The organism is Spirosoma soli, from assembly GCF_042684525.1.
Classification (GTDB): domain Bacteria; phylum Bacteroidota; class Bacteroidia; order Cytophagales; family Spirosomataceae; genus Spirosoma; species Spirosoma soli.
The window spans coordinates 57,672-115,002 of sequence record NZ_JBHULN010000023.1; the positions used below are offsets into that span (position 1 = coordinate 57,672).

The following is a 57,331-nucleotide window of genomic DNA, read 5'->3' on the forward strand; positions in this document are numbered from 1 at the left end:
ACATAAACGGCCACCGCGCTGATAAGGATTCGGATAATCAGTCCCATGAAAGCGTTTGAGGTTTGATGATCAGCGCCACTCAAGCACCTTAGTGATGCCTGACAACGCCGAACAAACAAACCTCAAACGGGAATCTATTGTTTTTGATGACGGCTTTGTAGCACCGCAATGATGTCGTCTAAGGCCATGTTTTTCTGCTCCAGTAAAACCAGGAAATGAAACAGTAAGTCTGCAGCTTCCCCCTTAAACAAGTCGTCGTTGTCGTCTTTTGCTTCGATGACCAGCTCCACAGCCTCCTCTCCTACCTTCTGTGCAATCTTGTTGACGCCCCGGTTAAATAAGGTTGTTGTGTACGACTTCTCGGACGGATTTACCTTGCGATCATGAATGATAGCCTGTAAGTAATTCAGGAATTGGCCCCGACCCTGATTGGTCTCGTTAAAACACGTATCAGCTCCGGTATGACAAGTTGGTCCAGCCGGGTTTGTTTTGATCAGCAACGTATCGCCATCGCAGTCAACTAGGATTTCCTTAACGTGTAAGAAATTATTAGAGGTTTCGCCTTTGGTCCAAAGCCGTTGTTTACTACGGCTAAAAAATGTCACAATGTTTTCGGCAACAGTCTTGTCGTATGCCTCCTGGTTCATGTAGCCTACCATCAGAACCTTACCCGTTTCGGCGTCCTGAATAACTGCCGGAACCAAGCCATCTGGCGATTTATGGAAATTCAATGTAACGAACGTTTCGGAATTCATTTAGCAAAGGTAAGACACTAAGACCGTATGGTTTCAACAAACGCCTTGATGCTCTCCGGTGAAGTGCCATGCTGCTCCAGGTGGCGAATAAAAGCGCTACCAACGATGGCTCCGTTGGCGTATTGACAAGCTGTGTCGAAGGTTTCGTGGTTATTGATACCAAAACCTATCAGGCGTGGATTACGTAGGTTCATGGCCTGGATTCGTTCGAAGTAAGTCTGCATAGACTCGCTTATGCCTTTTACTGATCCGGTGATACTGGCAGACGAAACCATATAAATGAACCCTTCCGACTCTTCGTCAATCAGGCGAATTCGTGCCTCTGATGTCTGGGGCGTAATGAGGTGAACGTTTAAAATTCCGTACTCACGAAAAGTTGGTGCATACTCAACTAGGTAGAGATCTAAGGGAAGATCTGGGAGAATGACGCCATCGACTCCTACTTCCTGGCACTTCTGGCAGAACGCTTCTACGCCGTACTGGAGAACTGGATTGATGTAACCCATCAGCAGGATTGGTACAGTAATCGGGTCGCCGAACCGCTCACTTCGACAATTGGCTAGTTGAGCAAACAAGGTCTTCAAAGACATGCCATTGTCTAATGCGCGACCGTTACTCTGCTGAATCGTTTCGCCATCGGCAACCGGATCGGAGTAGGGCATCCCAATTTCAACCAAATCGACTCCAGCAGCTTGCAAACCACGCAAAATCTCCTTGGTATCGTCGAGATTTGGAAAGCCAGCCGTGAAATATACATTTAACAACCGCTCGCTTTTTTGAGCGAACAGGCTGGCGATACGGTTTTGGGTAAGTTCTTGTGTCATAAGTAACGCGGGTGGAAACCCGCGACTGGTTGCTATAAATCTCGGGTTTCCACCGCATCGGCGGGCTGCCCGGCTTACATTACAAGTGTTTAGAATACGTGCTCAAATCCTTATCGCCCCGACCTGATAAACAAACTACCACAACATCATCTGCTTGTAAACCCATCTTAGGCAAGGTCGCTAAGGCATGAGCGGTTTCTAATGCTGGAATGATACCCTCCAGTTTGCTAAGCTGAAAGCCCGCCTGGAGCGCTTCGTCATCTGTAATAGCGTAAAAGTCACCACGGCCCGAGTCGAACAAATGAGCGTGGAGCGGGCCAATGCCTGGGTAATCCAGTCCGGCGGAGATCGAATAAGGCTCTACTACCTGACCATCTTCGGTTTGCATTAGAATTGTGCGGCTACCGTGCAGAACGCCCGGCTTACCAAGCGCAGTGGTTGCTGCCGAATGGCCGGATGTAATGCCCTGGCCGGCTGCTTCTGCTGCCACTAAACGTACCGATGGCTCATCCAGAAAATGAAAGAATGCCCCCGCGGCATTGCTGCCTCCACCCACGCAGGCAACCATATAATCAGGAGTCTCGCGACCGATTTTTGTTAACAGCTGCTTTCTCACTTCCTGCGAGATAACCGACTGGAAACGAGCCACCATGTCGGGGTAAGGGTGTGGGCCGACCACGGAGCCAATGATGTAATGCGTATCAACGGGATTGTTGATCCAATGGCGCATGGCTTCGTTGGTAGCGTCCTTAAGCGTTTGACTACCTGATGTGGCCGGTCGAACTTCTGCGCCGAGCATGCGCATCCGGTCTACATTCGGCTTCTGCCGCTCCATGTCAATGCTGCCCATGTACACAATGCATTCCAGGCCCATCAGCGCGCAGACCGTTGCCGTAGCCACCCCGTGTTGACCCGCTCCTGTTTCGGCTACAATACGTTTTTTACCTAGCCGCTGAGCAACTAATATTTGTCCAATGGTATTATTAACCTTATGGGCTCCCGTATGGCAAAGGTCTTCGCGCTTGAGGTAGATCGTTGCACCGATATGGTCAGAAAGGCGCCTGGCCAGAAACAAGGGTGTTGGGCGGCCAACGTAATCTTCGAGCAATTGCCAGAACTCCGCCTGAAACGCTGGATCAGCGATAATCTGAAGGTAATTCTGGCGTAGTTCTTCCACGTTTGGGTAAAGCATCTCTGGGATGAACGCTCCGCCGAAGCGACCGTAAAAGCCTTTATCGGATACCTCAAAAGAGGTTTGTGGTTCTAGGGTGGTTTGCATACACTACACAGTTTCTTCCTCTTCAATCGGCCGCAGTCGGGCTATGAGTTCTTTCACTTTTGCTACATCTTTTACGCCCGGCGAAACCTCTACCTGGCTGTTGACATCGACGCCGTAAAGCTTCATGCCTTTCAGGGCAGAAAGCTGATCAAGGTTGTCTAAACCAATGCCACCACTGATAAAAAACGGCTTATCATTGTCGTAGCGGCTTAAAATACTCCAGTCGAAGGTTACGCCGTTGCCGCCCGGCTGATCACCTTTGGCATCGAACAGAAAGAAATCGCACTGGGCTTTGAAGTTATTCAACATCGAAAAATTGAACGTCTCGTCGACTCGAAACGCCTTGATGATGTTAATGCCCCGATTGCGCAGGCTTCGGCAGTATTCCGGCGCTTCTGTGCCATGCAGCTGTACGTATTGAAAATCGTACTTCTTCACCGTTCGCAAGATGTAGTCCGGACTGGCGTTTACAAACACGCCCACTTTACGAATAGAACGAGGCAACGCTTTGACGGCCTCTGCATCCAGATCTTCACCCACAAAGCGGGGTGATTGATCGTAAAAAATAAACCCAACGAAGTCGGGACCAAGGGCGGCAATCTCTCTCAGGTTGTCGGCATCACGCAGACCGCACACTTTGATTTTCATGATATAAGCGGATTTGTAAAGGTGGGCATTTGGCTAGTAAAGTCAGTGACCAGTGCAGACAGGGCCGCAGCAGGGTCAGCCGTTTTCATGAACGCTTCGCCAATCAAAAAGCCGTCAAAACCGGCCTTGAACAAGCTTCGCATAGTGGTTGCATCGTGCAAACCACTCTCTGTAATCTTAACAAAAGTGTCGGGAATGCGCTCAACTAACCGGAGCGACGTATCAATCGATGTGACAAACGTTTTGAGGTTACGGTTATTGACGCCTACCAAATCAACGGTATGAGTCAGGGTCCGGTCTAACTCGTCTTCATCGTGAACTTCCAGTAACACCTGTAAACCTAAATCCTGTGCCTGCTGGCTGAACTCAGATACTTCTTCTGGCGTCAGGCAGGATGCAATCAACAGCACCAGATCGGCTCCCCAAGCTTTGGCTTCAACGATTTGGTATGGATCAATCACAAAATCTTTGCGGAGGATGGGCGTGCCAGGATTAGCCTGACGAGCCGCTTGTAAATCAGCGGGTGTTCCACCGAAAAATGGCTCGTCGGTCAGCACCGATAAGACGGCAGCTCCCGCCTGAATATAGCCCTTCGTGGTTGTTGCTACGTCGGCCCGGTCGTTGATAATGCCTTTAGAAGGCGACTTTCGCTTAAATTCGGCAATGATACCCGTTGAGCGTAAATCCTGAATGGCTTCTCGTGCCGATAAAGCTGGCCGCCTGAAGTCAGGCATTTGTTCCAGCGCTGAGGTTGGAGTGACGGCCTTACGCTGGGCTACTTCAATGCGCTTCTGGGCAACAATCTGATCTAAAATTGTCATGCTATTAACTTCTTAAAACACACCAGAGCCCGTTTGCTTTCCAGCGACTCCCGAGCCATCGCTACGGCTTCTTCACGAGTTTTGGCTTTGTCTGATGCCAGCAGAGCCATTGCCGAGTTAGCCAAAACAGCCTGTTTTTGAGCGGAGGTTGCCTCGTTGTTGAGTACATTCAGAAATATATCTGCCGACTCATCTAACGTTTGCCCACCGGCCAGCGATTCAGGAGTCAAGGTATCCATGCCTAACTGCTCTGGCTCAAGCACTTGCTCGGTTTGGTTACTAATGACTTTGAAGGCGCCTGTCAGCGAAATCTCGTCGTAACCGTCCAGCGCATGCAGAATCATGAACCGCTTGTCTGTTTGCTGATAAAGGTACGCATATAATCGCGCCAATTCAAGGTTAAACACGCCAACAAGCTGCTTTTGAGGCTTTGCCGGGTTGATCATAGGACCTAGCACGTTGAAAAACGTTTTCACACCTAAATCTTTCCGGATTGGGGCCACATTCTTCATGGCGGGGTGGAACAGGGGCGCGTGGAGAAAACAAATGCCGGCCGTTTCCATCTTCCGCTGCAACTCGCCAACATCATTAGTAAACTGATAACCCAATCGCTCCATTATAGTCGACGACCCGACCAAGGAAGAAACGCCGTGATTGCCGTGTTTAGCGACGCATTGTCCAGCGCCAGCGACTACAAATGACGACAACGTTGAAATATTAAACGTGTCTTTACCGTCGCCACCGGTACCACAGAGATCCATGGGATCGTAAGCATCCAGATCAACGGGTAAGCAAAGTTCAAGCATCGCGTCGCGGAAGCCCTCAAGCTCCTCAAGCCGGAGGCTACGCATCATGTATACGGTTAAGAACGACGCAATTTGTGCCGCGTTGTACTCCCCCCGTCCAATCCCAATCAGCGTTTGTCTGGCTTGCTCTTTGGTTAAGGACTTATATTCGAATAAGTGATTTAAGATTGCTTTCATGTTTAAAAAGCGAAAGAGCACAAGAGCGAAAAGTCAAGAGATGGTTCATTTGAGACCACTCTTTCACCCTTTTAATTTTTAAGCCAGTTTTCAATCATTTTAACGCCGTTTTCTGTCAATACAGACTCGGGGTGGAACTGTAAGCCACGGACATCGTAACGAGCGTGTGCCAGTGCCATTACCCGGCCGTGTTCGTCTATGGCCGTGGTGCGTAAGTCGGATGGCATTGAGTCTGGAACAACCGTCCATGAATGATACCGACCAACGGTAAGCTCATCAGGCACACCGGCAAATAGCGGTTCCGAAGAGTCGGTTATCGTCGTTCGATGAGCAACACCGTGTAGTACGTCGCCCAGATTTTCGAGCCTTGCTCCGTAGACCTCGCCAATGCCCTGATGGCCGAGGCAGATGCCCAGGATGCTTTTAGTTGGGCCGTACTCGGCTACCAGCTCTTGCATAATGCCGGCTTCCGACGGAATGCCTGGCCCTGGTGAGAGCATGATCTTGTCGTATTGGCCAGCTTCATCAACGGTTAGCTTATTGTTCCGTATAACATCTGGCTTATGGCCCAGCTCGCGTAGAATGTAGACGAGGTTATACGTAAACGAATCGTAGTTATCTAAAACGAGTAGTTTCATGAGTAACGTGGGCAGGAGCCCATAGCTTGTTTAAGTGCGAGTTTCTACCCGCGTTACAATGTTTTCGCTTGTTCAATGGCCATCCGCAGGGCGGCCAGTTTGTTATGCACTTCCTGTAGCTCACTTTCAACGACTGACTTGGCCACTACGCCCGCGCCGGCCTGGTAATAAAGCGTATTGTCTTTACTCATAAACGTTCGAATCATGATGGCATGGTTGAACTCGCCATCAAAACCCATATAACCAATACTGCCCGAGTAAAAACTACGGCTCAGGTTTTCGTAGCGATCAATAAGTTGCATTGCCATGTGTTTAGGGGCACCCGATAACGTTCCGGCTGGAAAGGTTTCGGCTACGATCTGAAGTGGATCGGCAGAGTCGGTCAGATCACCGACAACTTTTGACACAAGGTGAATGACGTGGGAGTAGTACTGAACCTCTTTAAACGTCTCGACTTTCACCACATCGCAATTCCGGCTGAGGTCGTTACGGGCTAAATCCACCAGCATGACGTGCTCGGCTGATTCTTTGGGATCGTCGTAAAGCTTCTGGGCTAATTCGGCATCACGTACGTCGTCACCGGTGCGCCGGAACGTACCGGCTATAGGATAAATGGTGGCTTTGCGGTCTTTTACCACAATCTGTGACTCCGGTGAGGAACCAAACAATTTGTAGTTGCCGTAATCGAAATAGAATAAGTAAGGGGAGGGGTTTAACGAGCGTAGCGAGCGATAAACATTGAACTCATCGCCCACAAACGGCGTCGAGAACCGGCGAGAGAGCACGATCTGGAATACATCGCCCCGCTGGCAATGGTCTTTCCCTTTTTGAATGACACTTCGAAACTCGTCATCTGTAAAGTTCGACTGTTCGGGACCCGCCGGGCTGAAGGAGTAGGTGGGGTAATTCCGGCCCGTAATTAAGTCGCTGATGTAATCAAGGGTGCTTTCAGGTTCGGTATCGCCATCGCGGAGGTAACTATGTTCGAATAGATACAGCTCGTCTTTGAAATGATTAATGGCTAGTACGTACCGATAGACGGAAAAGACCGCGGCTGGAATCTGATTTTCGGTCGGTACTGGTGCCTGAAGTGTAATGTCCTCAAAACTTTGCACCGCTGGGTAACCAAAGTAACCAAATAGGCCGTTCGTAATAAATGAAAATGGCGCTTTTTCGTGCTGGAAACTATTCTTAAACGCTTGTAGAGCTTTCAGTATGTCGTGAGGGGCTACCTCGCTCACCTGCTCCTGTTCATGCGGTAACTGGACCTTTAACTGATTTACTCCGCTGCTCCGGTCATAAATGAATTGAGCAACAGGGTCAAAAGCCACGTAGGAGAAACTGTTGTCGTTACCGTGATAATCGGAGCTTTCGAGCAGAATGCTGTTCAAAAAGCGGTCGCGAATACGCAGGTAGATGCTAACTGGCGTAATAATGTCGGCCAGCATCCGCTTGTGACGGCTGACGACGCGGTAGGTAGTTGGAAGGGCTGTGGTAGTCATTCTGTAATTATTTAAGTAGTTATTCAGTGGTTGTTAATGTGCTGTCATCGGGTCAGCTGATGGTTGGCGCAATGACAAAAAAATAAGGCTCACCGGGATGATGGTGAGCCTTTGTATATCTGTTGGTGAACAACAATAGCGGCAACCCTCATCCCCAATGAGAAGAGTGCCACCACCAGATCATGTTATTAACCGAGTTATTCATTGTTTTAAATTCTGATATCAGGATTCGAATCGCGACGGCGACCCGGCCACAACTTCTACGTTTGAACGTAACGCGCTACCCGATTGCACTTTGTCGAACTCTTGTCGGGGTGGCGGGATTCGAACCCACGACCTCTACGTCCCGAACGTAGCGCGCTACCAGGCTGCGCTACACCCCGAAGGATGCTGCAAATGTAACGCCTTTGTTTATGCTTGAAAAGTTAGACGACAATTTTTTTTGCGATGAAGTCTGCTAATTCATTGGGTACCTCCCAAGGTAACAGATGACCGGCGCCTGAGACGATCTCTAAGGTAACATCTTTTAAATAAGGTACCACCAGGCGAGTCTGAACGTCGGGCGGTAGCGCACGATCTTCAGCGCCGACGATGATATGAACCGGAACATGTACAGACGACATTCGATCAGATATATCTTCGCGGCTTCCTGTAGTTAACCAGGCGTCCCACGCTGGTTTTGAGGTGCGTAAGTCGTCGGCAATGATTTGCTCCTGCACAGCCTTTGATACAGAAGCCTCCGTTATGTTCTTCAAGGTTTGTTCGGCGGAAGAACGTTTACCATACCCTGTGAGTAATTTCTGTCGCTCGTCGTCGGGAATGGGTTCGGGCCCCGGCGGAGAAGGCGATACCAACACCATTGACTGAAGCCCGGCTGGCTGCTTGCGGTCTGGCGAGCCGGCCGCTAAGGCTAATGCAACCTTACCACTCATGGAGTGCCCCACCAGCACAAAACGATCTACGTTTGCGGCCTCAAGTAAGGCGGCTACATCATCGGCCATGTCATCGACAGAATAGCCAGTTGCCGGAGCCGCTGAGTCGCCGAAACCTCGTAGATCAACGGCGATGCAACGATACTGCTCAGACAGCTGGTTCGTAACCAACTGCCACTCCAACGCTGAGCCACCAAAATAATGCATGAAGACCAACGTCATAGGTCCGTTGCCCTGTTCAATCATGTTTAGCGGAATGGCGGGTGCTAGCTGGTTCATCACACGTTGGTTTTCAGGCGGGCTGGTCGGTCAGTCATTTCGAGCATCTCGCCGTAGGGAACAATTGTAATCTGCCCAAATTCTTTAAGTATGTTCTTATAAGCTTGAGCAACAGGGCGTGGCTTACGGTCGAGGTCGTACAAACCACAGGCGTTGACGCGGTTGTTAAGCTCACCAAGCTGCGTATCCCAGTCGATTTGGTCAATTAGGCTATACCACGTAAAACCAAGCACTGGCACACCGTCCCGGCGCATCCGCAGAATGCCTACCCACTGTTTATTCAACCATTTGGGAGCCTCATCCGCATCAAAAACATTGGTCTCTGTGTGCATAACCGGCATTCGGTACCGTTCGTAATAGTCCTTGGTAATCTCGTACCAGCCTAATACATCCATCGAAATCTGTATAGAGCCGTCGGGTAGTTTGATGCGCTCGTTACGTCCGTAATAGTCATTACCCATAATCTGATAGCCCGGTGGTTTTCCCGACATAAACCAGTTGTATTCTTCGCGGGTCAGGCCGTTGTCCATCATGTACATAGCTACCGTGGCCGAAGGCGGATTGGCATATAGCAAGTCCAGCGATAAAAAGCGTAACTCGTTGGCCAGATTCGTTGCTGCTGAAGGGGTTGCGCAAAGTTCATGGATATATTCGGCGCTCTCACTCTGTACGATGACACAGTCATTTCGGTATTTGGCAATCTGCTGATTGGCCATGATACTAGCCGCTACACAATGCTTAAGGGCCGTTACAAAACCGTGATCTGTCTTAAGCTGCTCGTTCCAGATTCCGTCTTTACCGCTAATGCGGGCCGTTACGTAAATCTCGTTAACGGGTGTATAATAACGTACCCATGGGTATCGCTGAGCTACCGCACCGGCGTAGTCAGCGAAGTGTATGGGCAAGTCGGGATTTTGAAAGTTGCCGATCCAGTCAGGAACGCCAAAGTGCATGAGATCCAGAATAGGCGTGATGCCCAGCCGCTTTATTTCGGCCATCACTTCGTCGGCAAAACTCCAGTCGAACTTACCGGGCCCCTGGTGAATTTCGTAATAAGGAAGGCCATAGCGGAGAACCTGTAAGCCCATTTCCTTTACTAATCCTAAATCTTCTTTCCAGCGGTCGTAGTGACCGCATTCGCGAAGTTGGTCGCGCCGAACGGTACCGTTTTGAATGGTTGGGTACGAGCATTCGATACCCGTTGCAAACATGAAGTTGCTTGGGTCGGTGTTGGGTAGGCCACTACCGTCGTGACCACCCGCTCCGCCGAACTGATCGCCCTCGTAGTTACCGTCGCCGTATTTCTTCTTTATCTTGTCAAGAAACCCTTGTTGAGCCATTGTGAATGTAGTAGAATAGAATATGCCCGAAACAGCAGATAGAACGAACGGTTGGTTCTGGTTCCGGTTAGAACTTTGTTCGTTAAGAATCCAGGCGTTTTTGTCGTTCCAAAAACCGGTCGGCGGTACGGAGCGATAAGGCCATGATGGTCAGTGCCGGGTTCACACTCAGCGCGCTGGGAAATGTCGAGTTATCGCTGATGTATAGGTTAGGTATGTCAAACGATCGGCCTTCGGCATTAACAACGGCTGTATCTGGATCATTTCCCATACGGCAGGTTCCGATTACGTGGGCATTACGTGGATAAGCCCAAACGTTTTTAGCGCCAGCGGCCGCCCAGATATCGCGCATAATCTTGTTCGCGTGGGCAGTCATTCGCTCTTCGCTCTCCCCGTTTGAGAAAAAAACACGGGGTTTGGGGAGCCCCCGGGCGTCTTTCTCGTTGGACAGTTCCAGGAAGTTTCGTTCATAAGGCAGACAGTCACCCAAGATGTTAATACCGGCTACGTGGTTATAAGCCGTAGCGGCCCGTTTCAGGTCCTGGCCCCAAAGGCCCCGTGCCCGTACCATTTGTGAGATATATGTGACGGGCATAACCCCAATGGATTGGAGCAGGTAGCCACCCACAAAATCAGCCGGGCCGCCATTGCGGTCTTTTGGCCGGTGGGTATCTTCAGAAATCAAGGCTCCCGGAATGCCTTTGTAGGGCCGGATGTCGTCATCAAACTCACCCCAAATCTGCAGGGCTGTATGCGCCATTAGGTTTCGGCCTACCTGGCCGCTGCTGTTGGCTAAGCCATTCAGTAAAAGCAAACGGGGCGTTTCTATCGTACCGGCGCAGAGGAACACAAACCGACATTTTTGCCGCTCTTCCTGGCCGTTACGTATGTATATTACCTCGCTGATGCTTCCGGATGAGTCCCGCACTAACTGAGTGACAAAGCTTTCGGGCCGGATTTCGGCGCCGTAATGAATGGCGAGCGGAATGTACGTTACATCCATGCTGGCCTTTGCGCCAATGTTGCAACCGGCCTGGCAGAAACCTCGGTTAGCGCAGGCCGGACGATGGCCAACGCCTTCCTGGTAATACCCAGCCGAGAGGGCAGCATTGGCCGCTGGTGACGTTTGGATACCAAGTTCTTTGCACCCCTTTTGCATCAACTGCCCGGCGCCGTTGATAGGCAAAGGCCCTAACGCATAGCTTCGTTTCCGGGCTGGTCCCCATGGGTAGTTGGCCGGACCCGAAACGCCAAGGAAGTGCTCAATTTCATCATAGTACGGTTCTATCTCGTCGAAGCCGATAGGCCAATCTTCGCCCACGCCAAATTCGGTACGAATGCGCAGGTCGTCGGGCTGTACACGAGGGGTGTAGGCCGTATAATGCAATGTCGAGCCCCCTACACCGGTACCTGAGTTGTTATTGCCGAAGGGTAGCGGATCGTCGCCCGCGCTTAATCGCTCGTCGTTCCAGAACAATTTTTCCTGCGCCCGCTCGTCAGTTGGGAAGTCTTTAGCCGGGTTCCAGTGTTTACCGGCTTCCAACGCGACAACTTTAAGTCCCGCTTTGGCTAATCGAGCCAGCAAAGGGGCTCCACCCGCGCCTGTTCCGATAACTACGGCGTCGACTGGTTCATTCGTTGAGTAATGTTGCATAGAATGGTGTGTAGCCTGGCTGATCTCCTGGGTTATAGTTCTTTTGGTTCTCGATCCTCTAACTGATTCAGGCCAATACGTTGCCAGGTAGGTACATCGGCCATACCAACGTACCCTATAGTTTCCAGAGCGATCGGATGACTGTAATAAATTTCAGCGGCTTCGGCGAGCAATTCTTCAAAGAAGCGCTCCGGTGGTAGATGCTGCCACGTTTCGCCCGGTGCTTCCATGAATTGGATCGAGCGAAGAATTTGGCCCTGCTGCTCATCAGAGAGCTTTCCAAAAGGCTGATCGAATAAAATCTGGGCACTTTCGTCGATACCCTTCAGACCAAGTTGGTAGGCCTCATGGTCGCTGGGCATGGTATCGTAGCGCCAGCCGTTCGTTTTATTTTCGCTGAGTCGCTCATCAATACCACCCGCAATGTCGATGTATTCGGGCCGGTCAGTCTGAGGAATAAGCCGGTCGCAAACCGCTTGCAGAAGCGTGAATTCGGTTGCCGTAAAAAACGTCGGGTTCGTACAGGGCGTAGCGTCGAGTCGCTTGATTAAGATTCGGCGTGTTGCGTCGGTGACCTGGTCTGTCTTTAGCAAGGCGCGGACAGTACCAGCAGGGTATTGAGCCATTAATCTGTCGTTAAGTTATCGTTTACCCCAGCTTGCCGCCGGTCACCTCTACAATGCTCCCCGTCATAAAACTGCCTTCGCCGGATGCCAGTAACACATAAGCTGGGGCTAACTCTTCGGGTTGACCGGGTCGGGCAAGGGCCACTTCATGACCAAAATTTTTGACTTCGTCTTTGGGCATCGTCGCCGGAATGTTGGGCGTCCAGACCGGACCGGGCGCAACACAGTTAACCCGGATATTGCGTTTGCCCAGCTGAATAGCCAGCGACTTTGTAAACGCATGAATCGCCCCTTTGGTAGCGGTGTAATCTACAAGAATCGGGTTGCCGACGATGCCGACAATACTGCCGGTATTAACTATGGCATCGCCTTCGTGTAAGTGAGGCAGAGCCGCCTGCGCCATAAAGAAATACGCCAGGATGTTAGTGTCAAAGGTGCGACGTAGCTGTTCTTCGGTGATGTCTTCTAGCTTTTCCTGAGCCATCTGATAAGCCGCGTTGTTTACCAAAATGTTCAGTTTGCTGTATTTATCGACCGTCTGCTGAACCACATCTTTGCAAGCGGCCGAACTCCTGACATCGGCCTGAATCATCAGGCACGACCGGCCTATACTTTCCACCATGCGTTTTGTGTATTTGGCATCGTCGGTATTTTCGTTGTACACGATGGCTACGTCGGCTCCTTCCATGGCGAAGGCAATGGCAACCGCCCGGCCAATGCCCGAATCGGCACCGGTAATGATAGCAACTTTGTCGGTGAGTTTGCCCGCTGGTTTGTAGTTCGACAGATCACTGTCGGGCGACGGGTTCATGTCGGATTGACGGGCGGGGTAAGGGAGCTGTTGCCCAGGAATATCCTCAGCCTTCGGCCGAGATTCGGTTGGGGTGGTCATGTGCGTTGAGTGGTGAAGGTAAAGAACAACACCTCCAATAAGCTGACGGCGTTGCTGTCAAGTAACTTCGTGTTACAATAATTTGTTAGCGCTTAAGCGAAAAGTGCCGACTAGCTGATAGTCGGCACGTTCCGGAATCGTTGTGTAAAGTAAGCCGTATTGAGTAGCGACTTATTTCTGCGCCGTTTGCCCCTCACATTTTTTCATGATTTGCTGAGCGCTGCTCTGACCCCAATGTGGCTCAATAGTGTTTGGAATATTCTGGGCAAAAAGCTGTGTAGCGCGGGCGGCTAATTGACAACTCATAGCCTTGTCGCCACCATAGCCCTCGGGAGCACTCCACTTAAGTTGAGCCAGGACGACCATCGCCCGGGGATTGTTCGGATTTTGCGTTAAGGCTTGCTGCAAAGCCTCGCCACCGAGGGCCGAGTACTTTGGCCCTCGGCTCATGAAGTCTACGTTGATGCGGGCGAAGTGAATGGTTGCGCGTAGGCAGGATATTTCGGAGTTTTTCGGGCTAAGCGAATCTGCTTTAATAGCGAACGCATCGGCTTTGTCGGCCCAGCTATCAACCTGATTTTTGTCTTTCTCCTGATTCGCTAAGTTCATGGCACACATACCAGCGTAATAGTAAGGTAACCACTGCGATTTTTCGACCGACCCGATGCGCTCGAAGTTGTTCATTAGTGTCAGCAGGGTAGGAGTGGTGCGGACGCTGTCGAACTGGGCCACGTTTTTCTCCATGGCTTTCTGATACTTGTCACTCTGACCAAAGGCGGCTTGGCCAATAATAAAGCTAACGAGCGTAATGAAGAGCGTTTTCATAAGAAGTAAATGATTGTTGTTTAATAATTTATTTAGAACTGACTGTTAATGATTTCCTGCCGACGGTCGGTACCGAGGGTGATAAACATGCCGACAAATACGAATGGATTATTGGTGGGCACGATAGCCTCGCGCCGTTGCGGGTTAGTGGTCGAATACGCATAACCAAACACTTGCTGATTGCCCAGAGCGTTACTGACGGTTAACACCAGCACCGATTGCGCTTTGCGAACGCTCATCAGGTGGGCGATGCTTACACCCAGGTTATGATAAGCGGGTGTTCGGTCGGTCATGAACGCGTCGGCCGGGCGCTCGGGGTTTGCGTAAGGGCGGCCCGACGCGACAGTGTAAGCTAATCCGATGTTGGTCTGTATTTCGGAGAAAAAGCGTTTGATAACTGCTGAAGCTGTGTGCTTAGCCGCAAATGAAGGCTGCACCGCTGTGGGATAGTCGAGGTACTGGCGCTTCGTGTCCAGAAACGAATAAGACAGCCAGTAATCCACCCCTTTTATACTTTTCTTATCTCGAAAAAAGACTTCTATACCACGAGCGTAGCCCCAGCCACCATTGGTTAAAACAGGCTGCGTTTGAATCAGGTTGTCGTATCGCTTGTAGAAAGCTTCGGTGCGAAACGTCCGGTCGTTGCTTACCTGCTGATAGCTGACAATGTAATGATCGGCATTGGTGTAGGTTAAGCTGGATGTTTGTAATAAAAACGGGCGGTCAGGCTTCTGATAAAATCGGCCATACGAAACCGATAGCAAACCATTCGCACCGGCGCTATAGCCCAGTGCTAACCGAGGAGATACGTTGAATTGCTGCAATAACGACGAATACTCAAGTCGCACCCCCGCCCGGGCCGACAACCGGTCGGTTAGGTAAGATTCTGTCTCGGCAAACTGCGCTAGGTACGTATCGGTGTATTGGCTACCGTTACGTTGTTCGCCAATCCGCTGGAATTCGGTACCAACCGTTAAACGCGTTCGGCTCAGGATCAGCTTGGAAAATACGTTCCGGGCTTGCCATAGCGCCGAGCGATCGGCTTGATGAATTAACGAATCAGGCCGTTCTCCGTCTTGAAAGCGGGCTGCTACGTTAGTAAGGTCGTTGTTGTAAGCATACGAAAGACCAGCCTGCCATTTCCAGCCGCCTTTCAGGGGTTGCTTATAGGTCAGGTTTGTGTAAAGATTTTGATTGGTCAGGCGAATGCCGTTTGTGATACCGTCATACTCCAAGTTTGGCCGGTCGAGGCCAACGGCACTCACGCCACCGTTGGCAAAGAATTTTAGCATACCGCCATTCTGGAATTGATGCCGAATGGATGCGTTACCATCCCAATAGCGGGGTGTTTGAGTGAATTGGACCGTACCCGGTGCCAGCGTATTATACAAACCTAAGTTTGTGTGGCTGATGCCACCGCCAATGGCTGTTTTCTTATCGCGGCTGAGTTGCTGAATATTCACCCCCGCCATAATCGGCGACACTGTCAGCTCAGCGCTACTTTTCACCGGTAGATCTTCCGTTTCCAGTACCAGCGCCGATGAAAGTGCCTGGCCGTATTGGGCCGAGTAGCCTCCGGTTGAAAAGAATGTTCCTTTAAACATGCCCGGTGCAAAGCGGCTGCGGGCGGCCATGTTTGACGGACTGCTGTAGGTGAAGTTGTTGACCAGTAGCCCATCGATATAGACTTTGGTTTCGGTACCCGTGCCGCCCCGCACGAACAGATCGCCACTCTCGCCAACGGCCTGCGCACCCGGCATGGTCTTAAGTGCCGACGTAATGTTTCCATCGGTGGCTGTAGTCAATACATCCAGGGGGCTTAAGACGGTATATTTGTTTTTGTCGTTGAGGTCGAACAACCGAGGCCGAACGGTTACGTCCTGTAACGTGAGTGATTTGGTGGTAAACACTACCTTCACCATCAGCTTCGGCTCCCCGTTTAGTTCGACTGTCTGTGCTACGTCGACGAAGCCTGCCAGCTTAGCTATTAATTTGAACGTGCCCTTTTCTTCGGTCTCAAACGAGAATTCTCCTTTCGCGTTAGTCGTCGCTCCATCGTAGGTACCATCCAGTGAAACGTTGGCATTGGCCAGCGGACGAATGATATTGTACGTGACCGTACCCTGAACGAGTGTCTTCTGCGCAAAGACCGTAAAAGGAAGCAGGAGCAGTGCCGTCAGTACAAGTAAGAGGTTTGAGTAGAGCCGTGTCATAACCGTTTTTTGTTTGCGTCAGCGAATCGTTGAAACAAACATCGGTAGTTGGCTTACCCCTCACAATAGGGTGGGACGGGTGACAAACGGGAAGGGATAAAATGCCCTTTTTAGGGCTATTTGGGTTGTTTCTGGGACAAACGGGAAGGCTACGACAGCGTGCTCATGCGCTGATCGAAGGCTTCCAGGTAGCTGCGGGACACGGGAATGTCGGACGTTACGCCGTTCAGGGTAAGCTGGTAGCCGCGGGCATTCCCTTCAGTTTTGCGAATGGCTTTAAGATTGACTACAAACGCTCGGTGGCAGCGGAAAAATTGCGGATAATCCGACAAGATGGCTTCGACGTCTTTAAGTGTGTTACGAAGAATGGTCTTTTGGAGGGCTGTTAGATTTAGCCAATAGATATCGACGTAGTTACCAACTGATTCAACATAAATAAGCTGATCGGGGTGAAGGCTCAGTCTGTCCTTACCGTTTTCTGAGGTTAAATGAATCAACGCCTGAGCTTGTATGTCGCTAGTTGCAGGCTTCGTCTCCTGAAATTTGGTCAACTGAGTATTTACTTGTTCGGCGTGTTCACTGTTGCGCTTTAATCGACGTTGTTCGGCCACCAGCACGCCTAGTGTAATTGGAAAAAAGCCGATGAGCGTTACGTATAAGTACATTTGCCAGAAAGCAGGTTTACCGCTGTCAGTCAACGTCAAGAGCAACTGGTTCATGAGGCTGATACACAGTAAGACAAACAGCGTATGCAGAATGTGTCGCCCTACGGTCCAGCGCTCTTCGTCATACCAGCCGGGAATCAAGGAGGGAACAAGCCAGTTAGCCAGTAACGACGATACGAAGCAACCTGCACCTAACAGGGCCACTCCGCCAATTTGCCCCCAGTTGAACACTCGGAGGTTTAACAGTGAGATAAACAAAAAGACATATACACTTGCCTGTAGCGATGAGCGAAGCACATAACTCAGGCTAAAGTCTTCGGCAAGTGGGCGGTTAAGAAACGTGCGGACGGATTGCAACATAAAGCAAAAATAGCCATTCTGGCCAAGCTTGCGAGTTAGGCGATACGCAGTACGCTAAACACGTGTAGCCAACTACTTTATTAGTCCAGATTAAGCGTCAAGTTACCCGTTTTATTATACCGGATTTCTTCTTCGGCCAGCATCTGCTTCACCGTTTGGGCCAGCGTGTCAGCGTCGGTCTGGGCAAAGTGGTGCGAAAGCTGCTTAGGCGATACGCCCGGACCGTTGGCCAGGGCAACGTACGTTCGGATCTGCTCGCGAACGGCCGACGCAGCTCCATCAAGTTGCTTTTTCTTTTTGATGCAATTATCACAGATGCCGCAGCTCTCGCCCGGTTTTTCGCCAAAGTAAGCCTGCAACAGGCGCGTCCGGCACTGAGTTGTGTGCTCGGTGTAAATGATAGCGGCCTGAACTTTTCGCATCGCCAGCTCTTTTCGCCGGTTAAGTTCCTGCACGTTTATTGGCAAGGTAGGCGCATCATAGCGTGGGGTCAGGAAGGTGAGCTGGGGTTTGTCTTTCTGCTTTTCGTAGATCACCACGTTCCGCTGGTGCAACTGCTCTAACAGCGCAACAATCTCGCTTTGATTAATCATGAACGCCCGCGCCAGCGCCGACTCCGAGATGGTAATGAAGTCGGTGAACAGCTCACCGCCATACATACGTAACAGGAGCTTGAGAAACGGGTCGAACTTCGGGTTCATCACCTGAAACTCGTAGAGCTGCCGATTATCCAGCACCATGGCCAGGCGTGACGGGTGGAAATAATTTTCGCTTAGCTGAATGAGCCCTTCTAGCTGAAGCTGCTTCGAGGCATAATGCGTTTCTTGAGGAGGCAGGTTGAACGAGTTGGTAAAGGTGCTTAGGTCAAAATCGTAGCTGTTAAATTCACCACCGCCCACGGGTACAGCGGTATAATTAGCCAGCGCCTGATATACGCGCCGGAGCATGTCAACGGGTTGGTACAGCTGCTCGGTGCGGTACCGTAAATTCTCCAGATCGCCATTTGTATAGAGCATTACGGCGTAGGCTTTCTGACCATCACGGCCCGCCCGACCAGCTTCCTGGTAATAGGCTTCGAGCGAGTCGGGTACGTCGAGATGAATAACAACCCGTACATCCGGTTTATCAATGCCCATACCGAAGGCATTGGTGGCCACCATCACCCGCGTACGGTCCTGAATCCAGGCGTCCTGTTTATCGGTACGTTGCTGCGTTGTTAGCCCGGCATGGTAAAAGTCGGCTGAAACACCCTGCCTGACGAGCCACTGCGCTATCTGCTGCGTTTGCTTCCGGCTTCGCACGTAAATGATGGCGCAACCGGCTACATTCTGCAAAATACGTAGCATCCTGGCTTCCTTATGTTCTTCCAACATGGCCGAATAAGACAAGTTGGGACGGGCAAACGTCTGGCGGAATACCTGAGGCTCTCGCAGGGCTAATTTTTGCTGAATATCGGTCTGAACATCGGGCGTGGCCGAAGCGGTCAACGCAATAATCGGCGTATCCGGAATAAGCTCCCGAAATTCGGCAATCTGAAGGTAAGGCGGGCGGAAATCATAGCCCCAGGCCGAGATGCAGTGGGCTTCGTCAACGGCCAGCAAACAGACCACCATCTGCTTGACGCGCTCAATAACGAGTTCGGTACGTAGCCGCTCGGGCGAAACGTAGAGGAATTTGGTATTGCCGTAAATACAATTGTCGAGAATCGTATCGATCTCGCGGTAGTGCATGCCCGAGTAAATAGCCGCAGCCGGAATACCCCGCCGACGTAACTGCTCAACCTGGTCTTTCATGAGGGCAATCAGGGGCGTCACCACGATGCACACACCTTTCATGGCCAGGGTGGGCACCTGAAAACAAATAGACTTTCCTCCGCCGGTGGGCATCAGCACCAGCGCGTCCTGCCGGGCCAATACAGTGTTGACCACGTCTTCCTGCATGGGTCGGAAGGTGGAATAGCCCCAAAACTGCTGTAAAATCTGGCGGACGGTCAACGAATCTATAGTCTACAGTACGGGCTACCTGACTTTCTAGTTGTCTTGGTAATCACTACCAAAGGTTGTTGGTCAGATAGCCTACACGAAATTAGCAGTGCGAATTTACGATGCTGGAAAGACAAATTAGCGGACCAAGCGTTTTAGCTTTGGAGGTAAATCGTCAACAAGTAAGATTGAGAGCTATGATTCAGAAAGTTAGTAAGTCCGATGAAGAATGGCGTAGTATTCTCACGCCGGAGCAATATCGAGTGGCTCGGGGTAAGGGTACGGAACGGGCTTTCTCGGGCGAATATTGCGAAGCCCACGACCCTGGTGTGTATGCCTGCGTGTGTTGCGGTACCGAACTGTTCGAGTCGAAAACTAAGTTTGAATCCGGCACGGGCTGGCCGAGTTTCACCGAGCCAATTGAGGAGGAGCGCATCCGGCTCGAAAAAGATTATAGCTACGGCATGTTTCGGATTGAAGTCCTATGCAATGTTTGCGATGCTCACTTGGGGCATGTCTTCAACGACGGTCCACCACCAACGGGCATGCGGTATTGCCTGAACTCGGTTTCGCTGGTGTTAAAACGGGCTGCGGACACAGAATAAGTTTCGAGACATATCTCTGCAACAAACCGGGCAACTCGTTCGTATGTCTAAACGTAGGAACGAGTTTTTAATGACCTAACGCAAAGCCCAGGGCTTATTTGAACTTCCATGCAATGCTGTTTTTCCATCTTCAGATAGATAAAAAGATAAGGTTATAGCTGCTATTTACTCGATACACCTAGCTAGTAATCACTCACAAAAACGAACTCAACAAAATTCTGATCTCAATTTTACGATTCCGTATGACTTCTTGGAAATGGCCAGCGTGGCCCATGATAACCGGTCTGTTACTGGTAAGTCTGCTCTTTTGTGCGCCAGTATTGGCTCAGGAAGCGGGTGCTCGGCGGGCCGCTGCACCAACGGCTTATCAGCAATTTGCCCGACAGATGCACGTAATTTCGTCGGTGCCCAAAACGATTTGTTACAAGACAGAGCAGAACGCCTTCACGAAAATATTGCCACCCGACGCGTTTGTAAAAGGTCGCCGAAACCCCAAAGCGCGGCAGGCACCAACGGCCCAGATCCTGGTTACCTATACTGGGTTTACGCCCGAAGCACAGGCGGCCTTTCAGTACGCCGTTGACATTTGGGCGCAGTTAATCGTTTCGCCGGTGCCTATCCGAATTCAGGCTAATTGGGTTACGCAAAATCCTGGTGTGTTGGGGTCCGCCGGGCCGACTACTTACTTACGAAGCTCCGATGGTACGCAGAAAAGTGACGGTTTCTATGCTATTGCGTTGGCCGAAAAAATTGCCCGTCGAGAGCTCAATGGCTCTGACCAAGCCGATATCAATGCCGATTTTAACCGTAACAACAACTGGTATTATGGTTTAGACGGTAAAACTCCAGCTGGCCAAACGGACCTGGTAACGGTGGTATTGCACGAAATCGGGCACGGGCTCGGCTTTATTGGCTTTTACCGCACAACGGGCGACCGGGCCAGTATTGACGGTGCATCGCCGGCAGTATATGACTATTTCATTGAGAATGGACAAGGTCAACGATTAGTAACGGCTACTACGGCTTATCCTTCCAATTCAAATGCACTGTACCGCCAACTAACGGGCAACAATCTGTTTCTCAACGGTCCTGTCATGCGCCAGCGGACAGGCCAACGCGCTAAGCTATTCGCTCCGTCTACGTTCGACCTCGGATCGAGCGTCTACCACCTCGATGAAAGCACGTATCCCCGGCGAGATACAAACTCCCTGATGACTCCTCAGCTGGCCAATGCCGAAGCCATCCATTCCCCTGGCCCGCTGGTGTTGAACTTTTTCTCGGATATGGAGTGGAAAACAACTTCAGTCCTGCATGACAACAACGCCTTGGCTAGTGCCTTGGGTGAAGACCTTAAGGATGTAGATTTCCGCGTCCGGATTGTTAGCGATACAACTGTAAACACTGCGTCTGTTCGGCTATTCTATCGAAAAGGACCCCCAACGGCTAGGGATACTACATTTACGGCCGTAACCCCCACTCGAATTGGTACTACCGATGAATATAGTTACGTGTTGCCAGCGGCCCAGGCTCAGGGAGAGGTTTGGTATTACTTTCAGGCGCAGGATGCCTCCGGCCGAACGTTCTCCAATCCGGGTAAGCAAGCTACTGGCTTACAAACGCTGCATCGGCTCATCGTTGGACCTGATGTTATACCGCCAACCATACAGTATAGTCCAGCGAAGAACTTCATCTTTACAACGGCCGTTGCCGACAGTTTACCAATATACGTCGACGTTTCTGACGACCGACCCGCTGGCATAGATACCGCTTACGTCGAGTATCAAATCAATGGGCAACCCCGACCGGCGTTGCCGCTTCGTTACACGACTAGTATTGGTGGAGTTCGGTACGATAGCCTGTACGTTAACCGACTTCAATTTCCCGCTAATTCGTTAAACCCTGGCGACCGGATCACGTATCGAATCGTGGCTCGTGATTCATCGAGGGCAAGAAACCAAACGGTTAGTCCGGCAACTGGGTTCTACGAACTGGCGGTGGTGCCATTGCAGGCCGTTCAGGATCGGTACGTGAACGATTTTAACCAGACAACCACCGCGAGCGATTTTGTTAGCTTTGGTTTTAGCGTAACGCAGCCGGCCGGTTTCACCAACCCGGCCATGCATTCGGAGCACCCGTACCGAAATGGAACCAGCTTTAATTTCGAAAGCAATTATGAAACCGTCTTACGTACGCCAATTCGTATCATGAGTAATCCTGACAGCGCCGTTATCCGGTTCGACGAGGTTGTTCTGGTTGAGCCGGGTGAGGATGGCAGTACGTTTGGCAACGCTAATTTTTTCGATTATGTCGTTGTCGAAGGCTCCAATAATAATGGGCAAACCTGGCAACCCATTACGGCCGGATACGATTCTAGAAGCAACCCCGACTGGCTGGCTGCCTATAACCAAAATTCGGCAAACGGCTCGGAAGGAGAGCAAAACTCTACTACGGTTGGAACACTTGGCCTGTTTAAACCACGAGTCATTCCTATACTAGGATCGCCGTTCCGACCCGGTGAGCAGATTCTGATTCGGTTCCGGTTATTTGCTGATCAGCTCTCGCATGGCTGGGGATGGGCCATTGATAACCTGCGTATTCAGGTGCCCCCTCCACCCCCCGTATTAGCTAATGAACCCATTAGCGCCGGACGATTTACGGTCTACCCTAATCCAATCAGTAACGGCCTGACACGCGTCGAGGCCGAGTTGGTTAAACCCGTTGCCGAAGCAGGTTTAACCATTGCGGGGTCGACGGGGCAAACGCTACGTCAGTTGACGCTAAAAGGTAGCGGAACAAAACTCAACGAACAGATTGACCTAAGTCAATTACCAACCGGACTGTATTTCTTAAAATTAAAAGCGGGTGATGCCGTGCTTACGCAAAAGGTAATTATTGCCCGATAAGCAATTCATTCGGGAAAGCGGGTCGTTGTCTGTACGTTTGTGAAACGTCGGATAACTCCCCGCTTTCTTGATGAAGTACGTATTTTTACTAGCCACCTTATCGCTGTTAGCCAGCTGCTCACCGGCCCGTCGTATTGGCCGGGACTTGCGTACTAAACCAGCTTACACGGATCACTTTACGGGCGTTGCTTTGTATGACCTTGGTCAGCAACGTATGTTAGTGCAACACAACGCGGATAAGCTGTTTACCCCTGCGTCGAACACGAAATTGCTCAGTTTCTACGCGGGCCTACTCACTCTACATGATTCGTTGCCTGCGCTCCGGTACGCTGTTCGGGGCGACTCGCTGATTTTTTGGGGGACTGGCAATCCATTGTTACTTCATCCCGATCTGCCCGACACAACTGCGTTGGCGTTTCTCCGCAGTCGTTCGGAACGGTTGTTTTTCTCGGCCGCTAATTACGAGGGGCCGCGTTTTGGGCCGGGCTGGGCGTGGGACGACTACAACGATGACTATTCGGCAGAACTAGTGTCGCTTCCAATATATGGTAACGTTGTTCGATTCACAAATCAGTCAATTAGCCCTAATCATTTTGTTGATAGTACATCAACTGTAGTTAATACTAATGTTTCTAACAGTGTTAAACGGTTAGAATCCAGCAATCAATTTAAGAGACCGGTGACTATGAGAGCATCCAGACAGGATGTTCCGTTTCGTTGGTCGCCTACGCTGGCTGCCCAGTTATTAACGGCCACCCTTCATCGGCCGGTGGGTGTGGTTAACCAGCCTATCCCGACCGATGCCCGGCTGTTACGTGGCTCGTCTACAGATTCGCTGTATAAACGTATGCTTCACGTAAGCGATAATCAGTTTGCCGAGCAGGTATTATTCATGATTTCGGCCGAACGGAGGTCAGATAAACTGGCTCCGGTACTAGAGTTACGCCGGATGATTGATAGTGTGCTACGCTATCCGGCCACATCGGCAAAGTGGGTCGATGGGTCCGGCTTGTCCCGATACAACCTGTTTACGCCAAACATTCTTATTGACGTATTAACGAAGATTTACGCTAGAGTGCCCCAGCAACGGCTTTTTGCTTTACTGCCGGCTGCCGGTCAGTCAGGTACTCTGCGGAGTATGGCCGTGTCAGATAAGCCATACGTTTTTGCCAAATCAGGCTCTATGAGTGGCGTATACAACCTAAGTGGTTATGTGCTGACCCGACGTGGTAAAACGCTTTTGTTCAGCATTATGCATAATAATTTTACCCTGCCTGTCAGCGAAATGCGTCGCCGGACGTCTGATTTATTGAAAAAAGTACACGAACGGTTTTAGATGGATTAGATTCGCTTTTTGAAATTTGACATTCCGGTCAAAGACTGCGACGGCAGCCCGGCGAATAACGCCGGATCGTAGTTTTAAACTACGATCAACCTATAACGGGGCTATAATAGTTAACCCCGCTTGATCAGTAGGTATACGGGGTAGCTTACGGCTATAAACCCTAAAGCATAGAGGCTGCTGGAAAAGTCGCCGATAACAACGCCTACTAAAAAGGCCAGCGATGCAATAAGCAACGCCCCAGTTGAGAATGGATAGCCCCAGGCCCGCACTGGGCGGGGGAGTGTCGGCTCGGTTTGGCGCAGACGAATCAAGGCGGCAAAGCTGGCAGCATAGCACGACACAAAGAAGAAGGTGGCAATGTCAGACAGCTTGCTATAGGTATTTGTCAGTAGCAGCACGATAGAGGCTAACGCTGTCAGTAACGTAGCGTAGGTTGGGGTACCACCGGCGTTTACGGTTGTGACAAATCGGAAAAAGAGGCCATCGCGGCCCATCGCAAAAATGACCCGCGGATTGAACATAATTTGGGCGTTGATGATCCCCATAATCGAAATCATCAGCAGAAACGTAACAATCTGTGCACTGCCTGGTCCAAACAACACCTGAACAGCGTCGGCTGCCGGTAGCTTCGAGCCTGCCAGGGTTGATACCGGTAGAACGTATAATAGAGCGAGGTTAACCAGTACGTAGATACCGATGATGAGCGATACGCCACTGATCATAGAGCGGGGCAGGTTTCGGCTCGGATTAACATCTTCCTCCGTAAAATAGGCTGCTGTATGCCAGCCGTCGTACGTATAAAAAACAGACTGCAAGGCGGCTAAAACACCGAGCCAAACACCACCTGCGGCCAACGGTCTGGCTGCTTCGGCTGAAACAGGTGCCGGATCGGTAGGCGAAACGGCAAAGCAGACAATCACAAAGGCCAATAACCCGATGGCTTTCAATACACTCATAACTTCCTGAGCACGGCTGGCCAGCCGAACGCCAATCCAGTGAAAGGCTACAAACGCCAGCAGGATGCTAATGGCTATGGTCTTCTGAAAATTGACAAGTGATGGAATTAGTAAGCCAAGGTATTCGCTCATCACAGCAGCCCCAAACGCCATAGCGGCTACACTACCCAGCCAACTGCTAATGCCAATCACAAAGCCTGCATAGTTGCCAAAGGCTCGGCGAGCATACACGTACCAGCCTCCGGCTTGCGGTAGCATTGTTCCTAGCTCAATTACCGACAAGGACCCAACGAGCGCATATAGACCAACGGCCAGCCAAACGCTAATGATGAAGGTCGGGTCGCCGATGTCCTGAGCAATTGGACCGGGTTTTCGTAGGATACCAGTGCCAACGGTGCCTCCAATGGTTACCGCTACGCCGAAACCGACGCCTAAAAGCTTTTTAAGTTGATTCTGGGCCATAGTAAGGTGAGTGGAAACCCGCTATGTGCGCAAAGCATACTGATTCTGCGAACAGGGTCATTTTACAATGATAGCGAAAATCAGAGCGTCATTTTGCTGCTATTCGGCCGCGTCGCTGTTTTTTGTAAGTTTGCTGGCATGAAAGCCTATCTGCTAGTCTTTTTGGGCGGAGGTCTGGGAAGTTTGTTACGCTACGTAGTCAGCCGTTCAATCCCGGCTGGGTCGTTAGGTTCACCGTTCCCATTCGCTATTCTGACCGTCAACGTGCTGGCAAGTTTTGTTTTAGGCGCGGTTGTTGGCTGGGGAATGAGCCGATCGGGTGGAGAAGAGGCCCGACTGTTGATCGGTGTAGGCTTTTGTGGCGGGTTAAGCACCTTCTCAAGCTTTAGTCAGGATACCCTCGTGTTATTGCATCAGGACCGTACCGGAGCCGCCTTGCTCAACATTGGCCTGAATGTAGCGCTGTGCTTGTTGGCCTCGGTTAGTGGATTATATATCGGACAAAAAATTTAAACATGGGTAGGAACAGGCCGGGCTGGCAAACCAATAAAACGGATTGCTACAGATATGATCCGCGTAAATCCGTCTTATCCGTTCTATCGGTGTTCTTACCCTCATTTGCTTTATTAATGACTCAGTTAACCAGTCAGGCACAAGACGTAGCGCGTCAGTTATATGATGCCCACGAAACCTATAAAGAGAAGTCGTTAACCCATCGGCGGTTTAAGCACAAAGACATCGTACCGTTGATTGAGGCTCTGGATAGGCCATTATCCGTGAGTCAGGTAGGGGAGTCGCTGGAGAAACGCGCCATTTATCAGGTCAAGGCTGGAACAGGAGCTAATAAGGTGCTGCTTTGGTCGCAGATGCACGGCGACGAAGCTACGGCTACGATGGCCATGTTCGACATCTTTAACTTCTTGAAGGCGAAGAACGACGGCTTTGATCGTTTACGAGAGGCAATATTAGCATCGACAACGCTGCATTTCGTGCCGATGCTTAACCCCGACGGGGCCGAACGGTTTCAGCGACGGACGGCCACCGACATCGATATGAACCGCGATGCGCTCCGGCTACAAACGCCGGAAGGCGCTCTGCTCAAGAACCTGCAACAAACCTTAAAGCCGCTCGTTGGCTTTAATTTGCACGACCAGAATCCCCGCTATAGTGTTGGTAAGACGGGTAAGCAAGCCGTTGTTTCGTTTTTGGCCACTGCTTATGACGAAGACCGCAACCTGAACGATGTACGGCAGCGGTCCATGCAGCTCATTGTTAGTATGAACCGAGTATTGCAACAGTTCATACCGGGGCAAGTAGCTCGGTACGACGATGAGTTTGAACCCCGAGCCTTTGGCGACAACATTCAAAAGTGGGGTACTACACTGGTGCTGATCGAGTCGGGCGGTTATAAAGGCGATACCGAGAAAATGGCAATCCGGCAGCTGAATTTTGTAGCAATTCTAACGGCGCTGAGTGCTATTGCGGATGGTACGTATAAACAAGAGAGTGTAACGGATTATCAATCTATACCAGAAAACGGTCGGCCTCTTTTCGACCTGCTCATTCGCAACGCTACTGTACTACGCGAAGGTCAGCCCATTATAGTCGATGTGGGCATCAATCAATACGAAGTTAATGACGACATCGCCCAGTCGGTAGGTGCTCCGCTGTTTCAGTACAAAAGTGTCATTGAAGACATTGGCGATCTGTCGACGTTTTATGGATTAGAAGAACTTGATGCTACTGGCCTGACATTAACTCCGGTTCGTGTCCATGCGGATACGCTTGGTAGCGAAGCCGATTTAAGTAAGATTGATCTGGATTCTCTCAGGAAACAAGGGGTCGCTGCTTTTAGGATAAAACAGCAAGAGAGTGACCTTTTTCCTTCTCAGCCTGTGCATCTACTTTACCAGGGAGAATTACCCGCTCAGCCGTTAAAAATTGGGCAAATTCCTACCTTCCTTTTGATAAAAGGCCAATCTGTTGAGTATGAATTTGTGAATGGGTTCTGGGGAAGCAGTTCAACGAACAGTACACATAGAAGTAATAATGGAATTATTGAATGAGAGTCTTACTAGTACAATTTGAGCATAGAGTATATATACTTAATCCATATTTTAAGTATTTAATACTAGGATTAATAATGTATTAACATCTGTTAATAGTGTCTTAACATTGATTTTTTACACGTGTTGTTAACATAATAAGAGATTTGGGTGATTTCAGTCTAGACAAATGGTGATTTCAGACATAAAAGGCGGTTTTCCCGTTGGGCAAATAACTTCAGCCTAACAATTTTGATACACGAAAAAGCCCCACGACAGTTTGGCGACCGGGCGTGAGGCTTCGAGTAAATTATGTTCAATGTTTAACCATCAAACTTTACAAAGTTATGAAAAAAGTTTATTTGGCTGGTGTGTCACTAGCCATTTTCGCAAGTACATTGTTGTCCTCTTGCGACAAGGGAATTAGCGTAGTTGATCCCATCGCAAGTGAAGCTCCTGAAGAATTAGCAAGGAGTGGCGAAGAGGCCAAGGTAGAACTGGCCAAGGCTTTGGTCAAAGCTTTACAAGAAAAAGAGGTTCGCGAATTCTTGAAGGCAGAAGCCTTGCAAATGTATGATGGCGATTACGATGTGTTGTATGCCCTGGTGAAAGACAAAAAGTTGGCTAGTGGGCGAACATTTGAACAGGCATTAGCTAAGTACACAACTTCTACCGAGTATGGTCAATGGGCCGAGAGTGCGCCATTAGCCACTATATTTGTACCTACGCTCTCAAAATTTAGTCCTGAAACTTGGAATATTGAAGCGCAGACCCCTGATGTGGTCGTCGACAATAGTCATCTAAAGGGCAAATCTGGCAAGCTAGTTGCTTTCTCGGCCGATCTTCGCCAGTATGAGGTAGATGCAAAGCAAGCACCATCTTTTCCTGTTGTTGTTATCAAAGAAAATGAGCGGATAATCGCTAAAAGTAAGTTTGACAAAGGAGCTAGAAAAGAAGCTACATTAGCTGAACAGAAATCCAATAGAGCTATTAGTGAGAATAATACTCATTCATTTTACTTTATCGGTGATTATGACTACAAAAAGAGTACTTCTAAAGTAAATGCTCGTTCAGGATATCCGCGGCCTGTCATTGACCCGATATATTTCTTTAATCAATACAAAAGTTGGTATCCCAACGAACCTGGGAATCAAAGGGATTGGGTGTATTATAAAATTTGGCCTAAATTTAATGATATTGAACTAGTTAACCCATTCATCAATGGCGGAGTGGATTACGACTGGAGCAAAGGAGAGTTAGGAGGCTTTTATTACACCGAAAAATTAACTGGTTTCAAATTTGTTGATGCCGGTAGATTACAAGCTGCTGCCGATTGGACCGAAGGATACCTAGATTTTCATCTTATTCTATCATTCATCGACAGAAATGGAAGCATGCAAAGCGACTTAAAAGTTTTTGGTTGTTCTATTGACCAGTTAAGAGATAACAATGGTAACCCTATTGCGTATGATCCGGACGTTGAACTGATGCCTTGGGACCTGTATAGATATGGCGATGAATGGAAGCTTTCATTTTCAGAGTACGATCCGGGTGGATCAACGACAGAAACTATAACTACTAAGACAACCCTTGGTGGCAATTTCGAGATTAACGGCGGTATTGATATCAAGATCGTTAAACTTGGGTCTAAATTTGGTGTAAGTGGAACCATTGAGCGAACAGAGACTAAGACGATTACTGTTTCGCAAGAATCAGAGAAATTAGGTGATGCACGAATTCAGTTTGATTATCCGGCAATAGTCTTTCCGGGTGGCTATCCTGCGCGTTTCTTTGTCGGTGCTGGTAGTGTTGAGGTGGCTATTGAACCAGTCGTAAAACAGGCTGATCCAAGGCCCAACCCATACATTGACTAACAAATCTTTATCTATTAGAGCAGTACAAGATACATTTCTTGTAAAGACTAAAGATAGCTTAACAGTGTGTAAAGTAAGTACAATGTAAGCACTTACTTTACACACTGTTTGTAAGGTAGAAAGTGTACTCAAGATTTAGAATGGCTTCGGAACAAGTGGCCTTATTAGTGCAAATAAGCATCAGAATGGCATAACCGAATAAACTATATCATATTGCTATAAATACCTCATTTAAATAAGGTTAAAATATACAAATACAAAATCATATTGTTTGTTTGATACGTATTGTTAATTTATTGATTTACAGAATATTATAGGCGTATCTAAATATAATTCAAGCGTAACATTGAGGTAACGTTGGCGTAATATTGGGCTGGTAGCTTTGCGATGCGAAAGCGACACATGATTTACCAATATGAACAAAAACGTATTACTACTTCTATTTTCTCTATTCACTACCGCCGTACTAGCGCAGACCGGTACCGTCCGGGGAAGCATCAAAGATGCTAAAACTAAAGAAGCGCTGATTGGCTGCACCGTCCGAATCGATGGCACTCAATTAGGCGGTACCACCGACGTAGAAGGGAATTTTTCCCTGGCCAACGTACCGGCCGGAACCCAAAAGGTGGTCATTTCCTACGTCTCTTACAAGACGAAAGAAATTCCAAACGTTCGAGTTGAGTCGGGCAATACCACCGCCATTGAAACCGAACTGGAAGAAGAAGGTACTTCGCTTCAGGAAGTTGTCGTTCGGGGCAACCGCGCTACGAACACCGAAGTTGCCGTTATCACTGAGATTAAGCAGATGAAGCCCATTGCTGTCGGTATCTCGGCTCAACAAATCCAAAAGTCACAAGACCGCGACGCAGCCGCAGCCATCCGCCGAGTGCCGGGGGTTAGCATTGTTGAAAACCGCTTTGTGTTAATTCGTGGTCTTGGTACCCGGTACAACAACGTTTTAATTAACGATGTTATCGCGCCTTCAACAGAAGTTGAGTCGCGTTCTTTCTCATTTGATATTGTACCCAGCAACATCCTTGATCGGATGATTGTCTACAAATCGGGATCAGCTGAGCTACCAGGAGATTTTGCGGGCGGTGTTATCAAAATATACACAAAACGTCGGCCAGAACAAAATTTCACGGATGTTGGGGTTACAGTAGGTTATAGAGCAAATACGACCTTCCAGAATGTTCAGTCTCATGAAAGGGGGGGGCTGAATGTTTTAGGGTTATGGGATGCTAAACAACAGCTTCCAACAAGCTTTCCGAGCAGTTCGGCTGAGTTTAATAGCTTAAGTTCTGTACGCCGAGCGTCCTATGCCCGATTGTTACCTAATAATTGGGGAATAAAGAATATTACTGCTGCACCTGATGTAAGGCTTGCCATTAATACAGGACGGCGGTTTGATGTTGGTAATGTGCGGGTTAGCAATTTAACCAGTATCAACTACGCATTAACAAACCAATTTTCTAACGTTGATCTAAGATTGTACGAAAATACAACGGCCAATGATGTTCAACAACAATACAATGATGCTACTTACGCACGAGGCACTCGCTTAGGCGTATTGCACAACTGGACATTGCGTTTCTCGCCTGCCTTTACTTTAGAATGGAAAACGTTATTTAACCAGTTAAGCTCTACTGAAACCGTTGTTAGAAACGGTAGCTTCGTTATTGATGGGGTTGACGTTCAAGGTTACTCCGAACGTTTCGAAAACCGTAGTATTTTGAACACGCAGGTTTCAGGTGAACATTCGCTGAGCGAACTAAGCAAAGTGAACTGGATCGCCAGCTATAGCTACTCTGGTCGTTGGGAGCCTGATTGGAAACGTGCCCAGTATACTCGTACGCAAGGTGCTACGGGCCCCGATGGCCAGCCTGAGCCCTTCCGGCTTAACATACCTGTACAACCTAATCCTTTAAACGTAGGTCGCTTTTACTCAACGCTAAATGAGCAGGTCGGTTCATTAGTTGGTAACTACGAACATACATTCGGTAATCCAAGTGATCGTGAGCCAAATCGTATTCGGGCTGGGTTTTACGGTGAAAGCCGGAACCGTGATTTTTCTGCTCGCTTCTACGGATATGAGCGGGTAGGTTTAATCAATAATATTAGCGGACTAGGTATTGGGCAGGCATTTGCTCCTGAAAACGTTACGGGGCGAGAAGGAAGCTTTAGCCTCTTAGATGGTACAGTTGACAATGATTCATACAATGGTAAGAATACGTACTTAGCCGGTTACGTATCTGGAGATGTTAATTTCGGCGCACGGGCGAACTTAACACTTGGTTTTCGAGGAGAATTCTATAACCAGACTTTACGATTGACGCAAGCGAGGACTCCGTTAGTAGACAACAATATTTTTAGTCCACTGCCTTCGGTCAATTTTACATATAAGCTAACTGACCGGCATAACTTACGATTTGCTTACTCATCAACAGTGAACCGGCCTGAACTAAGAGAGTTAGCTCCGTTCCGGTATTATGACTTTGCCCGGCAGCTTGAAGTGAGAGGTAATACAACACTCAAAACGGCCACTATTCAGAACTTTGATGTTAAGTATGAGTTCTATCCAACGCCTAACGAGTTAATCTCGATAACTGGTTTTTACAAAGACTTTACTAACCCGATTGAGTCATTCTTGATTCCAATTCCTGGTGCTTTCCAATTCACATTTACCAATGCTCTATCAGCTCGTAATTATGGTGTGGAAGTGGAATTTCGGAAAGGTTTTGCTAATTCGAGCAGTGTGTTCTTACAAAACCTTCAGGTAGTTGGAAATGCGTCATTAATAAACAGCCGCGTGACTACAGGTGATTTTATTGAAGCAACGGGGCCAAGTGGAAATGTAGAACGCTTTGGTAATAGCACCGATCGGAACCGGGCATTGGCTAATCAGTCTCCCTATCTTGTTAACCTAGGACTGTATTATGCTAATCCTACTTCTGGATGGCAGTATAACCTGCTTTACAACGTGGCTGGACCACGTATCTTCTTAGTGGGTAATATTGACGATCCAACAACCTATGAGATGCCTCGGCATGTAGTTGATTTCAACATCAGCAAAACGTTCAAAAAACAGTTTGAATTAAGATTAGGCGTACAGGACATCTTCAACGCGCCTTTCCGTTATGCCCAAGATTTTAATGGAGATCGTAAGATTGGGAAAGACGTTACCTCCCGTAGCGCTGATGCGGACCAGAATTATATAAATTATCGACGTGGTCAGTACGTAACCTTGACTGGAGTTTACACCTTTGGCCGTCGGATTATTGTACCTTAATAAGTAATGCTCAACGGAAATAATAATCAAATCTAACTAATCAATTTTTATGCAATTTATTAAACGCTTCCAGTATCTTTTGCTCTTGGCGCTAGGTCTGACAGTGGCCATATCTTCCTGTAAAAACGACGATCAGCCAACACCAGATCCGTTATCCATTACATCTATTAGCCCAACTTCAGCTCCTATTGGCGCATCTGTTGTTATCACTGGAACAAACTTTAGTGCAACGCCCGCCAGTAACACTGTGGTGTTTAGTGGGAATGCGGTGGCACAGGTTACAGGAGCCAATACGACGTCGTTAACGGTAATAGTACCGACTAATGCTCAAAATGGCCCGATCTCTATTACGTCAGGTGGTACGACGGTGCAATCACCATCAACGGCAAGTTTCAGTTTGTCTAATCGACCAGTAGTAACGTTACCGAACTCGATTCCGACTAGCCAAACCTTGTCACCGGGTACTATATATCAGTTGCGCGGCTATGTGTATGTAAGAAGTGGAGCAGTATTAACCATATTGCCTGGCACCATCATTCGCGGAGGTAATCAGAGCCAAGATCCAGAAAATCAAAACCATGCTGGTACATTGATTATTGAAAGAGGTGCACGTATAGATGCCCGTGGTACAGCCCAGTCTCCCATTGTGTTTACTTCAGGACAGCCAGCGAATTCTCGCAAATATGGTGACTGGGGTGGAATTGTATTGATTGGACGAGCGCCCGTTAACCAAGGAACTGACCGTGCATTCGAAGGTGGTATTGCCGGAACATTTGACCCTAGCTTAACTGCCGCAGATGACAACTCAGGTACGCTCCAGTACGTTCGAATCGAGTTTCCAGGTGTTGCTCTGTCTGCTACGCCCAATAGTGAAATTAACGGTTTAACCTGCTACCAAGTTGGTTCAGGTACAACTATTGACCACGTGCAAGTTTCTTACAGTGGTGACGACGCATTTGAATGGTTTGGTGGTACTGTGAACGCTAAATATCTGGTTGCACACCGTACATTCGATGATGATTTCGATACAGATTATGGCTACACGGGCAAAGTTCAGTTTGGCGTTGCTCTACGTGATCCTAACGTTGCTGACCAGTCTGGTTCAGAAGCATTTGAATCAGATAATTTCGACCCGGGCGTACCTCTTATTGCTGGCCGGCCACAAACGGCTCCAATATTTGCCAATTTCAGTGCCTTTGCTTTTAATCCTGGTGTACCTAACCAAGCAAACACAAGTGGTGGCTCTGGCGCTTATAGAGCGGCTATGCACCTGCGCCGGAATACAAAAATTAGTATTTATAACACGGTGTGTACAGGCTTCCCAGAGGGATTACGTTTAGAAGGTACAACTGCGGGGACATTAGCTAACATTAATGATGGCAGCTTAGACTTACAGGGCATTGTATTTGGAAACTCAGAAAATCCAGGTTCAACAACGGTTGTACGTGGTATAGGGGATATTACTACAGCAGCTGCTCAAGCTTATTTCAACGCAGCTACTCGTAAGAACCAAATTTTACCGACTGATATCACGCCCCTGTTGCTAAATGCTCAGAACTTTAATCTGACGGCTCCTAATTTCCTACCGCAAAGTGGTTCTCCGCTATTAGTCGCTGCTAATGCAGCATCAGGTGGTAAACTCGCTGATCCATTCTTTACACCTGCTCCTTACCGTGGCGCTTTTAATACCGAAAACTGGACGGCAGGCTGGACCAACTTTGATCCACAAACTACGAATTACGATCAATAAGCTTTCAAATTAATTTTCATATTGGTGTCGCACGAAAGGGCCGGAGCTTTGCTCTGGCTTTTTTCTTTTTACAGAAAAATCTAGAAACGTATAAGCCATAAGTTAATTAACGGGAGATCTGTAAAAGTTATGGCGAAGATGTGTAAAGGCGTATTCTGATTACGTGTACGCATCTGTTTAGCCCTACCTGACTAGCCATAACAACTAAATGAACGAAGGAATAGGCATGAAGATTGATAGAATTAATCGACGGTTTGTTACTTTCTGAAAAACACTCCGTCTAATAGCCGACTAAGTCGATGAACTTTTAGATAGTATCTGCGTGTTTGCGAGTAAATCTGTGGAGAAGAAAGGCAATTAGCTGAGATAAATGCAACCGTTTAGCACATTTTGTGTAAAAGACGCCTAAGATTTTGGCTGATTGTTAAGACCTTAGTAATTTGGCCACTTGTAAGTGGTAGATCACCAACGTAAGTAGTACTCACCAAATCACTGTAACCCTCTTAGGCACCGTAACAATGATCTCTAAGAAAGCTAAGTATGCCATCAAGGCCCTTAAGGTTTTGACTGAAGAGTACGGGAAAGGTCCCGTGCTGATTTCTTACATTTCGGCAAAAGAAAATATCCCGAAGAAATTCTTAGAGGCCATTCTGCTGGAATTGCGGAATCATGGTATTCTGCAAAGCCAAAAGGGCAAAGGAGGAGGGTATTTGCTACGTGTGGATCCAGGCCGCGTTAATCTGGCGCAGGTTCTGCGTGTCATCGACGGTCCGATTGCGCCTACCCCTTGCGTATCGTTTAATTTCTACGTAAAGTGCGACGACTGCACCGACGAGATAACTTGTGCTCTTAAGCCGATTATGGAGCGCGTGCGGGACGCCAATCTCGGTGTATACGAAAACACAACGTTGCTTTCCTTTCAGAATCCAACGTCAATAGAAACAAAAGAGATTCCCATTGGCGCTAAGGCCGCTGAATTAACCGAAGCGGCATCCAACCGGATGTCTGCATAAATACAAGTTAAAAAGTTGTAGGGTCACAGAGTTGTATAGTTAATGATGGCAAAGCCAACTATACAGCTCTATGACCCTACAACTTTTTAACTATCTACTCAGGTTGATGCTCTTTCCTGAGTAAATCGTTCACGGTTTTAACGGGATTAAATGTAATCAGTGGCACCTCCACAAAAATTGTATTCCAGTCGGCCATGGCGCCATTCCATAAACCAGGTAATTCCTGCGCTTTGAGGTCTTTTCCATCCTTCGATTTAGCGGTGATAAAGCCTGTTTGTGGATCTCGGTAAGTTGGTAGATCGTATTTCTTACCCTCACGGTCTTTTAAGCCACAAACCAGGTCTACGGGGTTGAAGTGGGTCGCTTCATCGAAGATCGATTTCTGTTGGGGATTGGCCAGATCAATCTGTGCTGACTCAACCACCTGCAACGAAACCGAACCATCTTGATTTTTAGCCCAGAACGGTCCTCCGCCCGGCTCGCCCACGTTTTTTACCATACCACACACTCGAACCGGCCGGTTCAATTTCTGCTTGTAATACGCCAGCTTTTCGGATCTCGACAGACTCTCGAAGCCGGCTGGTGGCAGGGTGAAGAGCGTCCGACGTAGCAGTTCATCCGCTTCGGCGAGATAGCCATCGCTGACGTCGTCGGATTGGCTTTCCAGCAACCCTTGCAAACGGGCAATTTGCTGTTGAGCATCCAGTAAAACGGCGGCAATCACCTTTTTGTACGTAACGGTTGGCTCCTTAATCTCATCAGGAACAACGTTATCAATGTTTTTAATGAAAACGATGTCCGCGTCGATGTCATTGAGGTTTTCAATCAAAGCGCCATGACCAGCCGGCCGGAATAACAGCGACCCATCGTTGTTGCGAAATGGCGAATTATCTATGTTAACGGATATGGTGTCCGTTGCTTTTTTCTGCTCTGAAAACGACACCTCAAACGTTACGCCAAGCCAGGCTTCGTAATCGGCTTTTTCCTGGTGGATCAATTCTTCAAAACGATCGCGGTGCTCGGGCGAAACAGTAAAGTGAATTTTCACCAGGCCATTAGAATTGGCGTAAGCTGCGCCTTCGACGAGGTGCTCTTCAACAGGAGTGCGTGCCCCATCCGGATAGCGGTGAAATTTGAGCAATCCTTTGGGCAGGTTGCCGTACTCTAGCCCGTCTTCGGTTAACAAGAAGCGGAGTATCGTCTGCCGATCGTTGTTAGTAACTGCTTTGTCCAAGTCGGCTCCTTTAACGGCCATAGCCGCTTTCAGGTCTTCATAAAAAGCAAAATCAGTTAAACGGGCAAACACCTCGTCGGTTGCTTTGTCGAACTTACCATCCAAGGCCGCAAATAATGATTTGAACATCCGCGTAGCAGCGCCGGAAGCGGGCACAAATTTTACCAAATCACGCGTGGAGGCCGCTTCATCGAATCTATGGAGGTACGTGCCTAATTCGTCTTCATCGATACGGATGATTCCATCTCCCACTGTAGCGGCCTTAATGACGTTGAGGTACGGAAATCCTTCTACAAAATGTTGTATCTGTTGATTTATCTGGTCAAGTGATACACCCTGTGCCAGCATCTGGTCCTGATCTTGCTCGGTAAACTGCATCGTCTAAATGAAAATAAAAGCGTTAGGAGGTCAGCAAATTGGGTATTTCGACAACATGACGCAAATCAATTTATCGCTAGGAACCAGTTGCCTGCGTGAACCGTCCGTTAAGGAATTACTTTATAGACAAACATACCTCTTCAAGTGTTTACCTTTGTTTTGTTATGAACACCTTCGCAACTCCGCAGTTGAAGCTGATTGCTTTCGATGCCGATGACACACTATGGGTCAATGAGCCGAATTACGTTAACGTGCAGCAACGGCTGTGCGAACTGCTCATGCATCACATTGATCAGGAAACGCTATCCAAACGGTTCTACGATACCCAGATCCGAAATCTACAACTGTTTGGGTATGGGGCAAAAGGCATGACCTTATCCATGATCGAAACGGCTATCGAACTCACCAATGGAGCCGTAACGGGAACAGAAATACAGCAGATTATTGACATCGGAAAGGAACTGCTCACGTTTCCGATTGACGTGCTCGACGGTGTACACGACGTCTTGGACGTGCTCGCTAAACGGTACGACCTCATGGTGCTAACCAAAGGCGATCTGTTTGATCAGGAAAGCAAAATCGCCCGCTCAGGGTTAGGTCATTTTTTCAAACACGTTGAAATCGTCAGCGAAAAAAACGAGACGACGTACCAGCGCATTTTACAGAAATATAACATTCAACCCACCGAGTTCCTGATGATTGGTAACTCGTTGAAGTCAGATGTGCTGCCGGTGGTGCACATTGGGGCGCGGGCCGCACATGTGCCGTATGCGGTTACCTGGGCGCACGAGCGGGTAGGCGAGGAGCAGCTGGTCGGCAAGTCGTTTGCTACGTTCAGCAGTGTACGGGATGTGCTGGGATGGCTTGAGGTTACAGCAGTGTAAACGCGTCGGCATCGAGATTAGCTGGAAACTTTTCTCGAAAAGCCTCGAGCTCTTCCAGTGATAACGTCTGCTGATGAACGGCTTCGGTGTCCGCCTGGCGAAATAAGACTTCCCCCTTGAAATCTATGACGGCTGATTCGCCCGAATAGGAGTGTCCATTACCATCCTGACCCACTCGATTCACGCCGATAACGTAGCTTAAGTTCTCGATAGCGCGAGCCTGCAACAAGGTATTCCAGGCCGTACGACGAGCCGACGGCCAGTTGGCGACATACAAAAGTAAATCGTAGGCAAAGTCAGTGGTTTCGGCCTGTCGGTTGCGGCTCCAGACCGGAAAGCGAAGGTCATAGCAAATAAGCGGACAGATACGCCAGCCTTTCCATTCTTTCACGAGCCGACGGCTTCCGGCCGCATAAGTCCTGTCTTCGCCCGCCATACGAAAGAGGTGACGCTTATCATAGGTGTCAAATTGGCCGTCTGGCTGCATCCAGATCAGCCGGTTGAAGAATTGACGACCGGCCGGGTTTCCTTCCTGCACGACGTAGCTGCCCGTCACGACGGCACCCGTTTGAGCGGCCATCTGCTTCATCCAGCGGAAAGTGGTCAGGTTCATTGGTTCGGCCACTGCGCTGGCATCCATGGTAAAGCCCGTCGTGAACATTTCGGGCAGGACAATCAAGTCGGTTGGCTCGGGCAAGCTGAAAATATGCTCCTCCAGCATGGCCCGGTTCGCGACCGGATCGTGCCAGTATAGATTGGGTTGGAGGAGGGTGATGTGTAGCATGGGGCAGAGGGCTGGGGGTGGAGCTAGGGGCAAGGAGTTTCTTTACCCTTAGCCCCATGCCCCCAGCCCTTCGTGTTACTTCGGAAATTTCATCTTGTACTCCGCATCTGTTTTGCCTTTAGTGATATCAGCTAACTTTTTCTTAATCAACTGACGGCGGAGAGAAGGGAGGTAATCCGTAAAGAGTTTGCCTTCGAGGTGGTCGTATTCGTGCTGGATAATACGGGCGGCCATCCCGTCGTATTCTTCTTCGTGCTCGTTCCAATCGGTGTCGTAGTAATGAATCACCACAATTTCGGGCCGGAACACCTCGCCCCGAATACCCGGGATGCTCAGGCAGCCCTCCTCAAAACCCCAGTCGTCACCCGCTTCTTCAATGATTTCCGGATTGATAAACACCTTCTTAAAACCTACCAGGCTTTTATCAATATCTTCTTCAGGCTCGTCTTCATTTAAGGGGGCGCCGTCAACGACAAACATGCGGATGCTCTGACCAATCTGCGGAGCGGCCAGACCCACGCCCGATGCGGCATACATTGTTTCGAACATGTTTTCGCTTAGCGTTTTAACATCAATGCTACCTGGTTCAATATCTTTAGCTCGTTTCCGCAGCACTGGGTCGCCGTAGGCAATTATTGGGAGGATCATAATTCAGTTTACGGTTTGTAGTTTACGGTATCGCCGTGTAGTACCTCGATGGCACTATAAAACGGCAATTCGTCAACGCCAAACTATTTTTTGCTTTCCATATATGACTGAAGGATAATGGCCGCGCTGACTTTGTCAATGTTGCCTTTCTCACGCCGGTCCTTCTTGGTGCTACCACTCGCGATCATGGCTTGTAAGGCCATCGCTGATGTAAAGCGCTCATCATGCCAATAAACCGGAATGTCGGGCAAAGCGTTCTGCAAATGGGTCACGAACTTACGAACGCGCGGGGTATTATCAGTATCAGTACCATCCAGCCGCTTTGGCAAGCCAACAATAAACGCTTCAACCGGCTCCCGCTCTACGTAAGCTTTAAGGTATTTCAGTAGCTCATGCGAAGGTACCGTTTCTAACGCCGAAGCAATCAATTGCAGCGGGTCAGTAACAGCAATGCCGGTGCGTTTAGCGCCGTAGTCGAGTGCGAGGAGTCTGGCCATTTCCTGGCAAAGGTACGAAAATTAGAGGATAGGGGTGATTTGATGACACTTTATGCGTTCCCGTAGCGACCGGTTTAAACCGGTCGCTACGGGAAGCTGTTACAAAGAACTGTTCACAATGAGTTCCTTTTCTAGAAGGGTTAACCTTCTGCTTCTCGCCATTTCGCTACGTCCTCCTGGGTATCCAGGTCAACAGCTGCCAGCGGGAAAGGAACTTCAGCGCAATCGGCCGTAAATTGCTGAATGAGTTTACGGGCGCCCGTGTCGCCCTTTAAGTCCATAAATATTGACTTGTAACGGGCATTGAATAAAGCCGGAACACCAAGATGACTTGGTTCAGCGTAGCGACAGGCCACAATGCCCTTGCCCGTTTGCTGCTGTGTTGCTATGAGTTGCCGGAGCAAGTCAACGGTTACGTAAGGCTGATCGGTCAGCAATACCAGAAAGGCATCAATGGACTCTGCATCGAGTGAAGCCAGTCCCATGCGCAACGAGGAGGCCAAGCCTTCGCTCCAGTCCGCATTGATGGGCATTGTCACGGGTAAATCGGCCAATTCAGGCGCAATACGCTCATGATTAGCACCGAGCACCACCACCACTGCCGATCCAGCTTGTAGCAACAACGCTTCTTCCGTAATGCGCCGAACCAGCGATTTGCCATTATAGGTTAGCAATTGCTTTAGCTCGCCACCTAAGCGTGTTGAAGCGCCCGCAGCCAGAATGATGGTGGCAACGTTCATCCGTTACTCAGTAAAATCAATAGTATCGGGCTGCCGACGGTAGGCTGAGGCATTTCCTGATAACCGCTCGTGAATGGGACCAGGAATGTCCTTGAGAAAGCCACCGGCCCGCTTGGCAAAAAAGGCTCTGATTTCGGCAATGATTGACAAGGCGATCTCATCGGGTGTTTCAGCGCCAAGATCGAGGCCGATAGGTGCGTGAATTCGGTTGAGAACTTCCTTGGGAAGAAACAGCCCATCTTTCTCGAACTCAGCCTGCATTTTGTCGAACCGTTTGCGCGGCCCCAACATACCAATGTAGGGTATGTCTGTCGTTAGTAAGGCCTGTAATACGGCCCGGTCGTAATTGAAATTATGCGACATCAATACGGCGGCTGTTCGCTCTGTGACGGTGACCTGATCAAGCACGGCTGTTCGATCGGCGAATACGACGCAGGTGGCTACCGGAAACCGCTTCGGAGCCAGATGCGCTACACAGTCGTCGGTAACCGTAACTTGCCAGCCGAGTTCGCGGGCTAGCTTTGTCACGGGAATAACGTCGTAGCCAGCTCCGAAAATAACTAGCTCGATGCCGGGGTCAATGCGCTCAACGAATAGCTCAACGTTGTTTGAAGAGAGGGTATACGTTGCCGTGAGTGGTTTACCACTGGCAAACACATCCTGCATGTCGCTGTATAGCCAATCGGGTATAGACTCTCCGGCTTGTTCTGTTAAAATAAACCGGCTACCGGGTGTCAGGTCGGGTACGTCGCTTTTCAATACAGTCGCCAAGGCCCGTACGTCACGCTTTTGGACAAACTCCCTCAGCAACGCAACCGGATTTTGTGGATTGGCCGGGTCAATTGGTTCAATCAATACGTCGATAATGCCATTGCACCCCAACCCAACGCCAAAGCTGTTTGCTCCATCGTCCATGGTGTCATAAGTAACCACAATAGGAGCGCCATCGCGCATCACCTGACGAGCCTTGCGTAAGGCATCGCCCTCCAGGCATCCGCCACTGATGGCTCCTTCCCAACGACCATCGTCGGTAATCAGCATACGCGCCCCTGGTCGGCGATACGACGAGCCTTCAACCCAAACAACCGTCGCCAGTGCGGCTTTACGCTGTTCGAAATCGATTTGCTCATAAACTTCCAGTATGCGGCTAATTTCCTTCATGAATGTTGCATCAAACCTTTCCTAAGTCGAAAGGTAATTTTCGGATACGTTTGCCGGTGGCCGCAAAAACGGCATTGGCCAGTGCCGGAGCTAATGGCGGTAAACCTGGCTCGCCAACCCCTTTGATGGTTGGTCCGCCTTCGGCTAGTATATGAACCTCCACAGCTGGCATTTCGTTAATCCGCAACATGCGATTCGTATCAAAATTGGATTGAACGGTCTGCCCTTTGTCAAACGTAATGGCATCTTTGGTCGCGGCCGTAAGCGCCATAGCGACGGAACCTTCAATTTGAGCCTTCACATTGTCGGGGTTGACCACCGTGCCTAAGTCAATCACGCAATAAACCTTCTCAACTTTCACTGAGCCGTCAGCCTGTTTAGAAACCTCAACAACCTGACCGGCTAATCCGGCAAAGAACTCCCACTGAGCTACGCCCCGACCCCAACCGGCCGGTAAGGGCTTATCCCAGTTTGATACCTCTTTCAGCTTTGTCAGTACCCGTTTGGCGTCAGACTCCTTCGTCAGCATACCCAATCGAAACGCCATCGGGTCTTTTCCGGCTTTCTGCGCCATTTCGTCCAGGAAACACTCGTGCGCAAAAGCCAAAGTCGAACTTGTCACGGATCGCCAATACGTTAGCGGAACGTGTATGTCTGCATGGACGTAGCGCGTTGTCAGATTTGGGATTTCATATTTCTGCTCGCCGGTGCCTTCGAGCATGGTGCCGTCGGGCTTGGTCTTGTCGTACTTCTCCTGCATCGTTGCGTCGATGGAAGGCGCAATGACTTTATGTTGGAGCGCTACTGGCTGACCATCGGCCGACAATGCTCCGCGCATGGCCGAGAAGGTCATCGGTCGGAAGGGACCAAGTTTAGTGTCGTCTTCGCGTGTCCAGACAACTTTAACGGGTTTACCGATGGTTTTGGACAACAAGGCGGCTTCAACGGCGAAGTCTTGCGTCAATCGTCGGCCAAACCCTCCGCCATTGAACAAGACGTGTACGGTGATGTTATCTTTAGGAATCTTCAACACCTTCGACACCTCATCCTTCACCAGATCACCACCCTGCGATGACACCCAAATCTCAACTTTGTCGCCGGGCGAATCCACGCTGGGCGAATCCACGCTGGGCTTGTAATGGGCCAACGCATTCATGGGTTCCATGGTGGAGTGGCTCACCATCGGCGTTTCATAGAACGCTTCGAGTTGATTCGGCGAGTCGGTAAACGCTTTGTCGAAATCGCCTGTTTTATGACCGACAACTCCGTCATTCTTAGCTAAATCGCGCAGGTGATTTTCGAAATCAACTGAGCTGAATTTGTCTAAATCCTGATGATTCCACTGCACCGTCAGGGCTTTACGTCCCTGTAAGGCCGCCCAGTAGTTGTCAGCGACAACGGCTACGCCCTCAAAGCGGTTTTTGCCCATCACACGCTCAACTTTTACCACCTGCCGCACGCCTTTTACTTTAGAAGCTTTAGATGCGTCGAAGCTGGTCAATGTACTGCCCAGTACCGGACAACGCTCGACCGAAGCATACACCATACCCGGTACCTTAGCGTCAATGCCGAACGTCGCCTGGCCAGACGACTTTAAGGGGACATCGGGCCGGGGTGTGGACTTGCCCAGCATAGTAAAGTTTTTCGGGTCTTTAAGGGGCGGATCTTTGGGAACCGGTAGCTTGGCGGCTACGTCAGCTAGTTGCCCATAGGTCAGCCGTTTGTTGCTTGGCTTATGAAGAATTGTCGCATTTTCGGCGATGCATTCTTCCAGCGGCACGTTCCATTGCTGGCTAGCCGCCTGCCGAAGCATCTCACGAGCTGATGCGCCCACTTTTCGCATCTGAGTATACCCTCCCCGGATGGAGCCGCTACCGCCCACCGCCTGCGACCAGGTATCACCGAACCGGCTTTCGCCCCCGGTTTGCTGAATAACGACTTTACTGAGGGAGACTTCCAATTCTTCAGCAATCAAAGCGGGCACTGACTGATAGGTCCCCTGACCAATCTCGGGCCGAGGGTTCATGATGGTAATCCGTCCAGATTTCTGAATGAGAATGAACGGAGTCAGCTCGACGGATTCGGGCAGGCTACTGAGGTTCAGTACTGGACCTGCGATAGCTTCGGTTGAAGGAAAGCCAAGTGCAAAAGCGGCTCCGGTTAGGCCCGCAGCTTTAAGGAAGTTACGACGGCCAATTGTACCATCAGTTTGTTGGGGCGTTGAGCTCATCGTTTACCAATTTTAGGGGTGGATTTAGGCATCTTAGGCGCTGCGCTGATCGTTGCCGAAGCGGTATGAATGGCCTGCCGAATTCGATTGTACGTACCGCAGCGGCATATATTTCCCTGCATAGCTGTATCAATTTCTTCATCGGAAGGCTTAGGATTCTGCTTCAACAGCGCCACCGCCGACATAATTTGCCCCGACTGGCAGTAGCCGCACTGAGGTACCTGATGTTCAATCCATGCTTTCTGAACCGGATGATCTCCGTTTTTCGATATACCTTCAATCGTGGTGATCTTCGACGAGGCAGCCGCAGATACCGGAACGCTGCACGAGCGCGTGGGCGCACCGTCCAGATGCACCGTGCAAGCTCCGCACTGGGCAATGCCACAGCCGAACTTAGTGCCGGTTAGACCAACCACATCGCGGATCGCCCATAACAGCGGCATCTCAGGGTCCACATCGAGTGTACGCACCTGATTGTTGATGGTTAATTTTATCGAAGCCATTCGTAGAAAGCTGAGAAAGAATTAAATCAATAATTAATGGGTAAAGATAGATAACCGAGCAATTAGCCAATCGAAAGTTAACCAGTTAAAACGGAAAATCATACACCCAAAGGTCTTACCTTCGAGCTTCGCAACCCTGCCCTTTATGCTTCAAATGAATTTTTGCCCAAACTGCGCCAGTCCATTGGTAAAAGGGGAGGCCAGTGGCCGTGAGCGGCTAATCTGTTCGAAACCCTGTGGCTATATTTTCTACGATAATCCACTTCCGGTGGTGGGGGCTATTGTCGAATATGATAATGATACGGTGGTCTTGACACAAAACATCGGCTGGCCAGCCGATTGGTTTGGCATTGTTACCGGCTTTCTGGAAAAAGGCGAAGAACCGGCGGATGCCATATTACGTGAGATTCGGGAGGAGACGGGTTTAACGGACGCCCGCATTGTGGAGTTCTTAGGCATTTACACCTTTTACCAGCGAAACGAAGTAATTTTCACGTATCACGTTCGGGCATCGGGAGCAATCGTTATGGACCAGACCGAACTACAGGCCATTAAAGTGGTGCCAATTGCTGAGATTAAGCCGTGGCCGTTCGGGACGGGACCAGCGGTAAAAGAATGGCAGGCTAAACGACTGGGCTTGGCTACAGGGATTTAATGAGCTGTATCTCATCAAACTTGTTTTAGTGTATATTCGTTTTCTTGAAAACGCTGTTTGGCGAAGCCTCCCCCTTCGCTAACCATTAGCCACAACCCAACGGGCCGGACACCACCCTTTGACCAGCTCACAGCCCGAACATTGGCGGCCATTTTCGAGGACTTTTACGTACGTAGCGCTGACACCATTACGCTCTATATTTGTGCCTCTTACGACGGCCGTCAGGTGCTTCGACAGCAGTTATTTCACCGGTGGTTCTATTATTTTGAACGCGATGATTTTGCGAAACTAGACGAGATTATTCGCGACTCAACTGGTACGGTTTATCCGTTAACCCTTATTGTCAAACGAAAAAATCCGCATAGGGCCGAGGTATTTGAAGCATTCATGCGGGTTACATCGGGATACAATGCCGACAAGTAGCCGATTCACCTATCTTTGCGGCCAATTAATCACTAGCCAGATGTATGACTGCTTTCGACACCGTCACGGAATACTACAACGCCTTTAACCGCAAAGACTGGGCCGCTATGCTCAACTTGGTTCATACTGACGTTCGCCACGATAGCAATCAGGGAGCGACACGGGTAGGCAAAGACTTATTTACCCAGTTTCTACAGCACATGGACGCCTGCTACGACGAAACGTTGACCGACATGGTCATCCTGACAGAGCCGACCGGAAGCCGGGTTGCCTGTGAGTTTGTCGTCAATGGCGTTTATAAACAAACGGATGGCGATCTGCCCGCGGCTACCGGACAAACATACGTTTTACCCGCTGGTTCGTTTCTGGAAGTGGCAGATGGACTGATCACCCGGATTACAACGTATTACAATCTGCCGCTTTGGGAATCGTTGGTGTTGGATAAATAAGATGGCTCGTGGCAGCAGAACCGCTTTCCGATCTCAGGTTTCTACGTTCAACGGGCTCTCAATTCCGTACTGTATTTGACGAATTAGCGGCCCTGCGGATTGCCGTTTTTCGCGAATTCCCTTACTTGTACGAAGGCTCTGTTGCCTACGAGAAAGAGTATCTGGAAACATACGCTCGCTCAGAACGTTCGCTGCTTTTTGCCGTTTACGACGACGATCGAATGATTGGCGCTACGACTGCGCTGCCCTTGCTGGATGAAACAGAAGACGTACAGCAGCCGTTTCGTGAGACAGGCTACAATCTTGATACAATAGTCTATTTTGGCGAAAGCATTCTGTTGCCTGAGTACCGAGGCCTAGGATTGGGCCATCGGTTCTTTGACGAACGTGAAGCCCATGCCCGTCAGTTTAATCAATACACGACTACCTGTTTCTGCGCCGTTCAGCGCCCTGACGACCACCCGCTTCGCCCCGTCAACTATCAGCCACTGGATGCGTTCTGGCATAAACGGGGTTACCATCGTGAGCCGAATTTACAAAGCACTTTTACATGGCCTGATCGCAGCGAAACGGTGTCTACGCCTAAACAAATGGTGTACTGGATGAAGTCGATTCAGTAGCCTCGGCCAACATAAACGTCAAACCAGCGGTTGTTCTCCTGAATACAACGAGCAACTATATGGAAACAACCGCAACAGTGGACCGTACGTCCGAAGATCATGAAATAGGCATTGGCGTTATTGGCATGGGCGGATTTGGCCTGTTTGCCGTTCAGCAATTCCTGCAAACCCCCCATACCCGCCTGGTGGCAATTGCCGGGTCAAGCCGTGATGAGGCTCATCGTACGGCCAAGCGTTTTGGCGCCGAAATGCTGAGTAGTCTTGACGAGCTGGTTAACCATCCCGAGGTAGATATAGTCTATATTGCAACCCCTCCTTTCATGCACTACGAGCAAGCGATGCTGGCTCTAAATGCAGGAAAGCATGTTATCTGCGAAAAGCCGCTGGCTATGAATCCGGAACAGGGCCGCGAAATGCTGGAAACGGCCGCACAGAAAGGGTTGCTTATGGTTACAAACCTGATGCAGCGCTATAACCCTATGTTCGCCCGCATCAAACACTTGATTGACAAGAAGCTACTGGGCGAATTCTTGCACGGCTACTTTGAAAATTATGCTGGCGACGAAGGTCTTTCACCTGAACACTGGTTTTGGGATCGCAGCAAAAGCGGAGGTATCTTCATTGAGCACGGAGTTCACTTTTTCGATATGTTCGCCGGTTGGCTCGGCGATGGCACCGTGAAAGCGGCACAAGTGCTGAAAAGACCAGGCTCTGATGGCCGCGCGTCGGACCGCATCGAAGATCAGGTGCAGGCCACAGTCGAATATGGCGATGATGAAACCGGCCGTAAACTGGTCAACTTCTACCACGGATTTACGCAAACCGGACGCATGGATCGGCAGGAGATGCGGCTTCTGTTTGAACGGGGGGATATTACCTTGTACGAATGGGTACCAACGCGCATGGTGATGCGGTGCGTAGTTGACGAAGAAACGACGCGTGCGTTGATGGATTTGTTTCCTGGTGCTCAGCTAAACGTAACGGACAACATCAATGGCAAAGAACCAATACGAGGACGCCATAAGGAATTCTACGCCTACCAGAAAATAGAGCTGCGGTTTGGCTTTGGCGAAGAGAAACAGCACTTATACAGCGAACTACTTCGTCTAATGTTCCGCGATCAGGTCAGTGGTATAAAGTATCCCGACACGCACCGTATCATTACTGAGCAAAACGGTTTACGCTCGTTGGAAACAGCTACACAAGCCGATCAGATGGCTCGTCAATCGTAGATTGCGCAACGCAATAATGACCTATTAATAAAAAAATTTAAAAATATTGCACGCTATAGGCAAACAACCTGCTTAATGGCTGTTGAGCTACTTGTTTTTTTTCGACCTTTACGCTGTCATACTAATTCTCCGCACAGCGCATGATCACGGAGTCACCACTACTCGACAATCCAGACGGACCGGTGCCAGGCATTACCCCCACCGGTGGCCCCATTCAATCGGCCATCACCTACGAGAAAATCCCGACGCACATTTATGCTGACGCTAAAGACGCCAGCCGCGCCGTGGCCCAGGAAATTGCCGACCTGATTCGGCAAAAGCAAAGCGAAGGCAAGCCTTGTGTTTTAGGCTTAGCCACTGGCTCATCGCCCAAAACAGTATACGCCGAACTTATTCGGATGCACCGCGAGGAAGGATTGAGCTTCCGCAATGTAGTTACGTTTAACCTGGACGAGTATTACCCCATGGAACCCGATTCGCTGCAAAGCTACTGGCGGTTTATGCGGGAGCAACTATTCGATCACGTCGACATTCCCCAAGGGAACTACCATGTTCCGGATGGAACGGTTCGGGTTGATAAAGTAGGCGAATTTGCGAAGCAGTACGAAGCCGATATCGAAGCCGCGGGTGGACTCGATTTTCAGTTGCTGGGTATCGGTGGTAATGGCCACATCGGTTTCAACGAACCGGGGTCGCTTATTAACTCGCACACTCGGTTGATGATGCTCGACAACTCGACTCGGGCTGCGGCATCATCCGATTTTGGTGGTTTGCCAAAAACTCCGCGTAAAGCCATTACGATGGGTGTTGCCAGTATCCTGAATGCCCGGCGTGTTGTGCTGTTGGCGTGGGGTGAGCGCAAGGCGCCCGTTATTCGGGGTGCTGTAGAAGGTTTAGTAACCGAGTTGAACCCTGCATCGTATCTGCAAACCCACCCGAATGCGCTGTTTGTGATTGATGAAGCAGCTGCCTCTGAGTTAACCCGTATGAAAACACCCTGGTTGGTGGATTCAGTGGTGTGGGATAACAAGATGAAGAAAAAGGCCGTCACGTATCTGTCATTGACATTGGGTAAGCCGGTTCTGAAGCTCACCGACCGCGACTATAACGATAACGGTATGAGTGATCTGCTGGCGCAGTATGGACAGGCGTATGACATTAATATCGACGTTTTTAACCAGCTTCAGCATACCATCACCGGCTGGCCAGGTGGTAAACCGAATGCCGACGATACGAACCGTCCCGAGCGTGCCCTGCCCGCTCATAAGCGCTGCCTGATTTTCAGCCCCCACCCCGACGACGATATCATTTCGATGGGCGGTACATTCCAACGGCTAGTTGATCAGGGCCACGAGGTGCACATTGGCTACCAGACATCGGGTAACATTGCGGTAGCTGATGATGAGGCACTGCGCTTTGCCGATTACGTGGTGGACTTTAACGCCAAATTTGGTATCAAAAGTCCCGAAGCAACCCGAATTTTCCAGGATGCGGCAGCCTCATTACGTGAGAAGAAGGATAGCGAAAAAGACACGAACGAAGTTCGTTACGTGAAAGGGCTGATTCGGATGGGCGAAGCAAAGTCGACTTGTCGCTTCGTAGGCATTCCGGTCGAAAACGCTCACTTTCTGAACATGCCGTTCTACGAAACGGGCACAGTGGCTAAGAAGCCGCTTAGTGAGGAAGATATTAAGATTACGATGGCCTTAATCGAAGAGATCAAGCCGCATCAGATCTACGCTGCCGGTGACCTTGCCGATCCACACGGTACGCACAAAGTCTGCTTAGATGCCGTGCTAGAAGCCGTTCGCCGTTTGAAACACAAGAATTTCATGAAAGACTGCTGGGTGTGGCTTTATCGGGGTGCCTGGGCTGAGTGGGACATTCATGAGATTGAAATGGCCGTTCCAATGTCGCCGGACCAGGTGATGCGGAAGCGGTTAGGGATCTTCAAGCACCAGTCGCAAAAAGACGGCGTCGTGTATCAGGGTACCGACTCCCGCGAGTTCTGGCAACGGGCCGAAGAGCGTAACCGCGCAACGGCGGGCCTGTACAACCGGCTCGGACTGGCTGAATACGAAGCAATGGAAGCCTTCGTACGCTGGCGGTTTTAGACGCTAATACGTTACAACAACAAACGCCCCCTTGCAAGCTGGTTAGTTTGCAAGGGGGCGTTTGTGTAAGAAGGAGTTTCTATTTATACCAATCCATTAAATTTTCATTCTATCATTTAATATAATACAAAAAATTAATACTATTGCATTTATATATAATAGTTGTATTATATTCAACCTATCCTTTGCGCTAAAACATGACGAAACAGAACAAACAGCGGACAGCCAGGCTCTTTGCTTTGCACGAATTCGTCCGAGATTATTTCACCAAAGCCGACTGGTTCAGAATTGCTTATCTGACCGATAGCCTTGAACTAGTCGAAGATCATCCGCGCTTGTTGAGAAGCCTCGACTTCAAGGATGAAGACTATGACGGAAATAGCCTGCAAGTGCTATCGAAGATGATCAACGACAGTAATGCCAACCTGTACGAAATTGAGCGGTACGTTGAGTTACGAAAACTGGCGGTCAAGCGGCCGGGACCACTAGTGCCGGAGTTTGTGTCAACGGTGCAAACGCGGCAGCCGGAACGCGTGGTTACGTTCGCGCCTGACGTATTTCGGATTCCGGATAAACCCGTTGAAACGAATGTATTGTCCGTGATGATGCCGTTTGAAGCTAAGTTCTCGGGAACTTACGCGGCCATTCGGAATGTGTGCGAAAAACTACAAATTGATTGCAAACGGGCCGACGACATTTGGGACAACAGCATTCTGATCCAGGATGTGTTCGATTTAATTTTTACGTCAAAAGTGGTTATTACTGATTTCACCGACCGAAATCCCAACGTGTTTTATGAAACGGGCGTGGCGCATACGCTTGGCAAGATTGTGATCCCAATTACGCAGTCCGTGGGCGATATCCCATTCGATTTACGTCACCATCGGGCACTAACGTACCTGCCGAACGCAGAGGGTTTAGCCAAGTTAGAAAAAGATTTGGAGAAGAAACTGCGCGTGGTTTTTAGCGTATAGACTCTTTACCGTCCAATCACTTTTACTAAGGTTCCCTGCGCAACCTGGTCGTTTTTCTTAAGGCTGTTCAACACACCGAGTTCTTCAATTCGGCTAGTGGGCATACCTAAGGCGGTCATGACCTCCGTAAAGGTACCGTTGCGTGGGGCCGATTTTATATGAACGCGCTCTGGTTTACGGTTGAGCTTATCCGAGTCGGTGAGTGAACGGAAACCGGATGCCACTCGCTGGAAGGTGCTAAACTGGTTATTGAAATCAGCTACTGTTGCGAGTCCATGCAAGGCATAAATGGCGTTGTTATACTGAATTAGATGGGTGCCAATCTGGAGCGTATTCTTAGGATCAGGCGCTTGTTGCGGCTGGCCTTGCTGCTGTTGTTGCTGCTGCCGGGAAATGATGACAAGCGCTGGATTGCCATTGATAGTCGTCCAATTACTCTCCTGCACGCTTAGCTTCAACTCATTTACCATTGTCTGAGCCGCTTCGTCTAGTGAATTGCCTTTAGCCAGCATGAGAATCATGGCAGATTTCCCGTCTTTGGCACCCATCTGAAATTGGGCTGGCGAGTTCTGGTGCTGCCAACCGTTGGGTACCGGAAACTGGAATCGAAGCTCAGGGTGATAGAACATGTTGTTCTCCACAAAGCCCTGTCTTGGGTCTTCACCGTAGAGAATTCCCTCAATCAGCCTCAAGTAATTGTCACGGTCTATCTGATATTTAGCGGGGTTTTTAGTCTGATAGTCCTTTGCCAGCTCCCGGACTTTAGTGAGTCGATTGCCCGGATCAGGATGCGTCGACATAAATTCGGGTATAGACTGGCCGGAATTATCGGTAATACGCTTCATGGTTCCGAAGAAGTTGGCCATCTGATTGGCATCATAACCAATCTTACTCGAATACTCTACGCCAAGCTTATCGGACTCCGACTCATGTTCGCGGCTGTACTTCAGCAGGAGTACTCCCAATCCTTGTTGCAACGATTCGAGATTCTGGCCTACCACCCCCGGCGCAGCAATAGCTCCTCCAATCAAAGCAACCGTACTGATCAGTTGTGTTGTTTGCTGACGGCCCGAGTGTTGCGCCGTGATGTGACCAATCTCATGCCCGAGCACACCCGCAAACTCAGCTTCGTTATTAAAATGTGCCATGATGCCTCGGGTAAAATAGACGTAGCCGCCGGGTACTGCAAACGCGTTTACTACTGGAGAATCTACAATATAAAACTGGTAAGGCAGGTCAGGACGATGCGAAAGACGGGCCATCGCTTTTCCTTTCTCATTAATAAAGTTGGTCAGCTTTGTGTCGTCATAAAGGCCCATGGTAGCCACAATGGAAGGATGCGACTCCTTTCCCAAAGCGATTTCCTGCTCTTTCGACATCAGGATAAGCTGCCGTTTACCCGTAACGGGGTTCCGCGAGCATCCTACAAAACTGGTAAAGACAACGAATAGAGTTAAATAGGAGAATGCAGTAAAACGTAACATAGAAAGTAAGGTGGATTTAGAAAGAAAAGGCACTGCCATCTGACGAAATACAGGCCAGCACTAATTATAACCAAGCAGAAGGTAGGTTTTGTTTAGCTGGCTTACTTCCGCTTGGTTTTGCCCGTTTTTCGGAGGAACTTTCGGTTTGTCTTTATCGCCCATGCAAACGGCTTCAACGCTTACAACTGATCGGCTGGCTTCTGTAGCTCCTAACCGCCTGCTTTCTCTGGACGCCTTCCGCGGATTGACCGTTGCGGCCATGATTATGGTGAACAATCCCGGCGACTGGAATCACGTGTATCCCCCCCTCGAACATGCTGCCTGGAACGGCTGGACGCCCACGGATCTGATTTTTCCGTTTTTCCTGTTCATCGTTGGCGTCTCAATCACCTTTGCACTGGGCAGAGGAGCGGAGGTCGCTGGACATGGGGTTGTACGGAAGATTGTCAAACGTAGCCTAACGTTGTTTCTGCTAGGGCTGTTCCTGAACTTCTTTCCCAAATTTGACATAATGACCGTTCGTATTCCTGGCGTCTTACAGCGAATTGCCCTTGTGTATCTGGCCTGTTCGCTTATCTTCCTACAAAACACGCCACGTCAGCAGCTGTACATTCTTGGCAGTATTTTGGTTGGCTACTGGCTTCTGATGACACTAGTGCCGGTGCCGGGTGTTGGCTACGCTAACCTCGAACCCGAAACAAACTTAGCGGCCTGGCTTGACCGGACCCTTTTAACCCCCGCTCATGTGTACAAACCAGCCCGAGTCTGGGACCCCGAAGGTTTGTTAAGTACATTACCCGCCGTTGGCACTGGCATTTTAGGGCTGCTAACAGGGGCGTGGTTACGTAGCAGTCGACCAGATACCGAAAAAGTGGCCTGGCTCTTCGTCGCGGGTTGCTTCACAACGCTTGCCGGATTGATTTGGGACGGGTTCTTTCCCATAAATAAAGCGCTCTGGACCAGTTCATTTGTATTGCTGGCTGGGGGATTGGCTATGCTGGGACTGGCCCTTTCTTATTGGCTGATCGATGTGAAGCAACGGCGAAAGGGTGTGCTGCCGTTCGTTGCATTTGGCGTCAACGCCATTACGGTATTTTTTCTTTCGGGACTGATTCCACGGATGATGAGCTTAATCCATGTCAATCAGCCGGATGGTACGCCGGTAGGGTTGAAGGAGTATTTATACAGCACTTACATTGCCCCACCCTTTGCCGATCCTACGAATGCTTCGCTGGCTGGAGCACTGACGTTTGTGTTGATTTGGTTTGTTATCTTGTGGATCATGTACCGAAAAAGCATTATTATTAAGGTGTGACTCGGCATGCTAACGATCTTAAATATCAGATAGAGCGAATCTTGCACTGGGAGCCGTCGGAGTACTGGCGACTGTGCGACTTTACGATCTTAAGTGAGCAGATCATGGCTCATACCGATCAATGGGTAGAAGCGCAGGACTTGCAACGGTTCTGGCGGTCGTCGGCCCACGCCACGCCAGCCTTACTGAACGCCCTGGCCCGCTTTGCCGATTACGCTGACTGGTACGACTTCTGCGCCCGAAACCAGATCGGCGAAATGATTCCAACTCAGCCCGATTTCTTTCATGCGCCCATGTGGGAAATTCCTATGCAGTGGGTTATTGTTCTTTGCTGGTTATCTGTAGTGGCCTCCATACTAGTCAGCATTCTTTTGGTGTACAAGCGATAAACGTTTAGACCAAATACAACGTTATTGCTTCACATTTTACGTATAGAATTTCAACCCTATCTTGAACGACCGAATGGTACGTTTTTCTCTTAGCCTGAGCCTGTTGCTCGGCACGACGTTAGTGTTTGCGCAACCTGCTGCCAAACCTAAGTCAACATCTATTAAACCAGCATCCCGGGTTTCAAAATCATCACCCGTTTCGCTAAGTGTAAATCTTAATGCGCCTATCCCGCTTGACCCTGGGGTAAAGATTGGTAAGCTGCCGAACGGCCTAACGTACTACATTCGCAAGAATACCGAACCCAAAAACCGCGCTGAACTTCGGCTAGTCATTCGGGCGGGGTCGGTGCTGGAAACCGACCGGCAGCAGGGGCTGGCCCACTTCATGGAGCACATGGAGTTTAATGGCACCAAGAACTTCCCAAAAAACGAGCTGGTTAATTTTCTTCAATCGGCGGGCGTCCGGTTTGGAGCTGATTTGAACGCGTACACGGGCTTCGACGAAACGGTTTATCAGCTACCGGTTCCGACCGACTCGGCGAATGTATTCAATCAGGCCTTTCAGATTTTGGAAGATTGGGCGCATAATGCCACCATTGACCCTTCTGAGGTCGATAAAGAGCGGGGAGTGATTCTGGAAGAACGACGCCTTGGGCGCGGTGCCGGTCAGCGGATGCGCGATCAATATTTTCCAGTGTTGTTGAATAACTCGCAATACGCTAAGCGGCTTCCCATTGGTACGGAAGAAGTGTTAACGACCTTTAAAACAGAAACGCTGCAACAGTTTTATAAAGACTGGTATCGTCCTGATTTGATGGCCGTGATTGCCGTTGGCGATTTCGATGAAAAACAAGTAGAAGGTATTATCAGGGAGAAGTTTAGTCGTATTCCGGCCGTTAAAGATGCCAAGCCACGTACTGAATTTACGATTCCGCCCCACGACGATACAAAAGTTGTGATTGTGACTGATCCTGAGCAGCCCAACACGGTAGTGCAGGTAATTTACAAACGGCCCGAGATCAAGGAACGCACCTTAAACGATCTGAGGGAAAGCATCAAGCGAGGATTGTTCAACACTATGCTTGGCAACCGGATTCAGGAGTTAACTCAGCGAAAAGACCCTCCATTTCTGGGTGGCTACAGTAACTACAGTAACTTCTTGGGCAACCTTGACGCGTTTACATCAATAGCCGTAGCTAAAGAAGGCAATGTTGAGCGGGCCATTCGGGCGGTGCTGGACGAGAATGCCCGCGTAAAACAATTTGGTTTTACAGCAACTGAGTTAGCCCGTGCTAAACAGGAATATTTTGCCAGCATTGAGCAGGCCTACAACGAGCGGGACAAAACCCGTTCGGCTAGCTTCGTAGAAGAATACGTTCAAAATTTTACAGACAAAGCGCCTTTTACGAGCATTGAGTTCTACTACAACTTCTTCAAGAAGGAGCAGGAAGGGATTAAATTGGCCGAAGTCAACGCCTTGGTCGACCAATTCATTCACAACGACAACCGGGCTGTAATTGTAATGGCTCCCGAAAAAGACAAAGGTAAGCTCCCAACTGTTGATCAGATCATCGGTTTCATCAATGACGCGGGTAAAGGTTTGACGGCATACGAAGATAAAACACTTAATACGCCACTGCTGGCGAAGCAACCTACCGGCTCACCCGTCGTAAGCGAAAGGTCAATTAAGGAAATTGGTGTGACGGAGTGGACGCTTAAAAACGGGGTTCGGGTGGTATTAAAGCCGACAAACTTTAAAAATGACCAGATTCTGCTTGGCGCCACCAGCTTCGGTGGAACATCACTGTACGACCTGAAGGACTTCCAGTCGGCGCGCTTCTCATCGACCTTGACGTCTTTGGGCGGAACGGGTGAGTACAACCAGATTCAATTAAGCAAGTTTCTGGCGGGTAAACAAGTAAACGTATTTCCGTATGTGGGTGAGTTAAGCGAGGGTATCAACGGTAGCGTAGCGCCAAGAGACCTGGAGGTAGCTATGCAACTACTCTACAGCTATTTTACGCAGCCCCGTAAAGATGCTGATGTGGTGCAGGGCTTTATATCCAATCAACGGAGCGCTCTGCAAAACCAGATCAACACGCCAACGCCAGCTCGGGTATTTCAGGATACAGTGTCGGTCACATTGGGCGGCAACAACCCGCGTCGTCAACCGCTGAAGCCTGAAGACTTCGATAAAGTTGACCTCGACCGGGCGCTGAAAATCTACCAGGAACGCTTTGCCAATGCGGCCGACTTTACGTTTTTCTTCGTCGGTACGTTTAAGGAGGAACAATTGAAGCCGCTGATTGAAAAATACATTGGTGGTTTACCGGCTAGCGATAAGGCTGAGAAGTTCAAAGATCTTGGCATTCGAATTCCGGCTGGGCAGATCAGCAAAACCGTCTACAAAGGTGTCGATCCAAAAGCGAGTGTGCAATTGGTATATAGCGGAGATCTGACCTGGTCGCCCGAAACGACTACACAGCTTGATGCACTGGCTGAAGTGTTGGAAATAAAACTAACCGAAAAGCTTCGGGAAGAAGAAGCGGGCGTTTATGGTGTTGGCTCCAACGCGGCTTACAGTAAGTATCCGGTGCCACGTTACACGTTCCGCATTAGCTTTGGTTGTGCCCCCGAAAACGTCGAAAAGCTAATTGCCAAAACACAGGAGTTAGTCAATGACTTAAAACAAAAGGGCGCTCTGCCCGCCGACATCGCCAAGTTCAAGGCCGAAACCCGCCGGGAAACCGAAGTGCAGCTAAAGGACAATCAGTTCTGGTTGAGTTATCTTCAGAATCAATACTATAACGGCGACGCACCAGACGAAGTACTGCACGAAGATGAGCTATTGAAGAAGGTAACCGTCGAAAGCACGAAAGAAGCTGCCAATACGTATTTTGGCCCAAATTTTATCCGACTGGTGCTGTTGCCGGAGAAGAAATCAGAAAGTGGTAAGTAATTGATTTCGTTCTAACAATCGAAGAGTGACGATCAAAAGCATTTCTGATCATCACTCTTCGATTGTTAGAATATTGATCCGTGAGTAAGTCCGTAAACGTTTGTGCTTTACTTAGGTAATGGCTAAATATAAACAAGCTGATTATGAAGTACTACGCCGACGCTGTGTAGAACTAAAGAATTTAGGTTGGAGGCAAAC

48 protein-coding genes and 1 tRNA gene (1 of these 49 running past the window's edge) are annotated in these 57,331 nt (G+C 49.4%); 20 read left to right on the forward strand and 29 right to left on the reverse strand.

The genetic code is table 11. The annotated features are described in order from the left end of the window. From ACFSUS_RS25485 to ACFSUS_RS25575, 19 genes are all read right to left on the reverse strand, one after another. A protein-coding gene (locus tag ACFSUS_RS25485; RefSeq protein ID WP_381527231.1) for a phage holin family protein crosses the window boundary here: on the reverse strand, nucleotides 1-47 show its start. Its footprint begins 289 nt before the window's first position; the window shows 47 of its 336 coding nt (coding positions 1-47); the start codon lies at nucleotides 45-47; its stop codon lies off the left edge, out of view. Between the two features lie 87 nt (nucleotides 48-134). Next, complete coding sequence (gene hisIE, locus ACFSUS_RS25490) at nucleotides 135-755, reverse strand: bifunctional phosphoribosyl-AMP cyclohydrolase/phosphoribosyl-ATP diphosphatase HisIE (RefSeq protein ID WP_381527233.1); 621 nt, start codon at nucleotides 753-755, stop codon at nucleotides 135-137. 17 nt (nucleotides 756-772) lie between these two features. After that, nucleotides 773-1,579, reverse strand: coding sequence for a tryptophan synthase subunit alpha (gene trpA, locus ACFSUS_RS25495; protein WP_381527235.1), 807 nt, complete (start codon nucleotides 1,577-1,579; stop codon nucleotides 773-775). Between the two features lie 79 nt (nucleotides 1,580-1,658). After that, nucleotides 1,659-2,858, reverse strand: coding sequence for a tryptophan synthase subunit beta (gene trpB / locus ACFSUS_RS25500; protein WP_381527237.1), 1,200 nt, complete (start codon nucleotides 2,856-2,858; stop codon nucleotides 1,659-1,661). 3 nt (nucleotides 2,859-2,861) lie between these two features. Then, nucleotides 2,862-3,506 (reverse strand): phosphoribosylanthranilate isomerase, encoded by a 645-nt coding sequence (locus ACFSUS_RS25505; protein ID WP_381527239.1) that lies wholly within the window; start codon nucleotides 3,504-3,506, stop codon nucleotides 2,862-2,864. After that, a complete protein-coding gene (gene trpC / locus ACFSUS_RS25510) occupies nucleotides 3,503-4,327 on the reverse strand; it encodes an indole-3-glycerol phosphate synthase TrpC (protein WP_381527241.1) in 825 nt (274 codons plus the stop codon). Before trpC ends, ACFSUS_RS25505 begins: the two co-directional genes overlap by 4 nt. Further along, nucleotides 4,324-5,310, reverse strand: a complete 987-nt coding sequence (trpD, locus tag ACFSUS_RS25515) for an anthranilate phosphoribosyltransferase (protein ID WP_381527243.1) — start codon at nucleotides 5,308-5,310, stop codon at nucleotides 4,324-4,326. Before trpD ends, trpC begins: the two co-directional genes overlap by 4 nt. A 71-nt stretch (nucleotides 5,311-5,381) precedes the next feature. Further along, a complete protein-coding gene (locus ACFSUS_RS25520) occupies nucleotides 5,382-5,948 on the reverse strand; it encodes an anthranilate synthase component II (RefSeq protein ID WP_381527245.1) in 567 nt (188 codons plus the stop codon). 53 nt (nucleotides 5,949-6,001) lie between these two features. Then, the gene (locus ACFSUS_RS25525; RefSeq protein WP_381527246.1) at nucleotides 6,002-7,450 is read right to left on the reverse strand and encodes an anthranilate synthase component I family protein; all 1,449 of its coding nucleotides are present in this window, start codon (nucleotides 7,448-7,450) and stop codon (nucleotides 6,002-6,004) included. A gap of 309 nt (nucleotides 7,451-7,759) precedes the next feature. Next, nucleotides 7,760-7,833, reverse strand: a tRNA-Pro gene (locus ACFSUS_RS25530). Nucleotides 7,834-7,875: 42 nt separating this feature from the next. Beyond that, a complete protein-coding gene (locus ACFSUS_RS25535) occupies nucleotides 7,876-8,661 on the reverse strand; it encodes an alpha/beta fold hydrolase (RefSeq protein ID WP_381527249.1) in 786 nt (261 codons plus the stop codon). Continuing rightward, entirely contained in the window at nucleotides 8,661-10,001 is a 1,341-nt protein-coding gene (locus ACFSUS_RS25540; protein WP_381527251.1) for a family 1 glycosylhydrolase, read from the reverse strand. The genes ACFSUS_RS25535 and ACFSUS_RS25540 overlap by 1 nt, the downstream gene beginning before the upstream one ends. Nucleotides 10,002-10,083: 82 nt before the next feature. Continuing rightward, nucleotides 10,084-11,655: a GMC family oxidoreductase gene (locus tag ACFSUS_RS25545; protein ID WP_381527253.1), complete on the reverse strand. Its 1,572-nt coding sequence runs from the start codon at nucleotides 11,653-11,655 to the stop codon at nucleotides 10,084-10,086. Between the two features lie 32 nt (nucleotides 11,656-11,687). Further along, nucleotides 11,688-12,281 (reverse strand): gluconate 2-dehydrogenase subunit 3 family protein, encoded by a 594-nt coding sequence (locus ACFSUS_RS25550; protein WP_381527255.1) that lies wholly within the window; start codon nucleotides 12,279-12,281, stop codon nucleotides 11,688-11,690. Nucleotides 12,282-12,303: 22 nt separating this feature from the next. Next, entirely contained in the window at nucleotides 12,304-13,173 is an 870-nt protein-coding gene (locus ACFSUS_RS25555; protein ID WP_381527257.1) for an SDR family oxidoreductase, read from the reverse strand. Between the two features lie 171 nt (nucleotides 13,174-13,344). Next, nucleotides 13,345-13,998 (reverse strand): tetratricopeptide repeat protein, encoded by a 654-nt coding sequence (locus ACFSUS_RS25560; protein ID WP_381527259.1) that lies wholly within the window; start codon nucleotides 13,996-13,998, stop codon nucleotides 13,345-13,347. Between the two features lie 32 nt (nucleotides 13,999-14,030). Next, complete coding sequence (locus ACFSUS_RS25565; RefSeq protein ID WP_381527262.1) at nucleotides 14,031-16,211, reverse strand: TonB-dependent receptor; 2,181 nt, start codon at nucleotides 16,209-16,211, stop codon at nucleotides 14,031-14,033. A 149-nt stretch (nucleotides 16,212-16,360) separates the two neighbouring features. Further along, nucleotides 16,361-17,236 (reverse strand): LytR/AlgR family response regulator transcription factor, encoded by an 876-nt coding sequence (locus ACFSUS_RS25570; protein ID WP_381527263.1) that lies wholly within the window; start codon nucleotides 17,234-17,236, stop codon nucleotides 16,361-16,363. A gap of 80 nt (nucleotides 17,237-17,316) precedes the next feature. Further along, complete coding sequence (locus ACFSUS_RS25575) at nucleotides 17,317-19,230, reverse strand: RecQ family ATP-dependent DNA helicase (protein ID WP_381527265.1); 1,914 nt, start codon at nucleotides 19,228-19,230, stop codon at nucleotides 17,317-17,319. A 185-nt stretch (nucleotides 19,231-19,415) separates the two neighbouring features. Here ACFSUS_RS25575 and msrB point away from each other — a divergent pair, with 185 nt between their 5' ends. From msrB to ACFSUS_RS25590, 3 genes are all read left to right on the forward strand, one after another. Beyond that, complete coding sequence (msrB, locus tag ACFSUS_RS25580) at nucleotides 19,416-19,823, forward strand: peptide-methionine (R)-S-oxide reductase MsrB (protein ID WP_381527266.1); 408 nt, start codon at nucleotides 19,416-19,418, stop codon at nucleotides 19,821-19,823. Between the two features lie 242 nt (nucleotides 19,824-20,065). Further along, nucleotides 20,066-22,726, forward strand: coding sequence for a T9SS type A sorting domain-containing protein (locus tag ACFSUS_RS25585; protein WP_381527268.1), 2,661 nt, complete (start codon nucleotides 20,066-20,068; stop codon nucleotides 22,724-22,726). 70 nt (nucleotides 22,727-22,796) lie between these two features. Continuing rightward, nucleotides 22,797-24,062, forward strand: coding sequence for a D-alanyl-D-alanine carboxypeptidase/D-alanyl-D-alanine-endopeptidase (locus ACFSUS_RS25590; RefSeq protein ID WP_381527270.1), 1,266 nt, complete (start codon nucleotides 22,797-22,799; stop codon nucleotides 24,060-24,062). Nucleotides 24,063-24,181: 119 nt separating this feature from the next. Here the strand turns inward: ACFSUS_RS25590 and ACFSUS_RS25595 are convergent, their stop codons facing one another. Then, the gene (locus tag ACFSUS_RS25595; RefSeq protein WP_381527271.1) at nucleotides 24,182-25,489 is read right to left on the reverse strand and encodes an APC family permease; all 1,308 of its coding nucleotides are present in this window, start codon (nucleotides 25,487-25,489) and stop codon (nucleotides 24,182-24,184) included. A 138-nt stretch (nucleotides 25,490-25,627) separates the two neighbouring features. On the opposite strand from ACFSUS_RS25595, the gene crcB reads away from it, so the two are divergent. The 6 genes from crcB (at nucleotide 25,628) to ACFSUS_RS25625 (ending at nucleotide 35,460) form a co-directional block, all read left to right on the forward strand. After that, nucleotides 25,628-26,002 (forward strand): fluoride efflux transporter CrcB, encoded by a 375-nt coding sequence (gene crcB, locus ACFSUS_RS25600; RefSeq protein WP_381527273.1) that lies wholly within the window; start codon nucleotides 25,628-25,630, stop codon nucleotides 26,000-26,002. Between the two features lie 116 nt (nucleotides 26,003-26,118). After that, complete coding sequence (locus ACFSUS_RS25605) at nucleotides 26,119-27,555, forward strand: M14 family zinc carboxypeptidase (protein WP_381527276.1); 1,437 nt, start codon at nucleotides 26,119-26,121, stop codon at nucleotides 27,553-27,555. 326 nt (nucleotides 27,556-27,881) lie between these two features. Continuing rightward, complete coding sequence (locus ACFSUS_RS25610; RefSeq protein WP_381527278.1) at nucleotides 27,882-29,408, forward strand: hypothetical protein; 1,527 nt, start codon at nucleotides 27,882-27,884, stop codon at nucleotides 29,406-29,408. A 415-nt stretch (nucleotides 29,409-29,823) separates the two neighbouring features. Continuing rightward, nucleotides 29,824-32,697 (forward strand): TonB-dependent receptor, encoded by a 2,874-nt coding sequence (locus ACFSUS_RS25615; protein WP_381527280.1) that lies wholly within the window; start codon nucleotides 29,824-29,826, stop codon nucleotides 32,695-32,697. Nucleotides 32,698-32,746: 49 nt separating this feature from the next. Continuing rightward, nucleotides 32,747-34,447 carry an IPT/TIG domain-containing protein gene (locus ACFSUS_RS25620; RefSeq protein WP_381527282.1) on the forward strand — a complete coding sequence of 567 codons (1,701 nt, stop codon included), beginning with the start codon at nucleotides 32,747-32,749 and terminating at the stop codon, nucleotides 34,445-34,447. 518 nt (nucleotides 34,448-34,965) lie between these two features. After that, a complete protein-coding gene (locus tag ACFSUS_RS25625) occupies nucleotides 34,966-35,460 on the forward strand; it encodes an RrF2 family transcriptional regulator (RefSeq protein WP_381527284.1) in 495 nt (164 codons plus the stop codon). A 94-nt stretch (nucleotides 35,461-35,554) separates the two neighbouring features. Here ACFSUS_RS25625 and ACFSUS_RS25630 read toward each other — a convergent pair whose 3' ends face one another. Next, a complete protein-coding gene (locus ACFSUS_RS25630) occupies nucleotides 35,555-37,072 on the reverse strand; it encodes a DUF4301 family protein (RefSeq protein WP_381527286.1) in 1,518 nt (505 codons plus the stop codon). Between the two features lie 164 nt (nucleotides 37,073-37,236). On the opposite strand from ACFSUS_RS25630, the gene ACFSUS_RS25635 reads away from it, so the two are divergent. Then, entirely contained in the window at nucleotides 37,237-37,956 is a 720-nt protein-coding gene (locus tag ACFSUS_RS25635; protein ID WP_381527287.1) for an HAD family hydrolase, read from the forward strand. Here ACFSUS_RS25635 and ACFSUS_RS25640 read toward each other — a convergent pair. From ACFSUS_RS25640 to ACFSUS_RS25670, 7 genes are all read right to left on the reverse strand, one after another. After that, nucleotides 37,943-38,740 carry an amidohydrolase gene (locus tag ACFSUS_RS25640; RefSeq protein ID WP_381527289.1) on the reverse strand — a complete coding sequence of 266 codons (798 nt, stop codon included), beginning with the start codon at nucleotides 38,738-38,740 and terminating at the stop codon, nucleotides 37,943-37,945. The genes ACFSUS_RS25635 and ACFSUS_RS25640 overlap by 14 nt on opposite strands. 75 nt (nucleotides 38,741-38,815) lie before the next feature. Beyond that, nucleotides 38,816-39,388: a peptide deformylase gene (def, locus tag ACFSUS_RS25645; RefSeq protein ID WP_381527291.1), complete on the reverse strand. Its 573-nt coding sequence runs from the start codon at nucleotides 39,386-39,388 to the stop codon at nucleotides 38,816-38,818. Between the two features lie 83 nt (nucleotides 39,389-39,471). Next, nucleotides 39,472-39,885, reverse strand: coding sequence for a Holliday junction resolvase RuvX (ruvX, locus tag ACFSUS_RS25650; RefSeq protein WP_381527293.1), 414 nt, complete (start codon nucleotides 39,883-39,885; stop codon nucleotides 39,472-39,474). A gap of 140 nt (nucleotides 39,886-40,025) precedes the next feature. Continuing rightward, the gene (locus ACFSUS_RS25655; RefSeq protein WP_381527295.1) at nucleotides 40,026-40,625 is read right to left on the reverse strand and encodes a nucleotidyltransferase family protein; all 600 of its coding nucleotides are present in this window, start codon (nucleotides 40,623-40,625) and stop codon (nucleotides 40,026-40,028) included. A 3-nt stretch (nucleotides 40,626-40,628) separates the two neighbouring features. Beyond that, nucleotides 40,629-41,786: an XdhC family protein gene (locus ACFSUS_RS25660; protein WP_381527297.1), complete on the reverse strand. Its 1,158-nt coding sequence runs from the start codon at nucleotides 41,784-41,786 to the stop codon at nucleotides 40,629-40,631. A 10-nt stretch (nucleotides 41,787-41,796) separates the two neighbouring features. Then, nucleotides 41,797-44,016, reverse strand: a complete 2,220-nt coding sequence (locus tag ACFSUS_RS25665) for a molybdopterin cofactor-binding domain-containing protein (protein WP_381527300.1) — start codon at nucleotides 44,014-44,016, stop codon at nucleotides 41,797-41,799. Beyond that, nucleotides 44,013-44,519, reverse strand: coding sequence for a (2Fe-2S)-binding protein (locus tag ACFSUS_RS25670; protein WP_381527302.1), 507 nt, complete (start codon nucleotides 44,517-44,519; stop codon nucleotides 44,013-44,015). Before ACFSUS_RS25670 ends, ACFSUS_RS25665 begins: the two co-directional genes overlap by 4 nt. Before the next feature lie 145 nt (nucleotides 44,520-44,664). Here ACFSUS_RS25670 and ACFSUS_RS25675 point away from each other — a divergent pair, with 145 nt between their 5' ends. The 7 genes from ACFSUS_RS25675 (at nucleotide 44,665) to ACFSUS_RS25705 (ending at nucleotide 50,986) form a co-directional block, all read left to right on the forward strand. Then, the gene (locus tag ACFSUS_RS25675) at nucleotides 44,665-45,174 is read left to right on the forward strand and encodes an NUDIX domain-containing protein (protein ID WP_381527304.1); all 510 of its coding nucleotides are present in this window, start codon (nucleotides 44,665-44,667) and stop codon (nucleotides 45,172-45,174) included. Nucleotides 45,175-45,231: 57 nt separating this feature from the next. Continuing rightward, nucleotides 45,232-45,597 (forward strand): DUF6169 family protein, encoded by a 366-nt coding sequence (locus ACFSUS_RS25680; protein WP_381527306.1) that lies wholly within the window; start codon nucleotides 45,232-45,234, stop codon nucleotides 45,595-45,597. A 44-nt stretch (nucleotides 45,598-45,641) separates the two neighbouring features. Then, nucleotides 45,642-46,046 (forward strand): ketosteroid isomerase-related protein, encoded by a 405-nt coding sequence (locus tag ACFSUS_RS25685; RefSeq protein ID WP_381527308.1) that lies wholly within the window; start codon nucleotides 45,642-45,644, stop codon nucleotides 46,044-46,046. Nucleotides 46,047-46,054: 8 nt separating this feature from the next. Beyond that, on the forward strand, nucleotides 46,055-46,666 hold the full coding sequence (locus ACFSUS_RS25690; RefSeq protein WP_381527310.1) for a GNAT family N-acetyltransferase: 612 nt from the start codon (nucleotides 46,055-46,057) through the stop codon (nucleotides 46,664-46,666). Nucleotides 46,667-46,725: 59 nt separating this feature from the next. Beyond that, nucleotides 46,726-47,898: a Gfo/Idh/MocA family protein gene (locus ACFSUS_RS25695; protein ID WP_381527312.1), complete on the forward strand. Its 1,173-nt coding sequence runs from the start codon at nucleotides 46,726-46,728 to the stop codon at nucleotides 47,896-47,898. 140 nt (nucleotides 47,899-48,038) lie between these two features. Further along, nucleotides 48,039-50,012, forward strand: a complete 1,974-nt coding sequence (gene nagB / locus ACFSUS_RS25700) for a glucosamine-6-phosphate deaminase (RefSeq protein ID WP_381527314.1) — start codon at nucleotides 48,039-48,041, stop codon at nucleotides 50,010-50,012. Nucleotides 50,013-50,209: 197 nt separating this feature from the next. Then, nucleotides 50,210-50,986: a hypothetical protein gene (locus ACFSUS_RS25705; protein ID WP_381527315.1), complete on the forward strand. Its 777-nt coding sequence runs from the start codon at nucleotides 50,210-50,212 to the stop codon at nucleotides 50,984-50,986. Between the two features lie 5 nt (nucleotides 50,987-50,991). Here the strand turns inward: ACFSUS_RS25705 and ACFSUS_RS25710 are convergent, their stop codons facing one another. Next, nucleotides 50,992-52,470 carry a M48 family metalloprotease gene (locus ACFSUS_RS25710; RefSeq protein ID WP_381527317.1) on the reverse strand — a complete coding sequence of 493 codons (1,479 nt, stop codon included), beginning with the start codon at nucleotides 52,468-52,470 and terminating at the stop codon, nucleotides 50,992-50,994. A gap of 160 nt (nucleotides 52,471-52,630) precedes the next feature. Between ACFSUS_RS25710 and ACFSUS_RS25715 the strand changes: the two genes are divergently transcribed. The 3 genes from ACFSUS_RS25715 (at nucleotide 52,631) to ACFSUS_RS25725 (ending at nucleotide 57,133) form a co-directional block, all read left to right on the forward strand. Continuing rightward, nucleotides 52,631-53,785, forward strand: coding sequence for an acyltransferase family protein (locus ACFSUS_RS25715; RefSeq protein WP_381527319.1), 1,155 nt, complete (start codon nucleotides 52,631-52,633; stop codon nucleotides 53,783-53,785). Further along, nucleotides 53,782-54,174, forward strand: coding sequence for a hypothetical protein (locus ACFSUS_RS25720; protein WP_381527320.1), 393 nt, complete (start codon nucleotides 53,782-53,784; stop codon nucleotides 54,172-54,174). The genes ACFSUS_RS25715 and ACFSUS_RS25720 overlap by 4 nt, the downstream gene beginning before the upstream one ends. A gap of 73 nt (nucleotides 54,175-54,247) precedes the next feature. Continuing rightward, the gene (locus tag ACFSUS_RS25725; RefSeq protein WP_381527322.1) at nucleotides 54,248-57,133 is read left to right on the forward strand and encodes a M16 family metallopeptidase; all 2,886 of its coding nucleotides are present in this window, start codon (nucleotides 54,248-54,250) and stop codon (nucleotides 57,131-57,133) included. Nucleotides 57,134-57,331 lie beyond the last annotated feature (198 nt).

Coding starts and splice junctions, on each gene's coding strand:
- ACFSUS_RS25655 (WP_381527295.1), bottom strand. CDS start 40,625: ATGAACGTTGCCACCATCATTCTGGCTGCGGGCGCTTCAACACGCTTA.
- crcB (WP_381527273.1), top strand. CDS start 25,628: ATGAAAGCCTATCTGCTAGTCTTTTTGGGCGGAGGTCTGGGAAGTTTG.
- ACFSUS_RS25615 (WP_381527280.1), top strand. CDS start 29,824: ATGAACAAAAACGTATTACTACTTCTATTTTCTCTATTCACTACCGCC.
- ACFSUS_RS25695 (WP_381527312.1), top strand. CDS start 46,726: ATGGAAACAACCGCAACAGTGGACCGTACGTCCGAAGATCATGAAATA.
- ACFSUS_RS25590 (WP_381527270.1), top strand. CDS start 22,797: ATGAAGTACGTATTTTTACTAGCCACCTTATCGCTGTTAGCCAGCTGC.
- ACFSUS_RS25640 (WP_381527289.1), bottom strand. CDS start 38,740: ATGCTACACATCACCCTCCTCCAACCCAATCTATACTGGCACGATCCG.
- ACFSUS_RS25635 (WP_381527287.1), top strand. CDS start 37,237: ATGAACACCTTCGCAACTCCGCAGTTGAAGCTGATTGCTTTCGATGCC.
- ACFSUS_RS25715 (WP_381527319.1), top strand. CDS start 52,631: ATGCAAACGGCTTCAACGCTTACAACTGATCGGCTGGCTTCTGTAGCT.
- ruvX (WP_381527293.1), bottom strand. CDS start 39,885: ATGGCCAGACTCCTCGCACTCGACTACGGCGCTAAACGCACCGGCATT.
- ACFSUS_RS25595 (WP_381527271.1), bottom strand. CDS start 25,489: ATGGCCCAGAATCAACTTAAAAAGCTTTTAGGCGTCGGTTTCGGCGTA.
- ACFSUS_RS25660 (WP_381527297.1), bottom strand. CDS start 41,786: ATGAAGGAAATTAGCCGCATACTGGAAGTTTATGAGCAAATCGATTTC.
- ACFSUS_RS25710 (WP_381527317.1), bottom strand. CDS start 52,470: ATGTTACGTTTTACTGCATTCTCCTATTTAACTCTATTCGTTGTCTTT.
- ACFSUS_RS25535 (WP_381527249.1), bottom strand. CDS start 8,661: ATGAACCAGCTAGCACCCGCCATTCCGCTAAACATGATTGAACAGGGC.
- ACFSUS_RS25545 (WP_381527253.1), bottom strand. CDS start 11,655: ATGCAACATTACTCAACGAATGAACCAGTCGACGCCGTAGTTATCGGA.
- ACFSUS_RS25560 (WP_381527259.1), bottom strand. CDS start 13,998: ATGAAAACGCTCTTCATTACGCTCGTTAGCTTTATTATTGGCCAAGCC.
- ACFSUS_RS25610 (WP_381527278.1), top strand. CDS start 27,882: ATGAAAAAAGTTTATTTGGCTGGTGTGTCACTAGCCATTTTCGCAAGT.
- msrB (WP_381527266.1), top strand. CDS start 19,416: ATGATTCAGAAAGTTAGTAAGTCCGATGAAGAATGGCGTAGTATTCTC.
- ACFSUS_RS25550 (WP_381527255.1), bottom strand. CDS start 12,281: ATGGCTCAATACCCTGCTGGTACTGTCCGCGCCTTGCTAAAGACAGAC.
- ACFSUS_RS25675 (WP_381527304.1), top strand. CDS start 44,665: ATGCTTCAAATGAATTTTTGCCCAAACTGCGCCAGTCCATTGGTAAAA.
- def (WP_381527291.1), bottom strand. CDS start 39,388: ATGATCCTCCCAATAATTGCCTACGGCGACCCAGTGCTGCGGAAACGA.
- ACFSUS_RS25520 (WP_381527245.1), bottom strand. CDS start 5,948: ATGAAACTACTCGTTTTAGATAACTACGATTCGTTTACGTATAACCTC.
- nagB (WP_381527314.1), top strand. CDS start 48,039: ATGATCACGGAGTCACCACTACTCGACAATCCAGACGGACCGGTGCCA.
- ACFSUS_RS25525 (WP_381527246.1), bottom strand. CDS start 7,450: ATGACTACCACAGCCCTTCCAACTACCTACCGCGTCGTCAGCCGTCAC.
- ACFSUS_RS25705 (WP_381527315.1), top strand. CDS start 50,210: ATGACGAAACAGAACAAACAGCGGACAGCCAGGCTCTTTGCTTTGCAC.
- ACFSUS_RS25725 (WP_381527322.1), top strand. CDS start 54,248: ATGGTACGTTTTTCTCTTAGCCTGAGCCTGTTGCTCGGCACGACGTTA.
- ACFSUS_RS25670 (WP_381527302.1), bottom strand. CDS start 44,519: ATGGCTTCGATAAAATTAACCATCAACAATCAGGTGCGTACACTCGAT.
- hisIE (WP_381527233.1), bottom strand. CDS start 755: ATGAATTCCGAAACGTTCGTTACATTGAATTTCCATAAATCGCCAGAT.
- ACFSUS_RS25570 (WP_381527263.1), bottom strand. CDS start 17,236: ATGTTGCAATCCGTCCGCACGTTTCTTAACCGCCCACTTGCCGAAGAC.
- trpB (WP_381527237.1), bottom strand. CDS start 2,858: ATGCAAACCACCCTAGAACCACAAACCTCTTTTGAGGTATCCGATAAA.
- ACFSUS_RS25540 (WP_381527251.1), bottom strand. CDS start 10,001: ATGGCTCAACAAGGGTTTCTTGACAAGATAAAGAAGAAATACGGCGAC.
- ACFSUS_RS25665 (WP_381527300.1), bottom strand. CDS start 44,016: ATGAGCTCAACGCCCCAACAAACTGATGGTACAATTGGCCGTCGTAAC.
- trpA (WP_381527235.1), bottom strand. CDS start 1,579: ATGACACAAGAACTTACCCAAAACCGTATCGCCAGCCTGTTCGCTCAA.
- ACFSUS_RS25620 (WP_381527282.1), top strand. CDS start 32,747: ATGCAATTTATTAAACGCTTCCAGTATCTTTTGCTCTTGGCGCTAGGT.
- ACFSUS_RS25630 (WP_381527286.1), bottom strand. CDS start 37,072: ATGCAGTTTACCGAGCAAGATCAGGACCAGATGCTGGCACAGGGTGTA.
- ACFSUS_RS25505 (WP_381527239.1), bottom strand. CDS start 3,506: ATGAAAATCAAAGTGTGCGGTCTGCGTGATGCCGACAACCTGAGAGAG.
- ACFSUS_RS25685 (WP_381527308.1), top strand. CDS start 45,642: ATGACTGCTTTCGACACCGTCACGGAATACTACAACGCCTTTAACCGC.
- trpD (WP_381527243.1), bottom strand. CDS start 5,310: ATGAAAGCAATCTTAAATCACTTATTCGAATATAAGTCCTTAACCAAA.
- ACFSUS_RS25555 (WP_381527257.1), bottom strand. CDS start 13,173: ATGACCACCCCAACCGAATCTCGGCCGAAGGCTGAGGATATTCCTGGG.
- ACFSUS_RS25585 (WP_381527268.1), top strand. CDS start 20,066: ATGACTTCTTGGAAATGGCCAGCGTGGCCCATGATAACCGGTCTGTTA.
- ACFSUS_RS25625 (WP_381527284.1), top strand. CDS start 34,966: ATGATCTCTAAGAAAGCTAAGTATGCCATCAAGGCCCTTAAGGTTTTG.
- ACFSUS_RS25605 (WP_381527276.1), top strand. CDS start 26,119: ATGACTCAGTTAACCAGTCAGGCACAAGACGTAGCGCGTCAGTTATAT.
- ACFSUS_RS25565 (WP_381527262.1), bottom strand. CDS start 16,211: ATGACACGGCTCTACTCAAACCTCTTACTTGTACTGACGGCACTGCTC.
- trpC (WP_381527241.1), bottom strand. CDS start 4,327: ATGACAATTTTAGATCAGATTGTTGCCCAGAAGCGCATTGAAGTAGCC.